The following is a 46,101-nucleotide window of genomic DNA, read 5'->3' as shown; positions in this document are numbered from 1 at the left end:
TGACTTTTGGCACGCTGTTGAGTTCTCAAGGAACGGACGCTTCCTTCGGACCGCCTTCCAGCGGGCCCTCCGGGCGCTTCGTTCTTTCGTGTTTCAAGCTTATCAGATGTTTTCCACTCCGTTTTCCGGAGTTTCATTCATCGGATTCACTTTCCGCTTTGTCGCCCCGGTCTCCCGCGGCGACTCCGGAACTGTACGGGGACCGACCCGCCACATGCAAATCGCCTCCGCCCGCGGTCCGGGCGGAGGCGATCAGCAGTGACGACCGAGGAGGCGGTCAGCGGACCTCGGTGATCTCCGGGCCGCGCGCGAACGGGTCGAGCGAGCCGTAGCGGCCCTCGCCCTCGGGCGCAGCGGCGGCCCCGCCACCGTCGGCGACCATCTGGGCGTCCTCGGGGAGCTTGAGCACGATCGGGTCGCGCGGAGCCATCGGGGTCTCGCCGCGGACGACGACGGTCTGCCGGAAGACCTGCTCCAGGATGCCGGCCATCTCGGGCTGCACGGCGGCCTGGCCCGAGATCACACCGCGGAGGAACCAGCGCGGCCCGTCACAGCCGACGAAGCGCACCAGCTGCACGCCCTGGGTGCCGTCCGGCAGCTGCACCGGGACCTGGGCACGGAGGTGCCAGCCGAGCGGGCCCTCCTCCTCGTCGATCAGACCGCCCTGCGAGGTGATGCCGTTGGCGATCTCCTCGCGGACCTCCCCCCAGATGCCCTCCGACTTCGGGGCCGCGAAGGCCTGGAGCTGGATGGCGCTGTTGCCGAGCACCAGGGTGGCCGCGACGATCGCGTCACCGGCGACCTCGACGCGGAGCTCCATGCCCTCGACGCCGGGGACCAGCAGACCCCCGAGGTCGACCCGTCCCTCCTCCGGCGTCTCCAGCTCGGTGTGGTCCCACGGGCCGTCCGGCCGCGGGGCCGGCGGGAGGCCGACCTTGTCGGCCGGGTCCAGCTCGGTCACGTTCTCGCTCTCGGCGGAACCTTCGACGTCATCGGCCGTCTCGTCGGCGCTGATGGCGTCGTCGGCGAGCTGCTCGACAGCGTCCTCGCTCTTCTGGCGACGACGGAACACGGTCACTGTCCTTCCCGGTCCAAGACCGATGCGAATACCTGCTCGGCTTCCTGCGAGGCCGCGGGAATGCTAGACCGCGGCGTGGCCACCGGTCGACCCGAACCCACCCTCGGCGCGTGCCGACCCCGGCAGCTCGGCCACCTCGTGGAAGCGGGCCTTCTCGACCTGCTGGATGACCAGCTGGGCGATCCGGTCCCCTCGGCGGAAGCTGACCCCCTCGCGCGGGTCCAGATTGACGACGATCACCTTGATCTCTCCACGGTACCCGGCATCGACCGTCCCCGGGGCGTTCACGAGGGCAACTCCGCAACGAGCTGCCAGCCCGGAGCGCGGGTGGACGAAGGCCGCGTAGCCGTCCGGCAGGGCGATGGCGATGCCGGTGGGGAGCACCGCCCGCTCACCGGGGGCCAGCTCGGCGTCGACGGTGGTCCGCAGGTCGGCACCGGCGTCCCCGGGCTGCGCGTACTCGGGCAGCGGCAGCTCGGCGTCGATGCGCCTGATCAGGACGTCCAGCTGCGGACGGGGGGTCTCGCTCAAGGGTTCACCTCAAAGGCTCGTGCGCGCTTCATCAGATCCGGGTCGTCGAGGACCTTCTCGATGTCCTCGGGTCGACCGTGCGAGGTGAAGTGTTCCAGCTTCACCTGGATGAAGAGCGCCTGCGCACGCACGGCGACCGGTCCGTCGGGGCCGCCGATCCGCCCCTCGGCGGCGCTGTAGATCTTGCGGCCGTGCACCCCGGTGATCCAGGCGCGCAGGTGCAGCACCGACTCGACGGGCACCGGGCTGAGGAAGTCGGTCTCCAGCCGGCCGGTCACCGCGGGCGCGTGGAGCAGCCAGTTCAGCGTTCCGAGGGTCTCGTCCATCGCCGTGGTGAGAACCCCGCCGTGGGCCAGCCCGGGGCCGCCCTGGTGCACGTCCCGGACGCTGAACTCGGCGGTGACGTCGAGTCCCTCGCCGGCGACCGCGTCGATCCGCAGTCCGCCGGGGTGCCGGGGGCCGCAGCCGAAGCAGTGCTCGTAGTGGGAGCCGAGGCGGGTGCCGGGGGCGGGCGCCTGGGGGTGGCGCTCCGGGATCACGGCGTCCGGCGGCGGGGTGGTCGGGGTCGGCGGCAACGCGGGCGCCGACCGGTCGGCCGGGGTGGTGGGGGTGGTCGTACCGGTCACGGCTCGCCAGCCTACCCAGGGGTAGCAAGACCTCCGGTGGGGGTGGCGTCCCGAGCCGGGTGTCAGGGCGCCCACAATGGAGGGCATGTACGACGAACGCCTCACGGTGCCTCGCTCCTGGTGGCTGCTCCCGGTCGCAGTCGGTCTGACCCTGGCACTGATCCTGATCCGGGTCAGCGGGCCGGCCGCCCTGGTCGGCCTGGTGGCCGGCATCGCCATCGGCGCGGTGGCGATCAGCAGTTACGGCTCGGCGCGGATCCGCGTGGTGCAGGGCTCGCTGGTGGCCGGGCCGGCCCGGATCCCGGTGGACGCGCTGGGTGCCGCCCACGCGCTGAGCCCCACCGAGGCGGCGGCCTGGCGCGGTCCGAAGGCCGATCCCCGCGCCTTCATGCTGCTGCGCAGCTACGTCCCGACGGCGCTGCGGGTCGAGGTGAGCGATCCGGCCGACCCGACGCCGTACCTCTACCTGTCGACGCGCTCGCCGATGAAGCTGGCCGAGGCCCTGGAGGAGGCCCGGCGCGGCGCCCGTACCTGACCGACGCGCCCGCCGGCCCCTTGAACGGGCCCCGAAAGACCGAGAGGGACGGTTCCGCTGCTGCGGGACCGTCCCTACGACTTTGTCCTGGTCGGCACGTGGCCGACCGACTCCGTCCTCCCGGGTCCGTCCGCCAGGACGGGCCGCGGACCTGCCGTCCGGCCCCGCTGCCCGGGGCCGGAAGGGGCGGTGTGCCGGTGCCGCGGGAGCCACGGGCACCTGGCGCTGTCCGCTGCGGTGCTCAGGCGCCGCAGTCCCGGCAGATCGGGTTGCCGTTCTTCTCGCTGTAGAGCTGGCTGCGGTGGTGGACCAGGAAGCAGCTCATGCAGGTGAACTCGTCCGCCTGCTTGGGCAGGACACGGACGGCGAGCTCCTCGTTCGAGAGGTCGGCGCCGGGAAGCTCCATGCCCTCGGCGGCGTCGAACTCGTCGACGTCGACGGAGCCGCCGCCCTTGTCGTTCCGCCGAGCCTTGAGCTCCTCGATGCTGTCTTCGTTGAGCTCGTCGTCGGTCTTGCGTGGGGTGTCGTAGTCGGTTGCCATTGTCGCTCTCCCCCTCCGGGTTTGTGCGGTGTGTGCGGTATCTCCAGCGCACGTAACGCATGGGGGGTCGGTCTTGTGCCCGACCCGAGGCGGAGATTTTGCCTTACTTCAAGCCCCGTTACTCAATCGACACTCAGCCAGGGCTCCGTTGGGGTGATCCTCCGGGGCGCGAAAGGCCTCACGCAGGGCCATCGTCGACCCCTCGCGCGCCCTCCGAACCGGCGACTCACAGTGAGCGAACCCCGTACAGGTGTCCGTCGAATCCCTTGCCCACCAGGGATGCCGACCAATCCGACGGACCGGCGGCGGGCCGGAATCCGATCACGGACGGCGATCGGCACCCCCGATGGGGTGATCACTCTCCGGGGTCGCCCGGAATCGTGGAGCGACACGGTGTGAGCTTGGTCACGTTCAGAATCTTCCGGGGCAAACCACGGAAAATCCACCCACTCCGCCCCCTCCCTCAGGGGGCGCGACGGCTCGGCGGAAGCGCCCCCGGAGACGTCCTAGCCGGCGTTGCGGCGCGCCTCCCGGCGGGCCAGCAGCGCGGCCTGGCGCTCCTCGAACTTGCGCGCCTGACCGTCCAGCCCGTCCAGGAAGACGCCCAGCTCGTTCTGCGCCAGCAGGCCCTCGGGGCCGAGGCCGTCGATCTCCATCACCCGCAGGTGGCGCAGCACCGGCTGGAGCACGTCGTCGTGGTGGATGCGCAGGTTGTACACCCCGCCGATGGCGATCTGGGCGGCGGCGCGCTCGAAACCGGGGATCCCGTGGCCGGGCATCCGGAAGTCGATCACCACGTCGGCGATGGCGCGCATGGCCTGGTCCGGGGCGAGCTCCAGGGCGGCCTTCAGCAGGTTCCGGTAGAAGACCATGTGCAGGTTCTCGTCGTTGGCGATCTTCGCCAGCAGCTGGTCGCACAGCGGGTCGCCCGCGTACTTGCCGGTGTTGCGGTGCGAGATGCGGGTCGCGAGCTCCTGGAAGGCCACGTAGGCGACCGAGTGCAGCATGCTGTGCGCGTTGTCGGACTCGAAGCCCTCCGACATGTGGGACATCCGGGCCCGCTCCAGCTCCACCGGGTCGACGGCCCGGGTGGCGAGCAGGAAGTCGCGGATGGCTATTCCGTGCCGGCCCTCCTCCGCGGTCCAGCGGTGCACCCAGGTGCCCCAGGCGCCCTCGCGGCCGAACATGGTCGCGATCTCGTGGTGGTAGCTGGGCAGGTTGTCCTCGGTGAGCAGGTTCACCACCAGCGAGACCCGGCCGAGCGGGGTCACCTGGGACTGGTCCAGCGCCCAGGCCTCGCCGCCCAGCACGCCGTCGAAGTCGCGACCCTGGCTCCACGGGACGAACTCGTGCGGCATCCACTCCTTGGCCACGGTCAGGTGGCGGTTGAGCTCCTTCTCGACGACCTCTTCGAGGGCCAGGATCAGCCGCGCGTCGGTCCAGCCGCTCGATCCGAGCGAGGGGCTGCTCTGCACAGGGGCGATGGTCACGGGCTGCTCCTGGGGACGGATACACGCGCTGGACGGGCGCGTTGGGCGGGCACGCGTCGTGTCGGAGCCGTCGGCGGACGAACCGGCGGACGCACTTACGGTTGCGTAGGTTACGACACCGTAAGTTGCTGGGGCCGGAAAAGACAAGCCGCCCCCGCCAGGCCTTATGTCGTCTTGACGGTCTGGCGGGGGCGGCCGGGAACGGTCGCCCACGGAACGCGGCAGCGTCCGGGGCCGAGAGGGCGCAGAACGGCCCCAGGGGCGGCTACGGGGACGGAATCCGCACCCGCATGGTGAGGCCGCCCCCGGAGCGCGGGGTGGCCTCGATGGTGCCGCCGTGGGCGCGCACCACCGAGCGGACGATGGACAGGCCCAGACCGACCCCCTTGTCGCTGCGGGTGCGGTCGGCGCCCTTGATCCGGCGGAACGGCTCGAAGATGTGCTCCAGCTCGTACCCGGGCACCACCGGGCCGGTGTTGGAGACCACCAGCTCGCCGCCGCCCGGCACGGTGGCGGTGGCCAGCTCGACCCAGCCGCCCGCGGTGTTGTAGCGGACCGCGTTCTGCAGCAGGTTGAGCGCCAGCCGCTCCAGCAGCACGCCGTTGCCCGCGACCACCGCCGGGTCGAGCCTGGAACGCAGCTCCACCTCCCGCTTGTCGGCCTCGCCCCGGGTCTGCTCCAGCGCCCGGGTGGCCACCTCGGACAGCTCCACGGCGCGCCGGTCGGTGAGTTCGTTCTCGCTGCGGGCGAGCAGCAGCAGGCCCTCGACCAGCTGCTCGCTGCGCTCGTTGGTGGCCAGCAGGGTCTTGCCGAGCTGCTGGAGGTCGGGCGAGGCGGCCGGGTCGGAGAGCTGGACCTCCAGCAGGGTCCGGTTGATCGCCAGCGGGGTGCGCAGCTCGTGCGAGGCGTTGGCGACGAAGCGGCGCTGGGAGTCGAAGGAGCGGTCCAGCCGGTCCAGCATGTCGTCGAAGGTGTCGGCGAGCTCCTTGAGCTCGTCGTCCGGGCCGTCCAGCTCGATCCGGCGGTGCAGGTCGGAGGAGGCGACGTCACGGGCGGTACGGGTGATCCGGCCGAGCGGGCGCAGCACCCGGCCGGCCATCGCGTAGCCGGCCGCGAAGGCGATCACGGCGAGGCAGACCAGCACGGTGAGCAGCTTGCGCAGCAGGGTGTTGAGCGCCGCGGCGGCCTGGATGGACTTGTTGTCGTTCAGCCACTGGTCGAGCGCGTTCTGGTTGGTCAGGACCTGGCCGTCCGGGGTGAGCACGGAGATGCCCGGTCCGGTGAGCCTCAGGTGCGGCTGGCCGACCTCCTGGAGCGACTGCTGGACGAAGAAGTACATGACCAGCAGCAGGACCACGCCGGCCATCAGGAACATGCCGCCGTAGAGCAGGGTGAGCCGCATCCGGATGGTCGGGCGGAACGGCAGCCAGGCGAGCAGGCCGTCACCGGGGACGTAGGTCTCGGGCTGGTGCGGACGGGACTGGCGGGGCGGGTGCACGGGCTTGGGCGGAACGGCTCGCGGGCCGCCGGCGGGCGCGCCGGAGGGCCCGCCGGCCGGGGGCGGCGGGGTGGTCATGATGGTCCTCTCGGGCGTCCGCCGGGGGCGGGCGCTGGGTACGGCGGGGGATCCTCGGGGGCGGATCCCGGGGCGGAGTCCGGCGGGCCGGACTACGGGGGGACGGACTCCGGGGGGCGGGTCCCGGTCAGATCCGGTAGCCGGAACCGGGCACGGTGACGATCACCGGCGGGTCGCCGAGCTTGCGGCGCAGCGTCATCACGGTGACCCGCACGACGTTGGTGAACGGGTCGGTGTGCTCGTCCCAGGCCTTCTCCAGGAGCTGCTCGGCCGAGACGACGGCGCCGCCGGCCCGCATCAGCACCTCCAGGACGGCGAACTCCTTGGGGGCGAGCTGGACGGTGCGCCCCTCCCGGATCACCTCGCGCCGGCCGGGGTCGAGCGAGATCCCGGCCCGTTCCAGCACCGGGGGCAGCGGGACGGTCGCGCGACGGCCCAGCGCCCTTACCCGGGCGACGAGTTCGCTGAAGGCGAACGGCTTCGGAAGGTAGTCGTCGGCGCCGATCTCCAGGCCCTCGACCCGGTCGCTGATGTCGCCGGAGGCGGTCAGCATGATCACCCGGGTGGCCAGGCCCTGCTCGACCACCTTGCGGCAGACGTCGTCGCCGTGGACCAGCGGGAGGTCGCGGTCCAGGACCACCACGTCGTAGTCGTTGACCGCGATGCGCTGGAGCGCGGCCTCCCCGTCGTACACCACGTCGACGGCCATCGCCTCGCGGCGCAGGCCGGTCGCGACAGCCTCGGCGAGCAGCTGCTCGTCCTCGACGACGAGAACCCGCACGGTCGTTGTCCCTTCTCCAGGCCGGCCCCGGAAGCGGACGCACGGCTCCGACGGTGGCTCCATCCTGCCTGGTCCTGCGGTAAAGCAGCGATAAGCTGCCCCTCGGGCAGGAGGCCCGGGGCCCTCGGCGGTGACCGTTCGTGTCGGGAGAACTCCGCTTGGACTGTGACACGGGCAACTTTCTTCCGCCGGGAGGTTTCCCGGCTCCCCGGGCGGGGAGGACAGCTGCACACCCGCGATCTGGCTGTTGGCCGATCGCACCCACCCGCCGTGCGTTCATCCGCGCCGGCCCTGGGGCTGGGAATTCACCGGGAGCGGCCGAAGGGCCGTCTCCGCGCCCGACCGGAGATCCACCACTCGTCGGACCGGGCGCATTCACCGGCTGGACCCTCCTCGGGGCGGAGAGCGCACGACCGTGCACGTCCGACACAGTAAGGGGGCCCGTATGGACGCCTTCAAGGCCGGAATCCTGCAGCGCATAGCCAACGCCGAGCAGGACCTGCACCGCGCGATCGAGGCCGGGGACGAGTTCCTCGCCGAGGTGGAGCAGTCCGAGCTGGACGACCTCCGTCGTCTGGCCGCCGAGCACGGTGTGGACACCGTGCTGGACCGCCACCGCACCGCCGCCTGACCCGACGCCGGCACTCCGGCACCAGCGGCCCTGCGGGGGCCGTGCGAAACCCCAAGGCCCTGGCATCCCCCGTGTGCCAGGGCTCTTCTCATGTCCGGAGGGTTCTCACCGGGGCCCTCCGGATTCGCGGGCCCTGGTCAGTCCGCCCAGGCGCGCAGCGCGGCCAGCCGCTCCTGCAGGGGCTGGTACACGCCCGGGGCGGCGGCCACGGTCAGCTCGCCGTCCGGGCCGTGCCCGGGGCGGCCGCCGACCAGCGCACCGGCCTCGGTGGCGATCAGGCAGCCGGCCGCGCGGTCCCAGGGGGCGAGGCCCCGCTCGTAGTAGCCGTCCAGCCGCCCGGCGGCCACGTCGCACAGGTCGACGGCGGCCGCCCCGGCCCGGCGGACGTCCCGCACCTCGGGCATCAGGGCCAGCAGCACCTCGGCCTGGCGCACCCGCACCGGCTGGACGTAGTTGAAGCCGGTGGCGATCAGCGCCTGGCCCCAGGGCGGGGCCGGGCGGGTCGAGACCGGCCGGCCGTCGAGGTGGGCGCCGCGGCCCAGCACGGCGTGGAACAGCTCACCGCGGGCCGGGGCGTACACCACCCCGACGACGGCCCGGCCGTCCACCTCGGCGGCCACGCTGACCGCCCAGGAGGGCAGCCCGTACAGGTAGTTGACCGTGCCGTCGAGCGGGTCGACGACCCAGCGCACCCCGCTGGTGCCGGGCCGCTCGGCGCCCTCCTCGCCCAGGTAGCCGTCCTGGGGGCGACGCTCGGCGATCAGCTCCACGACGAGCTTCTCGGAGGCGAGGTCCATCTCGGTGACCACGTCGACCGGGCTGCTCTTGGTGCCGGCCACGCCGAGGTCGGCGGGGCGGCCGTCGCGCAGCAGGGCGCCGGCCCGCCGAGCCGCGTCCAGGGCCACCTCCAGCAGGTCGTCGAGGAGCCGGTCGTCGGGCTGGGCGGGGGTGGGCACGGGATTCTCCTCCGGAAGGGGTCAGCGCTCGGCGGCGGCCGGGCGCGGGGCGCGCGGGTTGGGGCAGCAGGCCACCGCGCACACGTCGTGGCTGGGGCCGAGGGTGCCGAGGGCGCAGCGGGTCACGCCCTCACCGCGTTCGACGGCGGCCCGCTCCAGGACGAGCTCGCGCACCGCGGCCGTGAACCGCGGGTCGGCGCCGACGGTGGCCGCGCGGGAGACCGGCAGGCCCAGTTCGGCGGCCTTGGCGACGGCCTCGGTGTCGAGGTCGTACTTGACCTCCATGTGGTCGGAGACGAAACCGATCGGGACCATCACCACGGCCGGCGCGCCGTCGGCGTGCTGGGCCTCCAGGTGGTCGCAGATGTCCGGTTCCAGCCACGGGGTGTGCGGGGCGCCGCTGCGGCTCTGGAACACCAGCTGCCACGGCCGGTCGGCCACGCCGGTGCGCTCGGCGACGGCCGCGGCGATCAGCCGGGCCACGTCCAGGTGCTGGGCGACGTAGGCGCCGCCGGGGGTGCCCCGGGCCGGGTCGTCCGGGGCGCCGGAGGTCTCGGCCATCGCGTCCGGGATGGAGTGGGTGGTGAAGGCCAGCCGGGCACCGGGCCGGACGGCCTCGGGCAGCTCGGCCAGGGCGGCCAGGGCGGCGTCGATCATCGGCTCGACGAAGCCGGGGAGGTGGTAGAAGTGCCGCAGCTTGTCGACGGTCGGTACCGGGACGCCCTCCTCGGCGAGGACGGCCAGCGCGTCGGCCAGGTTCTCCCGGTACTGGCGGCAGCCCGAGTAGCCGGCGTAGGCGCTGGTGGCGAGCACCGCGATCCGGCGGTGGCCGGCCCCGGCCATCTCCCGCAGGGCGTCCACCAGGTACGGGGCCCAGTTGCGGTTGCCCCAGTACACCGGCAGGTCCAGCCCGTGCTCGGCGAAGTCCTTGCGCAGGGCGGTGAGCAGCTCCCGGTTCTGCTCGTTGATCGGGCTGACGCCCCCGAACAGGAAGTAGTGCTTGCCCACCTCCTTGAGCCGTTCCTTGGGGATGCCGCGGCCCCGGGTGACGTTCTCCAGGAACGGGACGACGTCCTCGGGGGCCTCGGGCCCGCCGAAGGACAGCAGCAGCAGGGCGTCGTACGGGGCGGCGCCGGAGGCGGAGGGTTTGCGCGCGTCGGACATGGCACCGATCCTGCCACTGAGGGGCCGGGCACCGGCGCCGGGGCCGCGCGGGCGTCCGGAAAATACCGTTTGCCAACGTACGTAAGCTGTCTAGACCAGACTTGTTCCTTACCCCCCTGCCCGGAGCTCCCGTGCTGTCCAGCTACCGCCGAATATTCGCCGCGCCCGGCACCGTGGCCTTCTCCTCCACCGGTTTCGTCTCCCGGCTGCCGATCTCGATGACCGGCATCGGCATCGTGACCATGCTGTCCCAACTGCGCGGCTCGTACGGCGTGGCCGGACTGGTCTCGGCGGCCCTGGCCGTCTCCGCGGCGGTCCTGGGCCCCCAGGTCTCCCGCCTGGTGGACCGGCACGGCCAGGCGAGGATCATCGTCCCGGCCATGGCCCTGACCATCGGCTCCGTCGTCGGCCTGCTGCTCTGCGCCCGGCTGGGCGCCCCGGACTGGACGCTGTTCGTGTTCGCCGCCGGCATGGGCGTGATGCCGAGCACCGGCGCCATGGTCCGCGCCCGCTGGGCGCACCTCTACCGCGAGGACCCCGACCGGCTGCACACCGCCTACTCCTTCGAGGCCGTGGTCGACGAGGTCTGCTTCATCGTCGGCCCGATCCTCTCCATCGGCCTGGCCACCTCCGTCTTCCCGGAGGCCGGCGTGCTGCTCGCCGGGGTCTTCCTGACCGTCGGTGTGCTGCTGTTCGCCGGCCAGCGCTCCACCGAGCCCCCGGTCCACGAGGCCGCCCGGCACCAGGGCAGCTCGGTGATCCGCAACCGCGGCCTCCAGGTGCTGATCCTCACCTTCGTCGCCACCGGCGCGATCTTCGGCTCGGTCGAAGTGGTCACCGTCGCCTACTCCGAGGCCCAGGGGCACAAGTCGGTCTCCAGCGTGATCCTCGCCCTGTGGGCGCTCGGCTCCTGCGCGGCCGGGGTGGTGTTCGGCGCGGTCAAGCTCACCGGCTCGATGGCGAAGCGCTTCTTCCTCGGCGTGCTGTTCATGGCGCTCAGCATGGTGCCGATCCTGCTGGTCGCCCACGCCGTGCACGGCATCGGCGGACTCGTCGCGGTCGGCGCCGCCCTGCTCGTCGCCGGCATCGCCATCTCCCCCACCCTGATCACCGCGATGGCCCTGGTCGAACGGCTCGTCCCGGCCGCCCAGCTCACCGAGGGCATGACCTGGACCACCACCGGCCTGGCCCTCGGCGTCGCGGTCGGCTCCTCCGCCGCGGGCTGGGTGATCGACGCCTCCGGCGCCGCCGCCGGCTACTGGGTCCCGCTCACCGCCGGCGTGCTCGGCGCCCTCGCCGCCCTGGCCGGACTCGGCCGGCTGCGCGCCGGACTCGACGCCCAGCAGCCCACCGACCAGGCCGGCGGAACGCCCGGCCGACCCGTAGACGTCGAACGGTGAACTGACTAATCTCGCCCTACCCGCGGCCCTTACCCGCGGGTAGGGCCTGTCTCCCGGGATCCGACGGACCAGGCCGCACCGGACCGCGCCGACCCGATCGGCCACGGAGCAGGAGGCAGCGCAATGCCCCAGGCCAGCACCGCGACCCCCACCCGGTGGACCAACTGGGCCGGCAACCAGAACGCCCGGCCGGCCCGGACCGCCACCCCCGGCACCGCGGCGGAACTGGCCAGGGAGATCGCCCGCGCCGCCGACCAGGGCCGCAGCGTCAAGGCCGTCGGCTCCGGCCACTCCTTCACCGCCATCGCCTCGCCCGGCGACGGCCTGCTGATCCGGCCGCACGCCCTCACCGCCGTCCGCGGGCTCGACCGCGAGGCCGGCACCGTCACCGTCGAGTCCGGCCTCCCGCTCAGCCGCCTCAACCGGCTGCTCGCCGCCGAGGGCCTCTCCCTCACCAACATGGGCGACATCGAGGTCCAGACCGTCGCCGGCGCCACCAGCACCGGCACCCACGGCACCGGCCGCGACTCCGGCTCGCTCGCCGCCCAGATCCGCGCCGTGGAGATCGTGCTCGCCGACGGCAGCGTCCGGCACTGCTCCCCCACCGAGAACCCCCGGCTCTTCCAGGGCGCCCGGCTCGGCCTCGGCGCCCTCGGCGTGATCACCGCCCTCACCTTCGGCGTCGAACCGGCCTTCCTGCTCACCGCCCACGAGCAGCCGATGACCTTCGACGAGGTGCTGGAACGCCTCGACGACCTCACCGCCGTCAACGAGCACTTCGAGTTCTACTGGTTCCCGCACACCGACCGCTGCGCCACCAAGCGCAACAACCGCAGCCAGGGACCGGCCGCCCCGCTGCCCCGGTTCAAGGAGTGGCTGGAGGACGACTTCCTCTCCAACACCGTCTGGGAGGGCGCCTGCCGGGTCGGCCGCCGCTTCCCCGGCGCCGTGCCCTCGATCGCCTCGCTCGCCAGCCGCGCCTGGTCCGACCGCAGCTACACCGACACCGCGTACAAGGTGTTCACCAGCCCGCGCAAGGTCCGCTTCCTGGAGATGGAGTACGCCGTCCCGCGCGCGGCCGTCGCCGGGGTGCTGCGCGAACTGAAGGCCCTGGTCGAACGCTCCGACTGGAAGGTCAGCTTCCCGGTCGAGGTGCGCTTCGCCCCCGCCGACGACCTCTGGCTCTCCACCGCCTCCGGCCGGGACAGCGCCTACATCGCCGTCCACCTCTACCGGGGCACCCGCGACCAGGGCTACTTCACCGGCGTGGAACAGCTGATGACCGCCCATCAGGGCCGCCCCCACTGGGGCAAGCTGCACACCCGCGACGCCGAGTACCTGGCGGGCGTCTACCCGCACTTCGAGGACTTCACCGCCCTGCGCGACGAGGTCGACCCCCGGCGCGTCTTCGGCAACGACTACCTGCGGCGGGTACTGGGGGCCTAAGTTCGACGACCGGCTCTAAGGAGTCGCGGTGGCGGGCGGGGGCGGGGGCACCGTCGCGTTCGCCGGGGCGTTGCTCGGCACGGGCGGCTGCGGCGTGGCCTCACCGGTGGGCCTGCCCGAGCCGCCCGCCGACGGCGAGGCACCGGCCGACGGGCTCGCACCGGGGCCCGCCGAGGGAGAGGCGCTCCCGCTCGCGCCGGTGCCCGGGGTGGCGGTCGGCTCCCGACCCGGCCGCGTCGTCGCCGGGGCCGAGGCTCCGCCGGACGGCGCGTCCTGCGAGCCGCGCCCGGTGGACGGGCGCTGCGACGGGACGTCCTGCGGCGGCGGGTCCTTGCGCGTCACCGTGCCGCCGAAGGACGTCCCGTCGCCCGACCGGCCCTTCACCGTCGCCGACACCGGCTGGCCGGTGGCCAGCTCGAACGCCACGATCGGCGTCATCGCCAGGACGAAGACCAGACCGGAGACCGCCGCGTAGCCCCGCCAGCCCAGCCGCCGGCGCGCCCGCACCACCTGCGGCGCGTTCCACTCCGAGGTGAGCACCGGCGGCCCGGCCGGCTCGTGCGCCGCGTACTGAGCCGGGTGCTCCTGCTCCGCGGGCGCCTGGCGCAGGCCGTTCACCGTCTGGTTCGGCCCGCGGTCCACCGCGTCGCGCAGCTGCTCGCCGGTCCGCCGGAACACGTGCTGGAACACCGCACCGCCGGTGGTGGCCCCGATGCTGACCACCGCGGCGCCCATGATCGTTCCGTACACGCCGAGTTCGGAGGCGAGCAGCGCGCCCACCACCGCGGCCAGCGCGCTCGCCACGACCTGAGCCACACTCAGATCGATCCGCTTGCGCTCCTCCTTGCCGCCCTCCTCGGCGGGGCTCCGCTCCGGCATCAACATCCCTCGGTCCGTACGACTGCAACTCGAACAAGCCTCTCCATCTTGCCCAAAGAAGGACACAAGGGACGAAAATGCGGTTCTCCGCTCCCGGATTGTGTGAAGATGATCACCGTTCATCCGCCGGTGGTCCGCCGTTGGGGGCGCGCGCTCTTGAGATTCCCGTGAATCGCGGGAGACTTGAGCGGCGAGCCGCCCCTCCGGATGCCACGAATGGAGTACTGTTCGTAAAGCCCGAGCCTTGGGTCGACTTGTCGACTGTGCCTTCACCGGCAGCTTGACGAAGAGCCACTGAGCGGGCACGCACGGCGACGCCGGTCCCGGATCGTCGCGAACACTCCGCGTGCGAGGACGGCCGGGGCACCCAGACGCGACGTCGACGGATGACGTGGCAAAAAGGCAACCGTGCCACAGCGGTGTGGCCGGGCGTAAGCCCGACACGCCGGGGAACTCAGCAAGGTTGTGGCCAGTCGCGAGTGGGCAGGCCACACTCAGTACGGGAGCAGCGACGCAGGTGACGTCGGCAGGCACAACCCGGGAGGTGACCGTGCCCGAACTGCGGGTTGTGGCCGTCAGCAACGACGGCACACGGCTGGTGCTCAAGGCTGCCGACAGCACGGAGTACACCCTCCCCATCGACGAGCGGCTGCGCGCGGCCATCCGCGGCGACCGGCCGCGCCTCGGCCAGATCGAGATCGAGGTCGAGAGCCACCTCCGCCCCCGGGACATCCAGGCCCGGATACGAGCCGGAGCCTCCGCCGAGGAGGTCGCCCAGGCCGCCGGCATCTCCGTCGACCGGGTCCGCCGCTTCGAGGGGCCGGTCCTCGCCGAACGCGCCTTCATGGCCGAGCGCGCCCGCAAGACCGCGATCCGCCGCAACGGCGAGTCCCCCGGGCCGCAGCTCGGCGAGGCCGTCGCCGAGCGGCTCGCCCTGCGCGGCGCCGAGAAGGACACCGAACGCTGGGACTCCTGGCGGCGCGACGACGGCACCTGGGAGGTCATCCTCTCCTACCGCGCCGACGGCGAGGGCCGCAGCGCGTCCTGGACGTACGACCCGCCCCGGCGCCTGGTCCAGCCCAACGACGACGAGGCCCGCGCGCTGATCGGCGAGACGGTCGAGCGCGAGGAGGACTCGGTCTTCCCGTTCATCCCGCGGATCGCCCGGCTCCCCCAGGACCGGCCGCCCCGCCCGATGATCGACCGGCCCTCCGCCGACCGCATCATGTCGGCCCGCGAGGTCCGCGAGTCGCGCGAGGCCACCGCCGACTCCCGGGACTCGCTGACCAGCCTGCTCGACGTCGTCCCGGCCTTCCGCGGCGACCTCGCCGTCGGCGGCCCCGCCCCGATCGAACCGGTGCCCGCCGAGGTCGCCGAGGAGACCGAGGAGCCGGCCGCGGCCGCCGCCCCGGCGGTCGGCGCGGGCTCCGCCTACGCCGACATCCTGATGCCGCGCGCCGTCGCCCCGCACCGCGAACGCCTGGTCGGCACCACCGACCGGCAGGCCGAGGCGGACGGCGTCCGGCCCGGCCGCCGGGCCACCGTGCCCAGCTGGGACGAGATCGTCTTCGGCAGCCGGCGCAAGAAGCAGGAGTAGCGCACCGACAGTGCTGCGGGGGGCCGGCCGAGCCGGCGCCCCGCAGCACTGTGTGGCCGTCAGAAGACCTTGCCGCAGAACGGGTGCCCGCTCAGCCCGGCCGGTCGGTCAGCCCGGCTGGTCGGTCACCGCCACCGGGCGGCCCGGGTCGCTCGACCACTCGCTCCACGAACCCGGGTACAGCACCGCGTCCAGGCCCGCCGCCTCCATCGCCAGGATCTGGTGCGCCGCCGTCACGCCCGAACCGCAGTACACCGCGACCTCGCGCTCCCCCGCGCCCAACGCCCGGAACCGGGCCAGCAGTTCGGCCGCCGGGCGGAACCTCCCGTCCGGGCCCACGTTCTCGGCGGTCGGCGCCGACACCGCGCCCGGGATGTGTCCGGCCCGCGGGTCCACCGGCTCGCTCTCGCCCCGATAGCGCTCCCCCGACCGGGCGTCCAGCAGCAGACCGCTGCGCGCCCGGGCCGCGGCAGCGTCCGCCTCCAGCGTCGGCAACTGCCCCGGCACGGGCTTGAAGTCGCCCTCCGCCGGCTCCGGCAGCTCCGCCGTCACCGGCAGCCCGGCCGCCCGCCAGGCCGCGAAGCCGCCGTCCAGCACCCGGACGTCCGGGTGCCCGGCCCAGCGCAGCAGCCACCAGGCCCGCGCCGCCGCCATCGACGCCGCACCGTCGTACACCACGACCGGACGCCCGGAGCTCACCCCGAACCCGCGCATCGCCGCGCCGAACTCCTCCGGATCCGGCAGTGGGTGGCGCCCGCCCCGGCCCGGAGCGCCGGGCGGGGCCGCGAGATCCCGGTCCAGCTCGACGAAGTGGGCACCGGGCAGGTGCCCGGCCCGGTACTCCTCGGCCGCGGTCGGGCCGCCCGGCGCGGCACCGACCAACTGGTAGCGCACGTCCAGCAGCACCGGCGGCCGCGCGGAGGCGAGCGCCTCCCGCAGCTCGGCCGCGGAGATCAGCGGGGAACCGTCGTTGAAGGTGGTCATGCCGGCCATTGTCGCGCAGCGCGCCCGAACCGCGGCTCTTTGTGCGCTCTTTGCCGGACTTTCCGCGCGGGTCGAGGGTTGGGCGCGCGCCAGGGTGGAAGCATCACCCTCGCGCGCCCGGATCTCCGTGCGCCGAACACCCGTGAGGAGGCCCGCATTGCCCGCGGTGGAACTCCGACTGGCCCAGGGCACACCCTGCTGGGTCAGCCTGCTGACCGACGACCTGCCCGGCGCGCGCGCCTTCTACGGCGAGCTGCTCGGCTGGACGTACTCCCCCGGGCCCGGCCAACTCGGCGCCTACGTCCGGGCCGAGCTCGACGGCACCCCCGTCGCCGGCCTCGGCGTCTCCAGCACCACCGGCTTCCCGGTGCAGTGGACCACCTACTTCGCCGTGGACGACGCCGACCGCACCGCCCAACTGGTGCGCGAGTGCGGGGGCACCGTCGCGGTCGGGCCGCTGCAGGCCGACGACGCCGGGCGGATGGCCGTCGCCGCCGACCTCTCCGGAGCCGTCTTCGGCCTCTGGCAGGCCGAGCAGCACCTCGGCCGGGAGGCCGGGATGGACCCGGGCGGGCCCGCCTGGGCCGAACTGCTCACCCCGGACGCCGACGGCGCCGCCGCCTTCTACGGCACGGTGCTCGACCGGCCGGTCCGGCCCACCGCCGACGAGAGCGCGCTGCTGGTGCACGGGCGCCCGGTCGCGGGCATCCGCCACCGCGCCGACCTGCGCGGCCACCCGCCGCGCTGGCGCACCCACTTCGCCGTCCGGGACGCCGAGCTGACCACCCGTCACACCGTCGAACTCGGCGGCCGGGTCCTGGTCGAACCGCACGACACCGCCCGCGGCCGGGCCGCCCGACTGGCCGACCCGCAGGGCGGGCACTTCTCGGTGCTCGAAGCCCTGTGACTCGCCCACTCGCCTCCGGGGCGCTCGGACCCGGCGCCGACGGTCGTCGCTCCGGCGCTCGTCCCCCGCTTGTCGCTCCTCGCTTTCGGCACCGGCGCACCCCTTCGGCTCGGGGCGGTTAGACCTGCTGCTCCTCGAAGGGCAGCACGTCCGGGGAGAGCACCGAGGCGCGGGCGGTCGCGGCGGTCATCCGGCGGCGGTGGTGGCGGCGGCACAGCACCTCGTAGCCGATCTCGTCCTCGCTCACCGAGATGTCGCCGATCACCACCTGGGCGCCCTCGACCACCATCACGCCGCCGACCGTACGGGCGTTGTGGGTCGCCCGCGCGCCGCACCAGCAGAGCGCCTCGACCTGGAGCACCTCCACCCGGTCGGCCAGCTCGATCAGCCGCTGCGAACCGGGGAACAGCCGGGTCCGGAAGTCGGTGGTGATGCCGAAGGTGTAGACGTCGATGTCCAGCTCGTCCACCACCCGGGCCAGTTGGTCCACCTGCTCGGCGGCGAAGAACTGGGCCTCGTCGCAGATCAGGTAGTCCACCCGGCCGCCCGCCGAGAGCCGCTGCACCACGTGGCCGTGGAAGTCGAAGTCGTCCGTCACCTCGACCGCGTCGGCGCGCAGGCCCAGCCGGCTGGAGATGGTGGCGGCGCCGGCCCGGTCGTTGCGGGTCAGGATGACGCCCTGCCGGCCGCGCGCGGCGTGGTTGTGGTCCATCTGCAGCGCCAGCGTCGACTTGCCGCAGTCCATCGTGCCCGAGAAGAACACCAGTTCAGCCATGGGTGGAGCAAGGGCCTTTCACATCAAGGGGGTTCGGGCGCGAAGGGGTCAAGGGGCCGCCTCAGCCCCGGACTTCGAGCAGCGGCACGAACTGTTCGACCGGAGTCATCGAGCCGTGCAGGCCGATCATCGCGGACTCGCCGGGCTCGTTGCGGGAGGCGACGATCGCGATGTCGTCGCGCGCCGCGGCGACCACGTCGCCGATCCGCCGGTACACCCGCTCGTCGACGGTCGGGCCGAACCAGCCCGCCGCGATCGCCTCGTCCCGGGTGGCCACCCACATCCGGTCGCCCAGCACCTCACTCCAGACCGTGTGCACGTCGGCCGCGGCGCCCGGCACCGCGTACACGTGCCGGGCCCGGCCCTCGCCGCCCAGCAGGGCGACACCGGCACCGAGCTCCCAGTCCTCGTCGAAGTCGATCCGGTCCTCGGGGGCGACGTCGATCATGCCGTGGTCGGCCGTCACGTACATCGCCGACCGCGGCGGCAACTGCTCGGCCAGCCGGCGGGCCAGCCGGTCCACCGCGTCCAGCGTCATCCGCCACTCGTCGGAGTCCACCCCGAAACGGTGGCCGGCGCCGTCCAGCTCGCTGACGTAGGTGTACACCAGCGCCCGGTCGTGCTCGGCCAGCCAGGAGGCGGCCAGGTCCATCCGCTCCTCGCCGGTGGTACGGCCCAGGAAAGTCCCGCCGGACAGCGCCACCCTGGTCAGCGGGGTCTGGGCGAACAGCGGGGAGGACACCTGGGCGGTCGCCACCCCGGCCCGGTGGGTCTGCTCGAACACCGTCGGGTACGGCTGCCAGACCTTCGGGTCGGTGTGCGGCTGCCAGCGCAGCTGGTTCATCAGGTAGTCGGTGCCCGGCACCGCCACCGTGTACCCGGCCAGGCCATGCAGGCCGGGCGGCGTGCCCGTGCCGACCGAGGCCAGCGAGGTCGCGGTGGTCGACGGGAAGCCCGCGGTCAGCGGCCGGCCGGAGCCGCCCAGCGAGCTCCCGGCCAGCGAGGACAGGAACGGCGCGTACTCGGGGTGGCGCAGCAGCAGCTCCCAGCCCAGGCCGTCCACCAGGAAGACCACCGCCCGGTCGGCCGGGGCGATCGGCAGCGTCGCGGTGAACCCCGGGACGCCCAGGCCCGCCGCCACCGAGGGCAGCAGGTCGCAGAGCGAGCCGCTGCCGTACGGCGGCGCGGGGGCGTCGGCCGGGTCGAGGATCTCGAAGGCGTCGTAGCCGTCGGAGGGTGCGAAGGACATGGAACCGGATTCGTAGCGGGCGGGACCGCGGGCGGGCGCGCGATCGGGAACGGCGGGGCTCGGTGGCCGGGCGCGACGGGGCCCGGCCGGGACCTCAGACCCGCGGGCCGTTGTCGATCGTCGCGTCGGACAGCGCCCGGGCGAACAGCAGCGCCTGGGCCACCGTCTCCGGACCGTCCCCGGCCTCGCTCACCCGCAGCGAGAGGTCGTCGGCCGTCGCCGAACCGGTGTAGCCGTGGTCGGCCTCGCAGTTCGGGTCCGAGCAACCGGCCGGCTCCAGGTCCAGGCGCTGCACCGCGCCCCAGCCGATGGTCAGCACCACCTCGCGCGGCAGCGTCCCGGGCGTGTACGTCTCCGGGTTCGCCACCATCCGGCTCAGCACGACCGAGCCGATCCGGTCCAGCCGGACACTCTCCGTCGAGGTGGTGGCGAACGGCACGGCGGGGCTGCCCGCGTCACCCGACTGCTCGTCGGTGTGGCTCACCACGAACCGGGTCGGGGTCAGCACCAGCACCGTCACGTGCCGGCGCACCTCGTTGGAGTCGAAGGTCGTCTCCTGGTGCACCAGGTAGGAGCTGATCGGCTCCGGGCCCACCGCGGACTCGACCGCCTCGGACACCAGGGCCGGGTAGTAGCCGCTGCGCTCGATCGCCGAGCGCAGGTCCTGAGTGGTGGTGGTACCGGTCTTCGCCATAACTCCATCCTGGCATGGTCCGCCGACGAAGCGGGCGGCACGGCGCCGAGCTTCGGACATCAGCGCCCACGGGCAGGCGCAACCAAGGAAGATTACAGGGTGCTCATCGCGCGCGGGCCCAGATCGCTGCGGACGGGCAGCGGGGCGACCCGCACCCGCGCCCCCAGGATCGCCAGCCCGTGCGGGGCGACGACCACCGGTTCGAGATCCACCGAGGCGATCTCCGGTACGTCGTCCACCAACTGCGACACCCGCAGCAGCAACTCCTCCAGCGCGGCGGTGTCCACCGCCTCGGCGCCCCGCCAGCCGAACAGCAGCGGCGCCGCCCGCACCTCGCGGATCAGACCGGCGACGTCCTGGTCGGTGGCCGGGACGAGGCGGTGGGCCACGTCACCGAGCAGCTCGGCCGGGGCACCGGCCAGGCCGAAGGACAGGATCGCGCCGACGGCCGGATCGACCGTGGCACCGATCACGGTGTCCACGCCGCGCGGGGCCATCCGCTGCACCACCAGCTGGGCACCGGCCGCGCCGCCGAGCAGGGCGTCCAGCTCGCGGTGGGCGCGGCGCAGGCCCTCCTCGCCGGTCAGGTCCAGCCGGACGCTGCCCAGGTCGGGGCGGTGGCGCAGGTGCGGGGCGGTCGCCTTCAGGGCCACCGGGTAGCCGAGCTGCTCGGCGGCCCGGACGGCCTCCCGCTCGTCGGGGGCGGCCAGCGTGGGCGAGACGTCGACACCGTAGCGGGCCAGCAGCAGCCGGGCCTCGGAGTCGGACAGGGTGATCCGGGCGCCGCCGGGCTGGGTACGGGCGGCGACCGCGGTGCGGGTGCTGAGCGCCGCGTCCACCAGGGCGCGGGCGCCGGGCTCGTCGATCCGGTCCAGGTCGGGGACGCGCGCCGTCTCCTCCGCCGCGGCGGTGCGGCGGCGCCACTGCGCGTAGTGCACGGCGTGCGCGAGGGCGCGCACGGCCCGCTCGGGCGCCGCGTAGGCCGGGATCCCGCCCGGGCGCAGCCGGGTCGGCAGGTCGGTCAGGGCCAGGTGGGCCAGCACCAGGGGCTTGCCCAACTCCCGTGCCCGCTCGCCCGCTTCGAGCAGACCGGTGGCGATCTCCGGATCGTCCGAGCCCATCTCGGGGTCGTCCGGGCCGGTCAGCCGGCCGCCCATGAAGGCGTGCGCGGAAGTGCCGATCGGCGGGATGGCGACGGCGATCACCGCGTCCACGGCCGGGTCGCCGAGCGCGACGTCCAGGGCGATCCGGAAGTTCTCGCCGGTCGCCGCGGTGGTGAGGTCGACCGGTGTGCACGGGCGCAGCCCGGCGCTCAGGCAGGCGTCGTAGGTGAGCAGGCCCAGCGAGTCGGAGTTGCCGACCACGGCGACCCGGTCACCGGGCGGCAGCGGCTGCTGGGCGAGCAGCTCACCGGTGTCGAACAGCTCGGTGATGGTCGCCACCCTGGTGACCCCGGCCTGTTCGAACAGCGCGTCCACGGTGGCATCGTGCAGGCCGGTGGCGGTGGCCGGGACGGCGTGGCCGGGCGGCAGGCTGCCGGTGTGGCGGGCGCCCTTGACCACCACCACCGGCTTGGCGGTGGCCAGTCGGCGCGCGATCCGGGTGAACTTGCGGGGGTTGCCGAAGGACTCCAGGTACAGCAGCACCACCTCGGTGGCCTCGTCCTCGGCCCAGTACTGCAGGAAGTCGTTGCCGGAGACGTCCGAGCGGTTGCCGACCGAGGCGAAGGAGGAGACCCCGAGGCCGCGCCGGTGGGCGGACTCCAGCAGGGCCACGCCGATCGCCCCGGACTGGCAGAAGATCCCGAAGCCGCCGCGGTCCGGCAGGTGCGGGGCGAGCGAGGCGTTCAGCGGGTGGTCGGGGTCGGTGTTGATCAGGCCGAAGGCGTTCGGGCCGATCACCCGCATGCCCGCCGCGCGGGCCTGGCGCACCAGGGCGCGCTGGCGGTCGCGGCCCTCCGGGCCGGTCTCGGCGTAGCCGGCGGTGACCACCACCAGGCCCTGCACGCCGTGCGCGCCGCACTCGGCGACGGCCGCCGGGACGACGCTCTCGGGGACGGCGATCACCGCGAGGTCCACCGGCCCGGGAATGTCCAGAATCGAGCGGTGCACCGGGACGCCGTCCAGCTCGGTGCCGGGCGGGGCGCTGCGGTTCACCGCGTAGACGGTGCGCGGGGCGCCCTTGGTCTCGTACCGGCTCTCGAACTCGGTGTCGAAGCTGCCGAGCAGGTCGCGCAGCAGGGCCCGGCCGACGGTCTGCGGATTGCGGGAGACGCCGATCACCGCCACCGAGCGCGGGGTCAGCAGCCGCTGCACCGAGCGGGCCTCGGCGCGGTGCTCGCGGGCGCGCATCACGGCGAGTGAGCGGTCGGTCTGTTCGAGGGCGAACTCCAGGTGCACCACGCCGTCGGCGAAGCTGCGGCGCTGGGTGTAGCCGGCGTCGGTGAAGACCTTCACCATCTTGCGGTTCTCCGGCAGCACCTCGGCCTGGAAGCGGCGGATGCCCCGCTCCTGGGCCACCGCCGCGATGTGCTCCAGCAGCGCGGAGGCCACGCCGCGGCCCTGGTGGGCGTCCTGGACGAGGAAGGCGACCTCGGCGTCGGTGCCGTGCTCGGAGGGGCGGCCGTCGGCGTCGATCCGGTCGTAGCGGACGGTCGCGATGAAGTGGTCCCGGACCACCACGGCGAGGCCGACCCGGTTCACGAAGTCGTGGTGGGTGAAGCGGCGCACGTCCTTGTCGGAGAGCCGCGGGTAGGGGGCGAAGAAGCGGAAGTACTTGGACTGGTCGGAGACCTGTTCGTAGAACTCCACCAACCGCCCGGCGTCGCCGGGGGTGATCGGCCGGATCCGGGCCGTGCCGCCGTCGCGCAGCAGGACGTCGGCTTCCCAGTGCTGCGGATAGTCGGGTTGCGCGGGGTTCGCCACCGCGGGGTCTTCCACATTCGTCAGGTTATCCGGCGGCGAGCCGAATGGCGCCGGGCGCGTGCCCACGGCAGGGTGGACAGGGCCGCTGGCCGGGCCTTATGCCCCGAAAAGAAACAATCACAAGTCCCGAACGCGGCGCCTCGCAGGGGTTGCCTGCGTGCAACACTGGTCTAGACAACACGGTCGTTCCCCCCGCTCGCCCGAGCACGGCCGTGACCAGCTTCACCGGAAAGGCACGTCTCATGGCTGAGCGCCGCGTCACCATCGGTTGGGCCGAGGGCCTGCACGCCCGTCCCGCCTCCGTCTTCGTCCGGGCCGTCACGGCCACCGGCGTGCCGATCACCATCGCCAAGCCCGGCGGCAACCCCGTGAACGCCGCCTCCATGCTCGGCCTGCTCGCCCTGGGCGCCCAGGGCGGCGACGAGGTCATCCTGGCCTCCGACGCCCCCAACGCCGACGAGGCCCTCGACCGCCTCGCCAAGCTCGTCGCCGAAGGCCTCGACGAGCTCCCGGCCGCGGCCTGAGCCCACGCAACACACGCGAAGAGCCCGGCGGTGCCTAGCACTGCCGGGCTCTTCTGTTCGCGGAATCGGTCGTATCCACACCATTGAGCGAACTGGTGGTCATTCGATCCTCTCGAACGACGGATCGCACTGATGCTCTCGGCATGACGTTCTTCGACCTCGAACGACCCGAGCACGCCTACATGTTCGCCTTCCTCCAGGCGGACGGACACCTCACCGAACAGTCCCGCAACCGCGGTCGACTCTCCGTGGAACTCGCCACACGGGACGCCCCGATCCTGGAGGAGTTCCAGCGGCTCTGCCCGTACAACAGCACCATCAGCTACCGGACGCGCGCAACGAACTTCAAGGCGGAGCACGCCTCAGTGATGTGGACCGTCTACGCTCGAGAGTTCCGCGAGGAATTGCAGGCGCTCGGCCTGCCAGCGGGGCGGAAGTCCGACATCATTGCGCCGCCGCACATGCCGCTCTCCGAGCGCGACTACCTTCGGGGGCTGATTGACGCCGACGGCTCGACGGGACGGACCTCACAGAATCTCCCCTTCGTCAGCCTCACGACCCAGAGCGACGCCATCGCCACGTTCGTCCATGGCTACCTGGACGGCCTCACCGGCACTCGACGCACATTCCGACGGAACAAGCGGGACGGGATCTTCAACCTCTTCTACTCCAGGGAAGAGGCGGTGGCTATCCTCAGCCACATCTACTACCCCGACTGCATGGCACTACACCGCAAGAAGGCCGCAGCCGCAGAAGCAGCGATGTGGGTCAGACCCTCGGGCGTGAGGCGCATGATCAAGCGCAGCTGGACCAAAGCCGAAGATGACGTCCTCATGGCAGCACCCAGCATCAAGGCAGCAGCAGAACAGCTCGGCCGCACCGAGAAGAGCTGCAATATCCGCCGATGGCGCCTCAATGGCTGCCAGTCACGAAGGATAGCTTCGTAGATGAGGCGCCCGGGAACGGTTCCGGGCGCCTCAACATTTGGTCAGCCCTTCACGCAGACCATCTGCTTGAGGTGGGCGACCACCTCGACCAGGTCCTTCTGCTGCTCGATGACCTTCTCGATGGACTTGTAGGCGCCCGGGATCTCGTCCACCACGCCGCTATCCTTGCGGCACTCCACACCCTTGGTCTGCTCAGCCAGGTCGCGCGTGGTGAACCGCTTCTTCGCGGCGGTGCGGCTCATCTTGCGGCCGGCGCCGTGCGAGGCGGAGTTGAACGACGCAGCGTTGCCCAGGCCGCGGACGATGTAGGAGCCCGTCCCCATCGAGCCCGGGATGATCCCGAGGTCGCCGGAGCCGGCCCTGATCGCACCCTTGCGGGTCACCAGCAGGTCGACGCCGTCGTAGCGCTCCTCCGAGACGTAGTTGTGGTGGCAGCTGATCACCTCCTCGAAGGTGACCTGCGCCTTGGCGAACTCGCCCCGGACAACGTCCTGGAAGAGCGCCATCATCAGGGCACGGTTGTGCTTCGCGTACTCCTGCGCCCAGAAGAGGTCCTGGCGGTAGTCGGCCATCTCTGGGGTCTTCGCGAGGAAGACCGCCAGATCGCGGTCGACCAGCCCCTGGTTGTGCGACAGAGAGCGGGCGACGGTCATGTGGTGCTCCGCCAGCTCCTTGCCGATGTTGCGCGACCCGGAGTGCAGCATCAGCCACACCGAATCGGACATATCTACACAAACCTCCGCAAAATGATTCCCCGAGCCGAGCGTTCCCATCTGCTGCATCGCCCGCTCGCGGCGCCACTTGACGTCCTCCGCGATGTCGTCGAAGCGGTGCCAGAAGTCGTCCCAGCCCTCCGTGCGGAAACCGTGCAGCGTGGTCGGGTCGACCGGGTCGGTGTGGAGGCCGCGGCCGACCGGGATGGCCTGCTCGATCTTGGAGCGCAGGGCGGAGAGGTCGTCCGGGAGGTCCTTGGCGGTGAGGGAGGTCTTCACCGCGCTCATCCCGCAGCCGATGTCGACGCCGACCGCCGCCGGGCAGACCGCGTCCTTCATGGCGATGACGGAGCCGACCGTCGCGCCCTTGCCCAGGTGGACGTCCGGCATCACGGCCAGGCCGTGCAGCCAGGGCAGGGAGCTGATGTTGCGCAGCTGCTGGAGGGCCGCGCCCTCGACCGTCGCCGGGTCGGTCCACATCCGGATCGGGACGCGGATGCCGGGAACTTCGGTGTACGACATGGGTGAACGACCTCCAGAGGTCGGGTAGTTCGGGGAAGGAATTGCCGCGCGAAAGAGAATCCCGGTGCGGCTCGGGGAAGTTCGGGGACGGGTGCGCTCAGGCAGCCGTGGCGAGGCATGGGAGATACGGCCTCGGGGAGCGTCGTCGTATGGCTTGCTCGACCCGCATGGTGACCGCCTCCCTTCGCTGCTCGCAGTTCGCACGTGGTGTGCGTCGGGGAACATCTATCCACGGAACGGGCCGGACCCGCAACGGATTTACGGACGCGTCCGGAACGCGTCCGGCCCGGCGGAGCGAAAGCGCTCCACCGGGCCGGAGGGGACGTCGGAGGGCGTCAGCCGACGACGGTGACCTCGCCGATCCCGAGCGCCCGCACGTCCGCCTCGATGGCGGCGGCGTCGCCGACCAGGACGGTGATCAGGCGGTCCGGCGGGAAGGCCGCGACCACGGCCTCGGTGGCCGCCGCGGTGGGCAGTTCGGCCAGCTGCCGGTAGACCTCGGCCTGGTAGTCGTCGGCGAGGTACTGCTCGACCTGGTCGGCCAGGGTGCCGGCGACCGAGCCCGCGGTCTCGTACTTGAGCGGCGCGACGCCGACCAGGAACTGCACGGCCTCGTCGCGCTCGGCGTCGGTGAGGCCCTCGGCGGCGAGGGTGCGCAGGATGGTCCAGGTGTCGGCGAGCGCGGGGGCGGTGGAGGCGGTGTCCACCGAGCCGCTGATGGCGAGCAGCGAGCGCCCGCTGCCGTCGGCGGCGGAGCGCAGCGGCTGGGCGAAGGCCCGGACGCCGTAGGTGTAGCCCTTCTCCTCGCGCAGGACGCGGTCGAGGCGGGAGGTGAGGGTGCCGCCGAGGCAGTAGGTGCCGAGGATCTGGGCGGCCCAGACCGGGTCGTGGCGGTCGGGGCCGATCCGGCCGATCAGCAGCTGGGTCTGGACGGAGCCGGGGCGGTCGACGATGAGGACGCGGCCGTGGTCGTCGCCGGTGACCGGGGCGTGGGCGGAGGGTTCCGCGGTGGTGCCGGTCCAGGTGCCGAGGGTGCTCTCCAGCAGGGCGGGGAGGTCGACGCCGGTGAGGTCGCCGACCACCACGACGGTGGTGGTGGCGGGGCGCACGTGGGCGTCGTAGAAGGCCTTGACGGCGGCGCGGTCGATCGACTTGACGGTGTCGGCGGTGCCGCTGCGGGGCCGGGAGAGGCGGTCCGCGGCCTCGAAGAGCTCGGCGTAGAGGGCCTTGGCGGCGCGCCGGGCGGGGTTGGCCTGCTCGTGCACGATCTCGTCGAGGCGGTTGGCGACGAGGCGCTCGATCTCCTCGGCCGGGAGGGCGGGGGCGCGCAGGGCGTCGGCGAGCAGGGTGAGGCCGCGCTGGAGCCGGGAGGCGGGGACTTCGAGGGCGACCCGGATGCAGGGGTGGTCGGCGTGGGCGTCGAGGGTGGCCCCGGCGCGCTCGAGTTCGCCGGCGAACTCCTCGGCGGTGAGGGTGTCGGTGCCCTCGTTGAGGGCGCGGGCGAGGATGGCGGCGACGCCGTCGAGGCCCTCGGGCTCGGCGGCGAGCGGGGCGTCGAGGAGGACCTCGACGGCGACCAGCTGCTGGCCGGGCCGGTGGCAGTGCAGCACGGTGATGCCGTTGCCGAGGGCGGCCCGCTCGGGGGCGGGGAAGGCCCAGGGGCCGGGGGTGCCGGGCTGGGGCTGGGGGTGGAAGGTCATCGCGGGGACGTAGTCGGTGCTCATACGGCGGCACCCTCCTCTTCGGAAGCGGCGTCGGAAGCGTCATCGGCGGCGGTCGCGGTCGGCTCGTAGACGAGGACGGCCCGGTTGTCGGGGTGGAGCCGGGCCTTGGCGACGGCCTGGACCTCCTCGGCGGTGACGTCGAGGACCTTGGGGAGGGCGTCGTTCAGCAGCTTGGGGTCGCCGAACAGGACGGCGTAGCGGCAGAGTTCGTCGGCGCGGCCGGCGACGGTGGTGAGCCGGTCGAGCCACTCGCGCTCGATCTGGGCCTGGGCGCGCTCGAGTTCCTCGGGGGTGGGGCCCTCGGCGGCGAAGCGGGCGAGCTCCTCGTCGACGGCGGCGTCGATCTGGGCGATGGTGGCGTCGCCGGAGGTCTTGACGTCGAGCCAGCCGAGGCTGGGGGCGCCGGCGAGGCGCAGCAGGCCGAAGCCGGCGGCGACGGCGGTGCGGTCGCGGCGGACGAGCCGGTTGTAGAGGCGGCTGGACTCGCCGCTGCCGAGGATGGTGAGCGCGAGGTCCGCGGCGTCGGCGTCGCGGGTGCCGTCGTGGGGCAGGCGGTAGGCGGCCATCAGGGCGCGGGAGGGGACGTCCTCGGCGAGTTCCTGGCGCAGTTCGCGGCCGATGGTGTCGGGGAGTTCGCCGGAGCGCGGGGGCTGCTTGCCGTCGTGCGCGGGGATGGAGCCGAAGTACTTCTCGACCCAGGCGATGGTCTGCTCGGGGTCGATGTCGCCGACCACGGAGAGCACCGCGTTGTTGGGCGCGTAGTAGGTGCGGAAGAACGCGCGGGCGTCCTCCAGGGTGGCGGCGTCGAGGTCGGCCATGGAGCCGATCGGGGTGTGGTGGTACGGGTGGCCGTCGGGGTACGAGAGCGCGGTGAGCTTCTCGAAGGCGGTGCCGTACGGGACGTTGTCGTAGCGCTGGCGGCGTTCGTTCTTGACGACGGCGCGCTGGTTCTCCATGGACGTCTCGTCGAGGGCGGCGAGCAGCGAGCCCATGCGGTCGGCCTCCAGCCAGAGGGCGAGCTCCAGCTGGTGGGCGGGCATGGTCTCGTAGTAGTTGGTGCGTTCGAAGCTGGTGGTGCCGTTGAGCGAGCCGCCGGCGCCCTGGACGAGCTCGAAGTGCCCGTTGTTGGTGACGTTGGCGGAGCCCTGGAACATCAGGTGCTCGAAGAGGTGGGCGAGGCCGGTGCGGCCCTTGACCTCGTGGCGGGAGCCGACGTCGTACCAGAGGCAGACCGCGGCGACCGGGGTGAGTCGGTCCTCGGAGAGGACGACGCGCAGGCCGTTGGCCAGGCGGTGCTCGGTGATGGCGATGCCTCGGCTGGAGGCGGGGGCCGGGTTGGCCATGCGCTCGGGTCCTTCCCGTCGTCGATGTCGGGGTTCGTGTGGCGTCCCCCATTGTGGTGCAACGCGCGGGAGGCGTGTTTGTGTCCGCGCGGATGCGGCGTTCGCCAGGGGCGGAAGAGGGCCGCTGACCGGGAGTGTCGGCGCGAGGGTCCACAATGGGGGCGCCGTGCCCTGTCGGTCGCGCCCGGTTGACGGGTCGCGGCGGTAGGACGGTGAATCAGGGAGCCGGGGCGGCGAAGCCCGTCCGGTGCCCGGACCGGACGCCCGGCGTCCGGCCGACGACACAGCCAGCGACACGTAAGGGAGCCCCGCCGCGATGGCCCGCCGCAGTTCGCAGACCCCGCCGCCCGGAGACTTCGAGGAGCGGATCCTCGACGTCGACGTCGTGGACGAGATGCAGGGCTCCTTCCTGGAGTACGCCTACTCGGTGATCTACTCGCGTGCGCTGCCCGACGCGCGGGACGGTCTCAAGCCGGTGCACCGCCGGATCCTGTACCAGGCCAACGAGATGGGCCTGCGTCCGGACCGGGCGCACGTGAAGTGCGCGCGCGTGGTGGGCGAGGTGATGGGCCGGCTGCACCCGCACGGCGACCAGTCGATCTACGACTCGGTGGTGCGCATGGCGCAGCCGTTCTCGATGCGGCTGCCGCTGATCGACGGGCACGGCAACTTCGGTTCGCTGGGCAACGACGACCCGCCGGCGGCGATGCGGTACACCGAGTCGCGGCTGACGGCGGCCTCGATGGCGATGGTGGAGTCGATCCACGAGGACACCGTCGACTTCGGGCCGAACTACGACGGCAGCGAGCAGGAGCCGCTGGCGTTGCCGGCCGCGTTCCCGAACCTGCTGGTGAACGGCGCGACGGGCATCGCGGTGGGCATGGCGACGAACATGCCGCCGCACAACCTGTCCGAGGTGGTGGCCGCGGCCCGGCACCTGATCAAGCACCCGAGCGCGGACCTGGACACGCTGATGCGGTTCGTGCCCGGTCCGGACCTGCCGACGGGCGGGCGGGTCGTGGGCCTGTCGGGCATCCGGGACGCGTACGAGTCGGGCCGCGGCACCTTCAAGATCCGGGCCACCACGACGATCGAGAACGTCACGGCGCGCCGCAAGGGCATCGTGGTGACCGAGCTGCCGTACAACGTCGGCCCGGAGAAGGTCATCGCGAAGATCAAGGACCTGGTCAACGCGAAGAAGCTGCAGGGCATCGCGGACGTCAAGGACCTGACCGACCGCGAGCACGGGCTGCGGCTGGTGATCGAGGTGAAGAACGGCTTCGTGCCGGAGGCGCTGCTGGAGCAGCTCTACAAGCTGACGCCGTTGGAGGAGACCTTCGGCATCAACAACGTGGCGCTGGTGGACGGGCAGCCGCTGACGCTGGGCCTCAAGGAGCTGCTGGAGGTCTACGTCGACCACCGCTTCACGGTGGTGCGCCGGCGCAGCGACTTCCGCCGCCGCAAGCGGCAGGAGCGGCTGCACCTGGTCGAGGGCCTGCTGGTGGCCCTGGTGGACATCGACGAGGTCATCTCGATCATCCGGTCGAGTGACAACGCCCAGCAGGCGAAGGAGCGCCTGATGGAGCGCTTCTCGCTGTCGGAGACGCAGACCGGCTACATCCTGGACACGCCGCTGCGCCGGTTGACCCGGTTCGACCGGGTGGAGCTGGAGCAGGAGAAGGAGAAGCTGAACGCGGAGATCGCGGAGCTGACCGAGATCCTGGAGTCGGACACCAGGCTGCGCAGTGTGGTGTCGTCCGAACTGGGCGCGGTGTCCAAGCAGTTCGGGACGGAGCGGCGCACGGTGCTGCTGGAGGCGGGGGCGGCTCCGGCCGCGGCGCTGACGGTGCCGCTGGAGGTGGCGGACGATCCGTGCCGGGTGCTGCTGTCCTCGACGGGGCTGCTGGCGCGGACGGCGGACGGTGAGCCGTTCGAGCTGTCGGAGAAGCGGGCGAAGCACGACGTGATCGTGTCGGCGGTGCCGGCCACGGCGCGGGCGGACGTGGGTGTGGTGACGTCCGCGGGCCGGGTGCTGCGGCTGCCGGTGATCGACCTGCCGGCGCTGCCGCCGATGCCCTCGCCGACGCTGGCGGGCGGGGCCGCGGTGGAGGAGTTCCTGCGGCTGGAGGCCGGGGAGCGGGTGCTGGCGCTGACCACGCTGGACGAGTCCTCGCCGGGGCTGGCGCTGGGCACGGTGCAGGGTGTGGTGAAGCGGGTGGTGCCGGAGTGGCCGGCGAACAAGGACGAGTTCGAGGTGATCGGCCTCAAGGACGGCGACGAGCTGGTGGGCGCGGTCGAACTGCGCACCGGCGAGGAGGACTTGGTCTTCATCACCTCGGACGCCCAGCTGCTGCGCTACCCGGCGGGTCAGGTCCGTCCGCAGGGCCGTCCGGCGGGTGGCATGGCGGGCGTCAAGCTGTCGGACGGCGCCCGGGTGCTGTCGTTCACGGCGGTGGACCCGGCCGTGGACGCGGTGGTGGTCTCGGTGGCGGGCGCCTCGGGCACGCTGTCGGGTGACGAGCAGTCGTCCTGGAAGGTCACCCCGTTCGAGCAGTACCCGCGCAAGGGCCGGGCGACCGGCGGTGTGCGCTGCCAGCGCTTCCTGCGCGGCGAGGACGGCCTGGCGTTCGCCTGGGCGGGTGCCGCCCCGGCCCGGGCCGCCGGTGCCAAGGGCGTGCCGGTCGACCTGCCGGAGCGCGACCCGCGCCGGGACGGTTCGGGTACGCCGGTGACGGCGCCGATCGCGGTGGTGGCCGGCCCGGCGTGACGGCTCGCCCGTGCTGACGGGGTCGGAGGGCGGGGTGCCTGCGGGTGCCCCGCCCTCCGGCGCGTCCGGGGCCGGTCGCGGCCGCTCCGGGCCTGGTCGCGGGCGTTGCGCGGCCCCCGGGCCGGGCCGGACCGCCGGGGGTAGCCTTGCCCGGGTGAGCACCTGTGCGACCCTCTCGCGTGAACTTTCGGAGCCGTTGACCGCGACGGCGGCGGTGGCGACCACCTGGCTGCTGCTGGAGCAGAACGGCCCCTGGGGCGCGAAGGCTCTAAACGAGAGCCACCTGGACGGGGCGGTCGGGCGCGCGCTGGAGGCCGCCGCGGCGGGTACCGGCGTACGGGTCGCCCTGATCCGGCGTCCCGGGCGGCACGCGGACTGCCTGCCGACGGCGCGGCACGAGGTGGTCGTGGCGCACGCGGTGCCGGGCCGCGGCTGGGTCCGCCGGGCGCAGGTGGCGGATCCGGCGGAGCTGCTGGGGCTGGACTTCGCGGCGCTGGGCGCCGGTGACCACACGGGCTTCGGGGTGGAGCACGTCGGCGGCCCGCTGGCGCTGGTGTGCACCAACGGCCGCCGGGACCGCTGCTGCGCGCTGCTGGGCCGTCCGCTGGCCGCGGAGCTGGCGGCGGCCGGGCACAGCGAGGTGTGGGAGGTCACCCACCTGGGCGGGCACCGCTTCTCCCCCACGATGCTGGTGCTGCCGTACGGCTACGCGTACGGGCGGCTGACGCCGGAGAGCGCCAAGGAGGTGCTGGCGGCGACGGCGGCCGGGCACATGGTGCCGGAGTGGTCGCGGGGCTGCTCGGGCTGGGAGCGGCCGGGCCAGGCGGCCGAGCACGCGGTGCGGCTGGCGATCGGCGAGACCGGGGTGGACGCGCTGACCCTGGCGCAGCGGGTGGACGGCCCGGGCCGCTGGCTGGTGGCGGTGATCCACCGGGACGGGCGGGCCTGGGAGGTGGACGTGATCGAGTCGGTGAGCGAGCCAGCGCGCCCGGAGAGCTGCGGCAAGGCGGCGGGGACGCCGTCGCGGATGGACGTGCTCTCCGTACGGGGGATCTGAGCCGGGAACCGAGCCAGGGAACCGAGCCGGGGAACAGAGCGGGGGGTCCGAGCACCACGGCGGCCCCGCGCCCGTGGGGGTGGGCGCGGGGCCGCGAGGGCCGGGCGTCAGCCGGCGGCCTTGCCGACGAACTCCGTGGTGTACGTCCTGGCCAGGTCGATCGTCCCTTCCTTGCCCTTGACGTCCGGGTGGAAGGCGGCGAGCACCGCGAGCACGGTCCTGGGCCCGTCGGCGGGCATCACCCCGTCGGTGGTGAACATCGGCAGGGTGGACTTGATGGCAGCCGCGTACTGCTCGGCGCCGCCCTGCGCGTAGTCGGCGGGCATCTTCGCGGCGATCTCCTCGGGGCTGTGGGTGGACATCCACTTGAGGGTCTTGACGAAGGCGTTGGTGAGCTTCTGGGTGGTGTCCTTGTTCTTCTCGACCCACTCGGTGTTCATGTACAGCGAGGAGGACGGGTAGAGCCCGCCGAGCGCCTGGCGCGAGCCCTCGGGGGTGCGCATGTCGTAGAGGATCTTGCCGAGGCCCTTGTCGAGGACGGTGGCGACGGTCGGGTCGGTGGTCATCCCGGCGTCGATGCTGCCCTGCTGGAGGGCGGCGATGAAGGTCTGCCCGGCGCCGACCGCGATCGGGCTGAAGTCGCTGACGGAGGCGCCGTTCTTGACCGCGAGGTACTTGGTGAGGAAGTCGGTGGAGGAGCCGATGCTGGTGACGCCGAGCTTCTTGCCCTTGAAGTCGGCGCCGGACCTGATGGCGTCGGCCTGCTTGGCGGAGACCAGTTCGACCTCACCGGGGGCCTGGGCGAACTGGACCACGGACTCGACGTGCTTGCCCTTGGCCTGGAGGTCGATGGTGTGGTCGTAGAAGCCGACGGCGCCCTGGACGTCGCCGGCCAGCAGCGCGGTGGTGGCGTTGACGCCGGCCGGTTCGGTGAGCAGTTCGACGTTGACGCCGGCCTCGGCGAAGTAGCCGAGCCGCTGGGTGAGCATCGCGGGCAGGTAGATGACCTTGTCCAGGCCACCGACCATGATCTTGACCTTGGGTCCGTCGACCTGCTGCCCGGCCGGGGCCGCGCCGTGGGACGAGGTGGCGGCGTCGTTGGCGCAGGCGGAGAGCGGGACGAGCAGGGCGGCGGCGAGGACGGCAGTGAGAGCTCTGCGCATCGTGGGGGAACCTCTCGGTGCGTACGGGTGGGGGGAGTTCAGCGGCCGTCGCCCGCGTCGGCGGGCTTCCAGCGGAAGAGTCTCTTCTCGGCGAAGGTCAGCAGCCCCTCGGTGAGCAGCGCGACGACGGCGAGGATGGTCATGGCGGCGTACACCCCGGCCGCGTTGAAGGTGCCCTGGGCGGCGGCGACCAGCAGGCCGAGGCCCTTGGTGGCGCCGATGTACTCGCCGACGATCGCGCCGATCAGCGCGAAGCCGAAGCTGACGTGGAGGCTGGTGAAGATCCAGGTGGTGGCGGCGGGGATGACCACCTGGAGGGTGACCTTGCGGTTGTCGGCGCCCAGGATGCGGGCGTTGGCGACCAGGTTGCGGTCGACCTCGCGGGCGCCCTGGAAGGCGTTGAAGAACACCGGGAAGAACACCAGGACCACCGCGGAGGCGACCTTGGAGGCCGGGCCGAGGCCGAACCAGATCAGGAAGATCGGGGCGAGCACGATCCGCGGGATGGCGTTGAGGACCTTGATGTACGGCCCGAACACGTCGGCCAGGAAGCGGACCCGGCCGAGCGCGATGCCCAGCAGCACACCGCCGACCACGCCGATCACCCAGCCGGTGAGGGCCTCGTACAGGGTGTAGCCGATCTGCTCGCCGAGCGAGCCCTGGGCGGTGCCGTGGGTGGTCCACTGCCAGATCTGGTCCCAGATCCTGGACGGCTGGGAGAAGTTGAACGGGTCGATGACCTCGGTGCGGGCGCACACCTCCCACAGGCCGAGGAAGGCGACCAGCACCCCGAGCCGGGCCGCGTAGACGGTCAACTTCCGGTTGCGGGCGGCCCGTTCGCGGGCCTCGGTTCTGGTCGTGGCGGCCGGGGGCTTCCCGGCGGCGGTCGACGCGGTCTCGGACGCGGTCTCAAGCGGCACGACCCGCTCCTCTCTCCCGGGTGATGCGCACCTCTTCGCCGAGCGAGGCCCAGATCTCGCGGTACAGCTCGACGAACCTCGGTTCCAGCCGGACGGCCTCCACGGTGCGCGGTCGTGGCAGGTCGACGGTGAAGACCTCCTTGACGGTGGCCGGTCCGGCCGTCATCACGACGACCCGGTCGGCGAGCGCGATGGCTTCGTCCAGGTCGTGGGTGACGAAGACGACCGACGAGCCGGTGCCGGCCCACAGCTCCAGCAGCTGGTCGGACATCAGGGCGCGGGTCTGCACGTCCAGCGCCGAGAACGGCTCGTCCATCAGCAGGATGGTCGGGTCGTTGACGAAGGTCTGGGCGAGTGCGACGCGCTTGCGCATTCCGCCGGACAGCTGGTGCGGGTAGCGGTCCTCGAAGGCGGCCAGGCCCACCCGGCCCAGCCAGTCCCGGGCCCGCTCCTTCGCCTCGGCGGCGGGCACGCCGCGGAAGCGCGGCCCGGCCATCACGTTGGACAGCACGGTGCGCCAGGGGAAGACGGCGTCCTGCTGGAAGACGAACCCGACCTTGGGGTCGATCCCGCGCACGGGCTCGCCGTACACCCGGACCTCGCCCTCGGTGGGCTCCTCCAGGCCGCTGACCAGGGTCAGCGTGGTGGACTTGCCGCAGCCGGTGGGGCCGACGACGGCGACGAACTCGCCCTGGGCGACGGTCAGATCGAGATCGCGGACGGCGGTGTGCAGCGCACCGGAGGGGGTGCGGAAGCGTTTCGTCGCGCCGGTCAGCTCGATCGCCGGGGTATCGGTCATTCATTCCTCCCGGATCAGTGCTTGCCCCGGAAAGGTAGGAGCGGGCCCGGCCCCGACGGGAGCCATCTGCGCGTAGTGCGACTTCTCCGCATTGAGGGGTGTTCTGCTCCTTTTGCTTCCGCTACAACTGCGGGGACGCGGGCTGACAGAAACACGTCGGAAACATAGGGTGTCCCGACCCCACCCCTGGCGGCCCCGTCCCTCAGGACCCCACCCCTGAGAACAACGCCCCTCAGAACCACGCCCCTCAGAACCACGCCCCTCGGGACCCCGCCCCTCGGGACCCCGCCCCGCAGGACCCCGCCCAGCAGGCCCCCACCTGGTGGGTCCCCGCCACACCCAGCCGCCGAGAGGAGGCCCGGATGAAGCTCCCCCACTGGCCCCGCCGGGTCTTCGCCCAGCTCCTGCTGAGCCAGACCGTCGTCACCGTCGGCGTCACCGCCCTGACCGCCGGGCTGTTCCTGGCCCCGGTCAGCAGCGAACTGGACCACGACGCCATGCAGCGGGCGCTGTCCATCGCCCAGGCCACCGCCACCGACGAGACCCTCGCCCGGGCCGCCGACGCCCGCGACGTCGTCACCGCGCAGCGCAACGCCGAGCAGATCCGGCTCGCCACCGGCGCCAGCTTCGTCGTGGTCACCGACCTGGACGGCATCCGCCTCTCGCACACCGACCCGGGCCGGATCGGCCAGCGGGTCAGCACCGACCCCGAGCCGGCACTGGCCGGCCGCAGCGTCACCGCGATCCAGCAGGGCACCCTGGGCCGCACCGCCCGCGGCAAGGTGCCGCTGCGGACGACGGACGGCCGGATCGTCGGCGAGGTGTCGGTCGGCATCAGCGACGACTCGATCCGCCGCCGGCTGCTGAAGATGCTCACCGGCATCCTGCTGTGCGCCGCCGCCGGCCTGACCGCCGGCACCGTCGCCACCCTGGTGCTGGCCCGCCGGCTCAAGCGCCGCACCCACAACATCGCGCTGGCCGACATCTCGGCCCTGCTGGTCGAGCGCGAGGCCATGCTGCACGGCATCCGCGAGGGCCTGGTCGCGCTGGACGAACGGGGCCGGATCCGGCTGGCCAACGACGAGGCCCTGCGGCTGCTCGACCTGCCCGGGGAGTGCACCGGCCGCCCGATCGCCGCGGTGCTGCCGCCGGGCCGGCTGGCCGACGTGCTGACCGGGCGGATCACCGGCACCGACCTGCCGGCCGTCCGGGACGACCGGGTGCTGGTGGTGAACCGGACGGCCACCGCCGAGGGCGCCGTGGTGACGCTGCGCGACCGCACCGAGCTGGAGTCGCTGGTCCGCGAGCTGGACACCACCCGCAGCCTCACCGAGGCGCTGCGCGCCCAGGACCACGAGCACGCCAACCGGATGCACACCCTGCTCGGCCTGCTCGAACTCGGCCGCCACGAGCAGGCGGTGGCCTTCATCTCGGAGCAGTCCGGCTCGCACGCCGTGGTCGCCGCGCGGATCGCCGAACAGGTGCAGGACCCGCACGTGGCGGCGCTGCTGGCGGGCAAGACGGCGGTGGCCGACGAGCGCGGGGTGCGGTTGGTGCTCGCCCCGGCGGCGCACCTGCCGGACGCGGTGGTGGACGCCCGGGCACTGGTGACGGTGCTCGGCAACCTGATCGACAACGCGGTGGACGCCCTGGTGCCCGGCGGCAGCGGGCGGACGGGCCCGGGCGGGCGGCTGGAGGTGACCCTGGCGGCGGCCGGCTCCACCCTGCTGCTGCAGGTCGCGGACAGCGGCCCGGGCGTGCCGGAGGAGCTGCGCGAGCAGGTCTTCGAGGAGGGGTGGACCAGCAAGGACGCGCCCGCGCACCGTCCGCGCGGGCTGGGCCTGGCGATGGTGCGGCGGCTGGTCGAACGGACCGGCGGCCGGATCGTGCTCGACACCGGCCCGCTCGGCGACGCCCGGTTCACCGTCGAACTGCCCGAGGCCCTGCTCACCACTCAGCTCGTGGAGGCGTGATGATCGACGTACTCGTGGTGGACGACGACTTCCGGGTCGCGGACGTGCACGCCGCCTACGTGGCCAAGGTGCCGGGCTTCCGGGTCACCGGCACCGCCCACTCGGCCGGAGAGGCGCTGGCCGCGCTGGAGCGCCGCCCGGTGGACCTCCTGCTGCTCGACCACCACCTGCCGGACGAGACCGGCCTGGCGCTGGTCCGCCGGCTGCGGGAACGCCAGGTGACCTGCGACGTGATGATGGTGACCGCCGCCCGGGACGTCTCCACCGTGCACGCCGCGATGCAGCACGGCGCCCTGCAGTACCTGGTCAAGCCGTTCACCTTCGCCGGGCTGCGGGACAAGCTGGTCTCCTACGCCCAGCTGCGGCACGCCCTGGCCGCCCCGGCCCGGGAGGCCGGCCAGGACGAGGTGGACCGGCTGTTCGCCACCCTGCGCAGCGCCGCCGCGCCCGCCGGGACGCTGCCCAAGGGCCACTCGGCGCCCACCACCGACCTGGTGCTGGGCGTGCTGCGCCGGGCGGGCCGGCCGCTGTCCGCCCAGGAGGTCGCCGATGCCACCGGGCTGAGCCGCTCGACCGCCCAGCGCTACCTCAAGCAGCTGGAACGGGACAGCCGGCTGCGGCTGACCCTGCGCTACGGCGACACCGGCCGCCCCGAGCACCGCTACGGGCTGGCCGCCCGGGCGTGACCGCCCCCGGACGCCCGACCCGCCAGGGCACAACCGCCCCCGGACGCCCGACCCGCCAGGGCACAACCGCCCCCGGACGCCCGACCGGCCCGGGTCACGGCGGCTACGCCGCACCCGCTCCGGTGAGGGCCCGCACCTCCAGCTCGGCGAAGCGGTCCGCGTCGGCCGGTTCGGGAGAGGTGAGCGTCCCGATCCAGCCCGCCAGGAAGCCGAGCGGGATGGAGACGATCCCGGGGTTCTCCAGCGGGAACCAGTGGAAGTCGACGCCGGGGAACAGCGCCACCTTCGAGCCGGAGACCACCGGCGAGAAGAACACCAGCACGATCGCCGGGACGAGCCCGCCGTACACCGACCAGACCGCGCCCCGGGCGGTGAACCGCGACCAGAACAGGCTGTACAGCAGCACCGGCAGGTTCGAGGAGGCGGCCACCGCGAAGGCCAGGCCGACCAGGAAGGCGACGTTCAGCTGCTGGGCGTAGAGGCTGATCACGATCGCCACCGCGCCGATCCCGCCGGCCGCGAACCGGGCCACCACCACCTCCTGCTGCTCGCTCGGCTTCTCCTCGGTGCGCTCCGCGCCGCGCCGGCCCGGCCGGCTCCGCCAGGCGCCGGCCCAGATGTCGTGGGCGAAGGCGGCGGAGGAGGCCAGGGTCAGCCCGGCGACCACGGCGAGGATGGTGGCGAAGGCGATCGCCGAGATCAGCGCGAACAGCACCACCCCGCCGGTGCTGCCGTTGCCGCCGCCGAGCACCAGGGCGAGCAGCGGGACGGCGGTGTTCCCGGCCGCGTTGGCGTGCCGCACCTCGGCGGAGCCGACCAGTGCGGTGGCGCCCAGGCCGAGCGCGATGGCCATCAGGTAGAAGCCGCCGACCAGGCCGATCGCCCACATCGTGGAGCGGCGGGCGGCCCGCGCGGTGGGCACCGTGTAGAAGCGGGACAGGATGTGCGGCAGGCCGGCGGTGCCGAGCACCAGGGCCAGGCCGAGGCTGAAGAAGTCCAGCCGGCTGGTGAAGGTGGCGCCGTACTTGAGCCCGGGTTCGAGGTAGCGCTGACCGGCGCCGCTGTGCCGGGCGGCCTGGCGCATCAGCTCGAACAGGTCGCCGTGGAAGCGGGCCACCAGCAGCACGGTGAGCAGCACCGAACCGGCGATCAGCAGGAACGCCTTGACGATCTGGATCCAGGTGGTGGCCCGCATCCCGCCGATGGTGACGTAGACGATCATCAGCGCGCCGACCGCGATGATCGTCCAGGTCCGGGCCTGGGCGCTGTTGGTGCCGAGCAGCAGGGCGACCAGCGAGCCGGCGCCGACCATCTGGGCGACCAGGTAGAGCAGGGTGACCACGACGCTGGCGCCGCCGGCCGCCGCCCGCACCTTGCGGCGGCGCAGCCGCAGCGCGAGCACGTCGGCGAGGGTGTACCGGCCCGCGTTGCGGACGAGTTCGGCGACCAGCATCAGCACGACCAGCCAGGCGACCAGGAAGCCGATGCTGTACAGCACGCCGTCGTAGCCGTACAGGGCGATCAGCCCGGCGACGCCCAGGAAGGAGGCGGCGGACAGGTAGTCGCCGGAGAGCGCGAAGCCGTTCTGCAGCGGGGTGAAGTCGCGCCCGCCGGTGTAGAAGTCCTCGGCGGCGCTGCCCTGGCGGCCGACCCAGAGGGTGATCCCCAGGGTGACCAGGACGATCACGGCGAACAGCACGATCGCCAGGCCGTGGTGCTGGCCGGCCGGGGCGACGGGGGGCGGGGTGGCGGTGGTCAGCACGCCGGTGGCGGCGGTCACCGCAGCTGGTCCTGGGTGTCCCAGCGCAGGCCCAGGGCGGCGCGGTCGCGCTTGGTCCGGGCGTTGCGGGCGTAGAGCCAGGTGAGCAGGAAGGTGGAGGCGAACTGGAGCAGGCCCAGCACCCAGGCCACGTTGAGCGGGCCGACCACCGGGCTGCGCATCACGCCGGGCGCGGCGGCCTCGGCGGCGACGTACATCAGGTACCAGCCGAGGAAGGCGCCGCTGGTCGGGAAGACGAACGAGCGGTAGCTGCGGCGGATGTCCTGGAAGGCCGCGCTGGCCTGGACGTTCCGGTAGACCTCGGTGCTGTCGGTGGTGCTCACCGCCGCTGCCGGTGCCTGCGGCACCACGGGCGGTACGGCGGGCGAGGCGAGCGGCGGGGCGGCGGCCGGTACCCGCGGCGGTACGGCGGGTGGCGCGACCGGCCGCGCGGCGACGGCCGGGGCGGGCGGCGCGGCCACCGGCTCGGGAGCGGCGGCCGACCGGGCGGCGGCCGGACGGGTGGCAACCGGCTGGCCCGGTACGGCCGTTCGGCGGGGGGTGGCAGTCGGCTCGGACGCAGTGGCGGCGGCCGCCGGAGCGGCCCACCAGTCGAATCGCTGCCCCTGTCCGGGACTGCTGGTCTGCTGCTGTGGCACTGCTGCTCCTGGGCGCGGGCCGGGCGTTCTGACCCCAACCATCATGGAGGCCCCCGGACACCGTCCCTGACCATCGCAGATACGTTCACTCAATGAGGTGATCGATCATCTGACGGACGCTCATCCGACTACTGCTGCGTACCGGTGATTCCGTGCCGGAAGGCGTACGCGACCGCCTGCGCCCGGTCCCGCACCGCCGTCTTGGCGAACAGGTTGTTGATGTGCGTCTTGACCGTCGCCTGGCTGACGAACAGCCGCTGGGCGATCTCCGCGTTGGAGAGCCCCTCGGCGATCAGCGCGAGCACCTCGGCCTCGCGCAGCGTCAACCCGTCCGGCAGCTGACCGCCCCTCCCGCCCGGCGGCACGCCTGGCGGCACGCCCGGCGCGGCCGGTGCGGTCGGCGCGGTCGGTAGGGTCGGCCCGCTCTTCGCCGGCCCCTCCGAAAGCCGCTCCAGCAAGCGGAGTTGGACCTGCGGGGAGAGTCCGGCCGCACCCGAGCGGACGTCCGCGATGGCCTTGGCGATCTCCTCACCGCCGGCGTCCTTGGTGAGGTAGCCGCGCGCCCCGGCCTGCAACGCCGGGAACAGCGACTCGTCGTCGGCGTAGGTGGTGAGCACCACGACCTCGGTCCCCGGGTGGGCGGCCCGGATCCGCCGGGTCGCCTCGACGCCGTCCACCCGCGGCATCCGCAGGTCCATCAGCACCACGTCCGGGTGGTGCCGCTCCACCAGGGTGACGGCCTCCTCCCCGTCCGCCGCCGCGCCGACCACCTCGATGCCGGGCAGCAGGCCCAGCAGCATCACGATGCCCTCGCGCACCACCGTCTGGTCGTCCGCCACCAGCACCCTGATGACCCCGCCGTTCATGCCGGCACCCGCAGCAACACCCGCCACCCTCCGTCCTCCGGGCCCGCCAGCAGGGTGCCGCCGAGCAGTTCCGCGCGTTCGCGCATCCCCAGCAGACCGTACCCGCTGCCGCTCCCGGCCAGGTCGCCGGAGGACGGCTCGCCCGTCGACTGGCCGCGCGGCGCCCGGGTGTTGCGCACCTCCAGCTCCACCGCGTCGTCCAGGTAGCGCAGTTCGACCGAGCAGCGGGCGCCCGGCGCGTGCTTGCGGACGTTGGTCACCGCCTCCTGCGCCGTGCGCCGCACCGCCAGCCCGGCCTCGGCGGCCAGCGGCCGGGGCGTACCGGTCACGGTGAGCGGAGCCCGCTCGCGCTCGGTCAGCTCCACCAGGAACTCCCCGACCGGGGTGAACTCCCCCCGCAGCGCGGACAGCGCCTGCCGCGTCTCGACCAGCCCGTCCTGGGCCATCCGCCGTGCGGCCACGACCCGTTCGCGGACCTGCGCGCGGTCCGTCCCGGCGTCCAGCATCAGCCGGGCCGCCTCCAGGTGGACCAGCTGTGCGGAGAGGCTGTGGGCCAGCACGTCGTGGATCTCCCGGGCGATCCGGGCCCGTTCGGCGAGCGCCGCGCTCTCCGCCTCGGCGGCCCGGACGGCGCGCTCCTGGACCAGCAGCCGACGGGCGGTGCCGCGGGCCTCGATGTCCAGCCTCAGCAGGAAGCCGACCAGCAGCGACCCTCCGACGGTGGCGGCCACGCTGAGCCAACTCGCCGGGGAGGCCGCCGTGTACGAGGCCAGCGCGGCCGCCGCGGTGAGCAGGGCCGGCGCGGGCGGCAGCCGGATCAGGGCCGTGACGGCCAGCCCGATCCAGAGGAAGTCGGCCAGCGTGTAGGCCTGTCCCTGGTTGGCGAGCCAGCCGGCGCCGATCAGCACCGCGGCCAGCAGGTACGAGGGGACGGGGCGCTGTTCCCGGCTGACCCTCAGGTACAGCACGCTGAGGGCGACGGCCGCGACCAGCCCGGCCGCCGCGGCCGCCGCCGCCCAGCCGGCGTACCTGCCGCCGGAGAAGGTCGCCCAGCCGACGACGACCAGCAGGACGGTCCGGCCGAACACGGTGAGGACCCGCCGCGGTCGGCTCTCGGCCTCGCGCTCAAGTCCCTCCCGGGACTGCCAGCGGGTCCAGTACCACCCGGGCAAGGGGGCCTCCTCGGTGCTCACGGCGACGGTTCAGTGCAGGAGGGCGGTCGCCCGTGCGGGCTCCAGCGTCCGGGCCCTCCAGTTGACCACGAGCGAGCGGACCAGCAGCAGGACCGCCATGCCGAGCATCAGCGAGCTGCCCGCCTGGTGGACGCCCAGGGCCGAGCCGGCCGCGTACAGGCCGATCCGGACGACGACCATGCCGCCCCAGGCGGCCAGGGTGGCCTTGGTGCCCTTGACCATGACGTTGCCGTCGGCGGCCCGCCAGACCCGGACGGTCCAGCCCCAGACCGTCCCCATCGCGAGGGTGGTGACCAGCCCGGCGGCGAGCAGGGCGCCCGACAGCGCGGTGTGCTGGTGGTCGATGATCTGGGGGTCGCGCAGCGCGAGCACGCCCAGGATCAGCGGGAGCAGCCAGAAGCGGCGTTCGGTGTCCAGTCGCTGGACGCGCATCTGGCGTCCGACGACCAGAACCACCACCGCGGCGATCACGAGGAGGTTGGCGAGGGATCCCATCGGATTCTCCGTCCCGGGAGAGGCGTGTTGCTGACCTCTCCGACGCTACGGATCCGGCGCTCCCCGCTGATCGGAGCCGGGGTGGACCCCGGGTGGAACCGACGGCGCGGGGGCCCTCCACCCGTGGGTGGAGGGCCCCCGTCGGCCGGCCGCGTCAGGCGTCGATGCGGGAGCGGTCCAGGGTGGCCGCCGAGTCCACGATGAACTCCTTGCGCGGGGCGACGTCGTTGCCCATCAGCAGGTCGAAGATCTTCTCGGCCTGCTCCAGGTCGCCCAGGTTGATCCGGCGCAGGGTGCGGTGGCGCGGGTCCACGGTGGTCTCGGCCAGCTGGTCGGCGTCCATCTCGCCCAGGCCCTTGTACCGCTGCACCGGCTCCTTCCAGCGCTGCCCCTTGCGCTGGAACTCCAGCAGGGTGGAGCGCAGCTCGGCGTCGGAGTAGGTGTAGTGGTACTTCTCCTGGCCGCGCTTGGGGCTGGTGAGCTCGATCCGGTGCAGCGGCGGGACGGCGGCGAAGACCCGGCCCTGCTCGACCATCGGCCGCATGTAGCGGTGGAAGAGGGTCAGCAGCAGGGTGCGGATGTGCGAGCCGTCGACGTCGGCGTCGGCCATGAAGATCACACGGCCGTAGCGGGCCTGGTCGATGTCGAAGGTGCGGCCCGAGCCGGCCCCTATCACCTGGATGATCGCGGCGCACTCGGCGTTCTTGAGCATGTCGCTCACCGACGCCTTCTGCACGTTGAGGATCTTGCCGCGGATCGGCAGCAGCGCCTGGAACTCGGAATTGCGGGCGAGCTTGGCGGTGCCGAGCGCGGAGTCGCCCTCGACGATGAACAGTTCGCTGCGGTCGACGTCGTCGCTGCGGCAGTCGGCCAGCTTGGCGGGCAGCGAGCTGGTCTCCAGCGCGGTCTTGCGGCGCTGGGCCTCCTTGTGCTGCCGGGCGGCGACCCGGGTGCGGGCGGCCGCGACGACCTTCTCCAGCACGGCCCGGGCCTGCTGCTTCTGGTCCTTCTTGGCCGAGGTGAGGAAGGCCTTGAGCTCCTTGGCGACGACGGCCGCGACGATCCGGTTGGCCGCCGAGGTGCCGAGCACCTCCTTGGTCTGGCCCTCGAACTGCGGCTCGGCGAGCCGGACGGTGACCACGGCGGTGAGGCCCTCGGTGGCGTCGTCCTTGGTGATGTCGTCCTCGGCGACGCGCAGCAGCTTGGCGCCGCGCAGCGCCTCGTTGACGGTCTTGGCCAGCGAGCGCTCGAAGCCGGTGACGTGGGTGCCGCCCTTGGGGGTGGCGATGATGTTGACGAACGAGCGCAGGGTGGTGTCGTACCCGGTGCCCCAGCGCAGCGCGATGTCCACGCCGAGGTGGCGGGTCACCTCGGTCGGGGTCATGTGGCCGAGGTCGTCCAGGACCGGCACGGTCTCCTTGAAGGTGCCCTCGCCCTGCAGCCGCACCACGTCGCTGACCGGCTTGTCGGGGGCCAGGAACTCGCAGAACTCGGCGATGCCGCCGTCGTAGTGGAAGACCGACTCCTCGACCTGCTCGCTCTCGGTGAGCCGCTCGTCACGCACGACGATGGTCAGACCGGGGACGAGGAAGGCCGTCTGCCGGGCGCGGTTGTGCAGGTGCTCCAGGGAGAGCTTGGCGTCCTTGAGGAAGATCTGCCGGTCGGCCCAGTAGCGGATCCGGGTGCCGGTGCGGGTCTTGGGCACCTTGCGGGTCCTGGTGGTGCCGTTGGCGGGCTCGAAGGGCGCGTCCGGGCTGGCCTCGGTGAAGATGCCGGGGGTGCCGCGGCGGAAGCTGATCGCGTGGGTGTGGCCGCTGCGGTCGACCTCGACGTCCAGCCGCGCGGAGAGCGCGTTCACGACCGAGGCGCCGACGCCGTGCAGACCGCCGGAGGCCGCGTAGGAGCCGCCGCCGAACTTGCCGCCGGCGTGCAGCTTGGTCATCACGACCTCGACGCCGGACAGCCCGGTCTTGGGCTCGACGTCCACCGGGATGCCGCGGCCGTTGTCGCGGACCTCCACCGAGGAGTCCGGGTGCAGCAGCACCTCGATCCGGTCGCAGTAGCCGCCCAGCGCCTCGTCCACCGAGTTGTCGATGATCTCCCAGAGGCAGTGCATCAGGCCGCGGCTGTCCGTGGAGCCGATGTACATGCCGGGGCGCTTGCGGACGGCCTCCAGGCCTTCCAGGACGAGCAGGTGCCGCGCGGTGTAGTTGGAACCGTCGTCGCCGGCCAGCAGCGCGGACGGCACGGTCGTTTCGGCACTCACGCGGCACTCTCCTCGGTGAAGTTCTGTCTCATCGGTCACATCCGGACGCATCCGGACCAACCGCCAGTGCAGCACGCCGCACCGACAGTCGTCGCTCTGTGTGCTCGCACCCCTGCGACGGGTGCACAGCACGGCGGGCCGGCCCCGCGCAGCTTGTACGCGCTGCGCGAACAAGGACCGCGCCCGGGCTTGGGCCCCGGGGGCGCCATCTCCTCCCGGTACCACCGGTCCTGGCGGATCGTGGGGTCCGGCACAGGCTCCGGAACTGCCGTTATGCAGGCTACCGGGGCCCGGGACGGGGCTTATGCTCCAACCCGGCAGAGGATTATGCTACGCGGACCTCGACCCCGGTCCCGATCGGACGTTCGAGCGACGGGCGGATCCCGGGATTCGGTACGCATGAACCACCGACGCCCGGGGCACCTCCTCATCAACACAGCAGAATCCTCAGAGAAGAAAAGCCACGAGCGGGAACGTTTTCGGCCTGGTTGGATGTTGACCCTGGTACGACAGCTCGTCGAGCTAGAGAAGAGGCGACGTGACTACTGTTCTGACACCTGCGAGCCCGCTCACCGCGGCGGACCGCTGCGACCGCTGCGGCGCCCAGGCCTACCTGCGCGTCGTACTCGCCAGCGGCGGAGAGCTGCTCTTCTGCGCCCACCACGGCCGGAAGTTCGAGCCGGAGCTCAAGAAGATCGCCGTGGAGATACAGGACGAGAGCGGCCGTCTCACCACCAGCACCACCGCGACGGCCGCCGAAGAAGAGCGCTGATCCCAGGCGCCGCCACCAGCAGCCAGCGTCGAGCTGTGTCCGGCCGCGCACCGCGCGCGACCGGGGAGCCGGGGGGTGGACCCCGTCGGGGGGCGACCCCCCCGCGCCCCGGTTGTGCCCCCCGCTCCCCCCCGGTGACCCCCCCCCCCCCCCGGGGGGCCCGCTGCCCCAAAACCCCCCCGGGCCCAC

General features: G+C 72.9%; 40 protein-coding genes. 13 read left to right on the top strand and 27 right to left on the bottom strand.

Features of this window, described 5'->3' with window-relative positions; all coding sequences use genetic code 11:
- Positions 1–277: 277 nt before the first annotated feature.
- From ACFXPX_RS21160 to ACFXPX_RS21150, 3 genes are all read right to left on the bottom strand, one after another.
- Positions 278–1,072, bottom strand: a complete 795-nt coding sequence (locus tag ACFXPX_RS21160; RefSeq protein ID WP_375889212.1) for a DUF3710 domain-containing protein — start codon at positions 1,070–1,072, stop codon at positions 278–280.
- Positions 1,073–1,141: 69 nt separating this feature from the next.
- Positions 1,142–1,609 carry a dUTP diphosphatase gene (gene dut, locus ACFXPX_RS21155; RefSeq protein WP_375889214.1) on the bottom strand — a complete coding sequence of 156 codons (468 nt, stop codon included), beginning with the start codon at positions 1,607–1,609 and terminating at the stop codon, positions 1,142–1,144.
- Entirely contained in the window at positions 1,606–2,184 is a 579-nt protein-coding gene (locus ACFXPX_RS21150) for a PaaI family thioesterase (RefSeq protein WP_380642741.1), read from the bottom strand. Before ACFXPX_RS21150 ends, dut begins: the two co-directional genes overlap by 4 nt.
- Positions 2,185–2,320: 136 nt before the next feature.
- Here ACFXPX_RS21150 and ACFXPX_RS21145 point away from each other — a divergent pair, with 136 nt between their 5' ends.
- A complete protein-coding gene (locus ACFXPX_RS21145) occupies positions 2,321–2,770 on the top strand; it encodes a DUF3093 domain-containing protein (RefSeq protein ID WP_375889216.1) in 450 nt (149 codons plus the stop codon).
- Positions 2,771–3,011: 241 nt separating this feature from the next.
- Here the strand turns inward: ACFXPX_RS21145 and ACFXPX_RS21140 are convergent, their stop codons facing one another.
- From ACFXPX_RS21140 to ACFXPX_RS21125, 4 genes are all read right to left on the bottom strand, one after another.
- Complete coding sequence (locus ACFXPX_RS21140; protein ID WP_030057692.1) at positions 3,012–3,311, bottom strand: DUF4193 domain-containing protein; 300 nt, start codon at positions 3,309–3,311, stop codon at positions 3,012–3,014.
- Between the two features lie 506 nt (positions 3,312–3,817).
- Complete coding sequence (locus tag ACFXPX_RS21135) at positions 3,818–4,801, bottom strand: acyl-ACP desaturase (RefSeq protein WP_375889218.1); 984 nt, start codon at positions 4,799–4,801, stop codon at positions 3,818–3,820.
- Positions 4,802–5,066: 265 nt separating this feature from the next.
- Positions 5,067–6,377 carry a sensor histidine kinase gene (locus ACFXPX_RS21130; RefSeq protein WP_375889220.1) on the bottom strand — a complete coding sequence of 437 codons (1,311 nt, stop codon included), beginning with the start codon at positions 6,375–6,377 and terminating at the stop codon, positions 5,067–5,069.
- A gap of 127 nt (positions 6,378–6,504) precedes the next feature.
- Positions 6,505–7,158 carry a response regulator transcription factor gene (locus tag ACFXPX_RS21125; RefSeq protein WP_063349384.1) on the bottom strand — a complete coding sequence of 218 codons (654 nt, stop codon included), beginning with the start codon at positions 7,156–7,158 and terminating at the stop codon, positions 6,505–6,507.
- A gap of 445 nt (positions 7,159–7,603) precedes the next feature.
- On the opposite strand from ACFXPX_RS21125, the gene ACFXPX_RS21120 reads away from it, so the two are divergent.
- Positions 7,604–7,789 carry a hypothetical protein gene (locus tag ACFXPX_RS21120; protein ID WP_030285471.1) on the top strand — a complete coding sequence of 62 codons (186 nt, stop codon included), beginning with the start codon at positions 7,604–7,606 and terminating at the stop codon, positions 7,787–7,789.
- A 137-nt stretch (positions 7,790–7,926) separates the two neighbouring features.
- Here the strand turns inward: ACFXPX_RS21120 and ACFXPX_RS21115 are convergent, their stop codons facing one another.
- Both ACFXPX_RS21115 and ACFXPX_RS21110 read right to left on the bottom strand, forming a co-directional pair.
- Positions 7,927–8,745, bottom strand: a complete 819-nt coding sequence (locus ACFXPX_RS21115; RefSeq protein WP_375889225.1) for an inositol monophosphatase family protein — start codon at positions 8,743–8,745, stop codon at positions 7,927–7,929.
- A 21-nt stretch (positions 8,746–8,766) separates the two neighbouring features.
- Positions 8,767–9,909: a ferrochelatase gene (locus ACFXPX_RS21110; protein ID WP_380527134.1), complete on the bottom strand. Its 1,143-nt coding sequence runs from the start codon at positions 9,907–9,909 to the stop codon at positions 8,767–8,769.
- A gap of 131 nt (positions 9,910–10,040) precedes the next feature.
- Here ACFXPX_RS21110 and ACFXPX_RS21105 point away from each other — a divergent pair, with 131 nt between their 5' ends.
- Positions 10,041–11,309 carry an MFS transporter gene (locus tag ACFXPX_RS21105; RefSeq protein ID WP_380527132.1) on the top strand — a complete coding sequence of 423 codons (1,269 nt, stop codon included), beginning with the start codon at positions 10,041–10,043 and terminating at the stop codon, positions 11,307–11,309.
- A 123-nt stretch (positions 11,310–11,432) separates the two neighbouring features.
- Positions 11,433–12,755 carry a D-arabinono-1,4-lactone oxidase gene (locus ACFXPX_RS21100; RefSeq protein ID WP_380527130.1) on the top strand — a complete coding sequence of 441 codons (1,323 nt, stop codon included), beginning with the start codon at positions 11,433–11,435 and terminating at the stop codon, positions 12,753–12,755.
- A 15-nt stretch (positions 12,756–12,770) separates the two neighbouring features.
- Here the strand turns inward: ACFXPX_RS21100 and ACFXPX_RS21095 are convergent, their stop codons facing one another.
- Positions 12,771–13,634: a hypothetical protein gene (locus ACFXPX_RS21095; protein ID WP_380527128.1), complete on the bottom strand. Its 864-nt coding sequence runs from the start codon at positions 13,632–13,634 to the stop codon at positions 12,771–12,773.
- Between the two features lie 517 nt (positions 13,635–14,151).
- Here ACFXPX_RS21095 and sepH point away from each other — a divergent pair.
- Positions 14,152–15,231, top strand: a complete 1,080-nt coding sequence (gene sepH / locus ACFXPX_RS21090) for a septation protein SepH (RefSeq protein WP_375889239.1) — start codon at positions 14,152–14,154, stop codon at positions 15,229–15,231.
- Positions 15,232–15,339: 108 nt separating this feature from the next.
- On the opposite strand, the gene ACFXPX_RS21085 is transcribed toward sepH, so the two are convergent.
- Positions 15,340–16,215: a sulfurtransferase gene (locus ACFXPX_RS21085; protein WP_380642737.1), complete on the bottom strand. Its 876-nt coding sequence runs from the start codon at positions 16,213–16,215 to the stop codon at positions 15,340–15,342.
- Between the two features lie 166 nt (positions 16,216–16,381).
- Here ACFXPX_RS21085 and ACFXPX_RS21080 point away from each other — a divergent pair, with 166 nt between their 5' ends.
- Positions 16,382–17,122, top strand: coding sequence for a VOC family protein (locus tag ACFXPX_RS21080; protein WP_380527139.1), 741 nt, complete (start codon positions 16,382–16,384; stop codon positions 17,120–17,122).
- Between the two features lie 118 nt (positions 17,123–17,240).
- On the opposite strand, the gene ACFXPX_RS21075 is transcribed toward ACFXPX_RS21080, so the two are convergent.
- The 4 genes from ACFXPX_RS21075 to ACFXPX_RS21060 all read right to left on the bottom strand — a co-directional run bounded on the left by ACFXPX_RS21075 (position 17,241) and on the right by ACFXPX_RS21060 (position 22,779).
- Entirely contained in the window at positions 17,241–17,897 is a 657-nt protein-coding gene (locus tag ACFXPX_RS21075) for a thymidine kinase (RefSeq protein WP_375889245.1), read from the bottom strand.
- Between the two features lie 61 nt (positions 17,898–17,958).
- On the bottom strand, positions 17,959–19,146 hold the full coding sequence (locus ACFXPX_RS21070) for an alkaline phosphatase family protein (protein WP_380527126.1): 1,188 nt from the start codon (positions 19,144–19,146) through the stop codon (positions 17,959–17,961).
- Positions 19,147–19,240: 94 nt separating this feature from the next.
- The gene (locus ACFXPX_RS21065; RefSeq protein ID WP_360237602.1) at positions 19,241–19,840 is read right to left on the bottom strand and encodes a DUF5998 family protein; all 600 of its coding nucleotides are present in this window, start codon (positions 19,838–19,840) and stop codon (positions 19,241–19,243) included.
- 92 nt (positions 19,841–19,932) lie between these two features.
- The gene (locus ACFXPX_RS21060; RefSeq protein ID WP_380642735.1) at positions 19,933–22,779 is read right to left on the bottom strand and encodes a GNAT family N-acetyltransferase; all 2,847 of its coding nucleotides are present in this window, start codon (positions 22,777–22,779) and stop codon (positions 19,933–19,935) included.
- Positions 22,780–23,006: 227 nt separating this feature from the next.
- On the opposite strand from ACFXPX_RS21060, the gene ACFXPX_RS21055 reads away from it, so the two are divergent.
- Positions 23,007–23,288, top strand: coding sequence for an HPr family phosphocarrier protein (locus tag ACFXPX_RS21055; protein WP_375889253.1), 282 nt, complete (start codon positions 23,007–23,009; stop codon positions 23,286–23,288).
- A gap of 143 nt (positions 23,289–23,431) precedes the next feature.
- Positions 23,432–24,235, top strand: coding sequence for an LAGLIDADG family homing endonuclease (locus ACFXPX_RS21050; protein WP_380527124.1), 804 nt, complete (start codon positions 23,432–23,434; stop codon positions 24,233–24,235).
- Between the two features lie 41 nt (positions 24,236–24,276).
- On the opposite strand, the gene ACFXPX_RS21045 is transcribed toward ACFXPX_RS21050, so the two are convergent.
- The 3 genes from ACFXPX_RS21045 to ACFXPX_RS21035 form a co-directional block, all read right to left on the bottom strand.
- Positions 24,277–25,470 carry an RtcB family protein gene (locus ACFXPX_RS21045; protein ID WP_380642733.1) on the bottom strand — a complete coding sequence of 398 codons (1,194 nt, stop codon included), beginning with the start codon at positions 25,468–25,470 and terminating at the stop codon, positions 24,277–24,279.
- A gap of 335 nt (positions 25,471–25,805) precedes the next feature.
- Positions 25,806–27,194, bottom strand: coding sequence for a M16 family metallopeptidase (locus ACFXPX_RS21040; protein WP_380404259.1), 1,389 nt, complete (start codon positions 27,192–27,194; stop codon positions 25,806–25,808).
- Entirely contained in the window at positions 27,191–28,537 is a 1,347-nt protein-coding gene (locus ACFXPX_RS21035; RefSeq protein WP_380642731.1) for a M16 family metallopeptidase, read from the bottom strand. Before ACFXPX_RS21035 ends, ACFXPX_RS21040 begins: the two co-directional genes overlap by 4 nt.
- A 316-nt stretch (positions 28,538–28,853) precedes the next feature.
- Between ACFXPX_RS21035 and ACFXPX_RS21030 the strand changes: the two genes are divergently transcribed.
- Complete coding sequence (locus ACFXPX_RS21030) at positions 28,854–31,304, top strand: DNA topoisomerase (ATP-hydrolyzing) subunit A (RefSeq protein ID WP_380527118.1); 2,451 nt, start codon at positions 28,854–28,856, stop codon at positions 31,302–31,304.
- Between the two features lie 154 nt (positions 31,305–31,458).
- Positions 31,459–32,361: a sucrase ferredoxin gene (locus tag ACFXPX_RS21025; RefSeq protein ID WP_380642729.1), complete on the top strand. Its 903-nt coding sequence runs from the start codon at positions 31,459–31,461 to the stop codon at positions 32,359–32,361.
- 107 nt (positions 32,362–32,468) lie between these two features.
- On the opposite strand, the gene ACFXPX_RS21020 is transcribed toward ACFXPX_RS21025, so the two are convergent.
- The 3 genes from ACFXPX_RS21020 to ACFXPX_RS21010 are packed head-to-tail and all read right to left on the bottom strand — an operon-like array spanning position 32,469 to position 35,243.
- Positions 32,469–33,524: an ABC transporter substrate-binding protein gene (locus ACFXPX_RS21020; protein ID WP_380527114.1), complete on the bottom strand. Its 1,056-nt coding sequence runs from the start codon at positions 33,522–33,524 to the stop codon at positions 32,469–32,471.
- Positions 33,525–33,562: 38 nt separating this feature from the next.
- Entirely contained in the window at positions 33,563–34,444 is an 882-nt protein-coding gene (locus ACFXPX_RS21015; protein WP_375889270.1) for an ABC transporter permease, read from the bottom strand.
- Positions 34,434–35,243, bottom strand: coding sequence for an ABC transporter ATP-binding protein (locus ACFXPX_RS21010; protein WP_375889273.1), 810 nt, complete (start codon positions 35,241–35,243; stop codon positions 34,434–34,436). Before ACFXPX_RS21010 ends, ACFXPX_RS21015 begins: the two co-directional genes overlap by 11 nt.
- 362 nt (positions 35,244–35,605) lie before the next feature.
- Here ACFXPX_RS21010 and ACFXPX_RS21005 point away from each other — a divergent pair, with 362 nt between their 5' ends.
- Together ACFXPX_RS21005 and ACFXPX_RS21000 are read left to right on the top strand one after the other, a co-directional pair.
- A complete protein-coding gene (locus tag ACFXPX_RS21005; protein WP_380642727.1) occupies positions 35,606–37,216 on the top strand; it encodes an ATP-binding protein in 1,611 nt (536 codons plus the stop codon).
- Positions 37,216–37,902: a response regulator gene (locus ACFXPX_RS21000; RefSeq protein WP_380404239.1), complete on the top strand. Its 687-nt coding sequence runs from the start codon at positions 37,216–37,218 to the stop codon at positions 37,900–37,902. Before ACFXPX_RS21005 ends, ACFXPX_RS21000 begins: the two co-directional genes overlap by 1 nt.
- A 103-nt stretch (positions 37,903–38,005) precedes the next feature.
- On the opposite strand, the gene ACFXPX_RS20995 is transcribed toward ACFXPX_RS21000, so the two are convergent.
- The 6 genes from ACFXPX_RS20995 to ACFXPX_RS20970 all read right to left on the bottom strand — a co-directional run bounded on the left by ACFXPX_RS20995 (position 38,006) and on the right by ACFXPX_RS20970 (position 45,140).
- A complete protein-coding gene (locus ACFXPX_RS20995) occupies positions 38,006–39,682 on the bottom strand; it encodes a cation acetate symporter (protein WP_375889279.1) in 1,677 nt (558 codons plus the stop codon).
- Positions 39,679–40,320, bottom strand: a complete 642-nt coding sequence (locus ACFXPX_RS20990) for a DUF485 domain-containing protein (protein ID WP_380527109.1) — start codon at positions 40,318–40,320, stop codon at positions 39,679–39,681. The genes ACFXPX_RS20995 and ACFXPX_RS20990 overlap by 4 nt, the downstream gene beginning before the upstream one ends.
- A gap of 128 nt (positions 40,321–40,448) precedes the next feature.
- Positions 40,449–41,186 (bottom strand): response regulator, encoded by a 738-nt coding sequence (locus tag ACFXPX_RS20985; protein ID WP_380527107.1) that lies wholly within the window; start codon positions 41,184–41,186, stop codon positions 40,449–40,451.
- Positions 41,183–42,358, bottom strand: a complete 1,176-nt coding sequence (locus tag ACFXPX_RS20980; RefSeq protein ID WP_375889287.1) for a sensor histidine kinase — start codon at positions 42,356–42,358, stop codon at positions 41,183–41,185. The genes ACFXPX_RS20985 and ACFXPX_RS20980 overlap by 4 nt, the downstream gene beginning before the upstream one ends.
- A 30-nt stretch (positions 42,359–42,388) precedes the next feature.
- Complete coding sequence (locus tag ACFXPX_RS20975; RefSeq protein WP_375889290.1) at positions 42,389–42,874, bottom strand: DUF1453 domain-containing protein; 486 nt, start codon at positions 42,872–42,874, stop codon at positions 42,389–42,391.
- Between the two features lie 154 nt (positions 42,875–43,028).
- Positions 43,029–45,140 (bottom strand): type IIA DNA topoisomerase subunit B, encoded by a 2,112-nt coding sequence (locus ACFXPX_RS20970; protein ID WP_380529964.1) that lies wholly within the window; start codon positions 45,138–45,140, stop codon positions 43,029–43,031.
- Between the two features lie 538 nt (positions 45,141–45,678).
- Between ACFXPX_RS20970 and ACFXPX_RS20965 the strand changes: the two genes are divergently transcribed.
- Positions 45,679–45,912, top strand: coding sequence for a hypothetical protein (locus ACFXPX_RS20965; protein ID WP_375889296.1), 234 nt, complete (start codon positions 45,679–45,681; stop codon positions 45,910–45,912).
- Positions 45,913–46,101: the final 189 nt, after the last annotated feature.

Origin of the sequence: Kitasatospora sp. NPDC059146, assembly GCF_042786665.1 — a bacterium.
GTDB lineage: Bacteria > Actinomycetota > Actinomycetes > Streptomycetales > Streptomycetaceae > Kitasatospora.
The sequence above is the reverse complement of the archived record's forward strand: the minus strand, read 5'-3'. Positions and strand labels throughout refer to the sequence as shown.

What these genes read in the sequence shown, in the direction of transcription:
- ACFXPX_RS21145 (WP_375889216.1), top strand. Translation starts at nt 2,321, where the DNA reads ATGTACGACGAACGCCTCACGGTGCCTCGCTCCTGGTGGCTGCTCCCG.
- ACFXPX_RS21140 (WP_030057692.1), bottom strand. Translation starts at nt 3,311, where the DNA reads ATGGCAACCGACTACGACACCCCACGCAAGACCGACGACGAGCTCAAC.
- ACFXPX_RS21130 (WP_375889220.1), bottom strand. Translation starts at nt 6,377, where the DNA reads ATGACCACCCCGCCGCCCCCGGCCGGCGGGCCCTCCGGCGCGCCCGCC.
- ACFXPX_RS21120 (WP_030285471.1), top strand. Translation starts at nt 7,604, where the DNA reads ATGGACGCCTTCAAGGCCGGAATCCTGCAGCGCATAGCCAACGCCGAG.
- ACFXPX_RS21110 (WP_380527134.1), bottom strand. Translation starts at nt 9,909, where the DNA reads ATGTCCGACGCGCGCAAACCCTCCGCCTCCGGCGCCGCCCCGTACGAC.
- ACFXPX_RS21100 (WP_380527130.1), top strand. Translation starts at nt 11,433, where the DNA reads ATGCCCCAGGCCAGCACCGCGACCCCCACCCGGTGGACCAACTGGGCC.
- ACFXPX_RS21095 (WP_380527128.1), bottom strand. Translation starts at nt 13,634, where the DNA reads ATGCCGGAGCGGAGCCCCGCCGAGGAGGGCGGCAAGGAGGAGCGCAAG.
- ACFXPX_RS21085 (WP_380642737.1), bottom strand. Translation starts at nt 16,215, where the DNA reads ATGACCACCTTCAACGACGGTTCCCCGCTGATCTCCGCGGCCGAGCTG.
- ACFXPX_RS21075 (WP_375889245.1), bottom strand. Translation starts at nt 17,897, where the DNA reads ATGGCTGAACTGGTGTTCTTCTCGGGCACGATGGACTGCGGCAAGTCG.
- ACFXPX_RS21070 (WP_380527126.1), bottom strand. Translation starts at nt 19,146, where the DNA reads ATGTCCTTCGCACCCTCCGACGGCTACGACGCCTTCGAGATCCTCGAC.
- ACFXPX_RS21065 (WP_360237602.1), bottom strand. Translation starts at nt 19,840, where the DNA reads ATGGCGAAGACCGGTACCACCACCACTCAGGACCTGCGCTCGGCGATC.
- ACFXPX_RS21055 (WP_375889253.1), top strand. Translation starts at nt 23,007, where the DNA reads ATGGCTGAGCGCCGCGTCACCATCGGTTGGGCCGAGGGCCTGCACGCC.
- ACFXPX_RS21050 (WP_380527124.1), top strand. Translation starts at nt 23,432, where the DNA reads ATGACGTTCTTCGACCTCGAACGACCCGAGCACGCCTACATGTTCGCC.
- ACFXPX_RS21045 (WP_380642733.1), bottom strand. Translation starts at nt 25,470, where the DNA reads ATGTCGTACACCGAAGTTCCCGGCATCCGCGTCCCGATCCGGATGTGG.
- ACFXPX_RS21040 (WP_380404259.1), bottom strand. Translation starts at nt 27,194, where the DNA reads ATGAGCACCGACTACGTCCCCGCGATGACCTTCCACCCCCAGCCCCAG.
- ACFXPX_RS21035 (WP_380642731.1), bottom strand. Translation starts at nt 28,537, where the DNA reads ATGGCCAACCCGGCCCCCGCCTCCAGCCGAGGCATCGCCATCACCGAG.
- ACFXPX_RS21030 (WP_380527118.1), top strand. Translation starts at nt 28,854, where the DNA reads ATGGCCCGCCGCAGTTCGCAGACCCCGCCGCCCGGAGACTTCGAGGAG.
- ACFXPX_RS21020 (WP_380527114.1), bottom strand. Translation starts at nt 33,524, where the DNA reads ATGCGCAGAGCTCTCACTGCCGTCCTCGCCGCCGCCCTGCTCGTCCCG.
- ACFXPX_RS21010 (WP_375889273.1), bottom strand. Translation starts at nt 35,243, where the DNA reads ATGACCGATACCCCGGCGATCGAGCTGACCGGCGCGACGAAACGCTTC.
- ACFXPX_RS21005 (WP_380642727.1), top strand. Translation starts at nt 35,606, where the DNA reads ATGAAGCTCCCCCACTGGCCCCGCCGGGTCTTCGCCCAGCTCCTGCTG.
- ACFXPX_RS21000 (WP_380404239.1), top strand. Translation starts at nt 37,216, where the DNA reads ATGATCGACGTACTCGTGGTGGACGACGACTTCCGGGTCGCGGACGTG.
- ACFXPX_RS20985 (WP_380527107.1), bottom strand. Translation starts at nt 41,186, where the DNA reads ATGAACGGCGGGGTCATCAGGGTGCTGGTGGCGGACGACCAGACGGTG.
- ACFXPX_RS20975 (WP_375889290.1), bottom strand. Translation starts at nt 42,874, where the DNA reads ATGGGATCCCTCGCCAACCTCCTCGTGATCGCCGCGGTGGTGGTTCTG.